Source organism: Maledivibacter halophilus (genome assembly GCF_900167445.1).
GTDB lineage: Bacteria > Bacillota > Clostridia > Peptostreptococcales > Caminicellaceae > Maledivibacter > Maledivibacter halophilus.
The window spans coordinates 488,995-546,665 of the sequence record NZ_FUZT01000001.1; the positions used below are offsets into that span (position 1 = coordinate 488,995).

At 31.1% G+C, this 57,671-nt stretch carries 52 protein-coding genes and 2 riboswitches (1 of these 54 running past the window's edge); of the genes, 44 read left to right on the forward strand and 8 right to left on the reverse strand.

Translation table 11 applies throughout. The features are described from left to right. The first annotated feature begins 206 nt into the window (after window positions 1–206). From B5X81_RS02265 to B5X81_RS02290, 6 genes are all read left to right on the forward strand, one after another. Window positions 207–860, forward strand: coding sequence for a cobalamin B12-binding domain-containing protein (locus tag B5X81_RS02265; protein ID WP_079489042.1), 654 nt, complete (start codon window positions 207–209; stop codon window positions 858–860). A gap of 34 nt (window positions 861–894) precedes the next feature. After that, entirely contained in the window at window positions 895–2,373 is a 1,479-nt protein-coding gene (locus B5X81_RS02270) for a trimethylamine methyltransferase family protein (RefSeq protein ID WP_079489044.1), read from the forward strand. Between the two features lie 327 nt (window positions 2,374–2,700). Next, the gene (locus tag B5X81_RS02275) at window positions 2,701–4,104 is read left to right on the forward strand and encodes a sodium/glutamate symporter (protein ID WP_079489045.1); all 1,404 of its coding nucleotides are present in this window, start codon (window positions 2,701–2,703) and stop codon (window positions 4,102–4,104) included. A 106-nt stretch (window positions 4,105–4,210) separates the two neighbouring features. Next, window positions 4,211–5,557: an MmgE/PrpD family protein gene (locus tag B5X81_RS02280; RefSeq protein ID WP_170917240.1), complete on the forward strand. Its 1,347-nt coding sequence runs from the start codon at window positions 4,211–4,213 to the stop codon at window positions 5,555–5,557. Window positions 5,558–5,590: 33 nt separating this feature from the next. Further along, a complete protein-coding gene (locus B5X81_RS02285; RefSeq protein WP_079489048.1) occupies window positions 5,591–6,547 on the forward strand; it encodes a DMT family transporter in 957 nt (318 codons plus the stop codon). A 215-nt stretch (window positions 6,548–6,762) separates the two neighbouring features. Further along, window positions 6,763–8,142, forward strand: a complete 1,380-nt coding sequence (locus B5X81_RS02290) for a sodium:solute symporter family protein (protein WP_079489050.1) — start codon at window positions 6,763–6,765, stop codon at window positions 8,140–8,142. Between the two features lie 146 nt (window positions 8,143–8,288). On the opposite strand, the gene B5X81_RS02295 is transcribed toward B5X81_RS02290, so the two are convergent. Next, entirely contained in the window at window positions 8,289–10,046 is a 1,758-nt protein-coding gene (locus B5X81_RS02295) for a sigma 54-interacting transcriptional regulator (RefSeq protein WP_079489051.1), read from the reverse strand. 446 nt (window positions 10,047–10,492) lie between these two features. On the opposite strand from B5X81_RS02295, the gene B5X81_RS02300 reads away from it, so the two are divergent. Then, on the forward strand, window positions 10,493–11,572 hold the full coding sequence (locus tag B5X81_RS02300; RefSeq protein ID WP_079489053.1) for an ornithine cyclodeaminase family protein: 1,080 nt from the start codon (window positions 10,493–10,495) through the stop codon (window positions 11,570–11,572). A gap of 275 nt (window positions 11,573–11,847) precedes the next feature. Here the strand turns inward: B5X81_RS02300 and B5X81_RS02305 are convergent, their stop codons facing one another. Beyond that, window positions 11,848–12,741, reverse strand: a complete 894-nt coding sequence (locus B5X81_RS02305) for a sugar phosphate isomerase/epimerase family protein (RefSeq protein WP_079489054.1) — start codon at window positions 12,739–12,741, stop codon at window positions 11,848–11,850. Between the two features lie 764 nt (window positions 12,742–13,505). On the opposite strand from B5X81_RS02305, the gene B5X81_RS02310 reads away from it, so the two are divergent. The 14 genes from B5X81_RS02310 to B5X81_RS02375 all read left to right on the forward strand — a co-directional run bounded on the left by B5X81_RS02310 (window position 13,506) and on the right by B5X81_RS02375 (window position 27,941). Then, window positions 13,506–13,817, forward strand: a complete 312-nt coding sequence (locus B5X81_RS02310; RefSeq protein WP_079489056.1) for a (2Fe-2S)-binding protein — start codon at window positions 13,506–13,508, stop codon at window positions 13,815–13,817. Then, window positions 13,814–14,887, forward strand: coding sequence for an NAD(P)/FAD-dependent oxidoreductase (locus B5X81_RS02315; protein ID WP_079489057.1), 1,074 nt, complete (start codon window positions 13,814–13,816; stop codon window positions 14,885–14,887). Before B5X81_RS02310 ends, B5X81_RS02315 begins: the two co-directional genes overlap by 4 nt. A gap of 12 nt (window positions 14,888–14,899) precedes the next feature. Continuing rightward, complete coding sequence (locus B5X81_RS02320; protein WP_079489059.1) at window positions 14,900–15,391, forward strand: 4Fe-4S dicluster domain-containing protein; 492 nt, start codon at window positions 14,900–14,902, stop codon at window positions 15,389–15,391. 1 nt (window position 15,392) lies between these two features. Beyond that, window positions 15,393–15,671 (forward strand): (2Fe-2S)-binding protein, encoded by a 279-nt coding sequence (locus B5X81_RS02325; RefSeq protein WP_079489060.1) that lies wholly within the window; start codon window positions 15,393–15,395, stop codon window positions 15,669–15,671. Next, window positions 15,664–16,806 (forward strand): NAD(P)/FAD-dependent oxidoreductase, encoded by a 1,143-nt coding sequence (locus B5X81_RS02330; protein WP_079489062.1) that lies wholly within the window; start codon window positions 15,664–15,666, stop codon window positions 16,804–16,806. The genes B5X81_RS02325 and B5X81_RS02330 overlap by 8 nt, the downstream gene beginning before the upstream one ends. A 57-nt stretch (window positions 16,807–16,863) precedes the next feature. Beyond that, window positions 16,864–16,975, forward strand: a riboswitch (molybdenum cofactor riboswitch). A gap of 101 nt (window positions 16,976–17,076) precedes the next feature. Next, on the forward strand, window positions 17,077–17,460 hold the full coding sequence (locus B5X81_RS02335; protein WP_079489063.1) for a 4Fe-4S binding protein: 384 nt from the start codon (window positions 17,077–17,079) through the stop codon (window positions 17,458–17,460). A 23-nt stretch (window positions 17,461–17,483) separates the two neighbouring features. Next, window positions 17,484–19,403: an aldehyde ferredoxin oxidoreductase family protein gene (locus B5X81_RS02340; RefSeq protein ID WP_079489065.1), complete on the forward strand. Its 1,920-nt coding sequence runs from the start codon at window positions 17,484–17,486 to the stop codon at window positions 19,401–19,403. A gap of 36 nt (window positions 19,404–19,439) precedes the next feature. Then, window positions 19,440–19,679: a ubiquitin family protein gene (locus B5X81_RS02345; RefSeq protein ID WP_079489066.1), complete on the forward strand. Its 240-nt coding sequence runs from the start codon at window positions 19,440–19,442 to the stop codon at window positions 19,677–19,679. Window positions 19,680–19,994: 315 nt separating this feature from the next. Continuing rightward, the gene (locus B5X81_RS02350; protein ID WP_079489068.1) at window positions 19,995–21,527 is read left to right on the forward strand and encodes a BCCT family transporter; all 1,533 of its coding nucleotides are present in this window, start codon (window positions 19,995–19,997) and stop codon (window positions 21,525–21,527) included. Window positions 21,528–21,637: 110 nt separating this feature from the next. Next, entirely contained in the window at window positions 21,638–23,029 is a 1,392-nt protein-coding gene (locus tag B5X81_RS02355; protein ID WP_079489069.1) for a sigma-54 interaction domain-containing protein, read from the forward strand. A gap of 460 nt (window positions 23,030–23,489) precedes the next feature. Continuing rightward, a complete protein-coding gene (locus B5X81_RS02360) occupies window positions 23,490–24,128 on the forward strand; it encodes a corrinoid protein (protein WP_079489071.1) in 639 nt (212 codons plus the stop codon). A gap of 62 nt (window positions 24,129–24,190) precedes the next feature. Beyond that, window positions 24,191–25,228: a uroporphyrinogen decarboxylase family protein gene (locus tag B5X81_RS02365; protein WP_079489072.1), complete on the forward strand. Its 1,038-nt coding sequence runs from the start codon at window positions 24,191–24,193 to the stop codon at window positions 25,226–25,228. A gap of 109 nt (window positions 25,229–25,337) precedes the next feature. Then, window positions 25,338–27,158, forward strand: coding sequence for an ASKHA domain-containing protein (locus B5X81_RS02370; RefSeq protein WP_079489074.1), 1,821 nt, complete (start codon window positions 25,338–25,340; stop codon window positions 27,156–27,158). 18 nt (window positions 27,159–27,176) lie between these two features. Beyond that, window positions 27,177–27,941: a DUF1638 domain-containing protein gene (locus B5X81_RS02375; RefSeq protein ID WP_170917241.1), complete on the forward strand. Its 765-nt coding sequence runs from the start codon at window positions 27,177–27,179 to the stop codon at window positions 27,939–27,941. 74 nt (window positions 27,942–28,015) lie between these two features. Here the strand turns inward: B5X81_RS02375 and B5X81_RS02380 are convergent, their stop codons facing one another. From B5X81_RS02380 to B5X81_RS02390, 3 genes are all read right to left on the reverse strand, one after another. After that, complete coding sequence (locus tag B5X81_RS02380; protein ID WP_079489077.1) at window positions 28,016–29,587, reverse strand: glycine betaine uptake BCCT transporter; 1,572 nt, start codon at window positions 29,585–29,587, stop codon at window positions 28,016–28,018. 1 nt (window position 29,588) lies between these two features. After that, window positions 29,589–31,010: a trimethylamine methyltransferase family protein gene (locus B5X81_RS02385; RefSeq protein ID WP_139380224.1), complete on the reverse strand. Its 1,422-nt coding sequence runs from the start codon at window positions 31,008–31,010 to the stop codon at window positions 29,589–29,591. A 688-nt stretch (window positions 31,011–31,698) separates the two neighbouring features. After that, window positions 31,699–32,475, reverse strand: a complete 777-nt coding sequence (locus tag B5X81_RS02390) for a sigma 54-interacting transcriptional regulator (protein WP_330397331.1) — start codon at window positions 32,473–32,475, stop codon at window positions 31,699–31,701. Window positions 32,476–33,147: 672 nt separating this feature from the next. Here B5X81_RS02390 and B5X81_RS02395 point away from each other — a divergent pair. Next, window positions 33,148–33,621, forward strand: a complete 474-nt coding sequence (locus B5X81_RS02395) for an AAA-type ATPase lid domain-containing protein (RefSeq protein WP_456298916.1) — start codon at window positions 33,148–33,150, stop codon at window positions 33,619–33,621. 115 nt (window positions 33,622–33,736) lie between these two features. Here the strand turns inward: B5X81_RS02395 and B5X81_RS02400 are convergent, their stop codons facing one another. Continuing rightward, complete coding sequence (locus tag B5X81_RS02400) at window positions 33,737–34,993, reverse strand: helix-turn-helix domain-containing protein (RefSeq protein WP_079489083.1); 1,257 nt, start codon at window positions 34,991–34,993, stop codon at window positions 33,737–33,739. Window positions 34,994–35,370: 377 nt separating this feature from the next. Here B5X81_RS02400 and B5X81_RS02405 point away from each other — a divergent pair, with 377 nt between their 5' ends. The 19 genes from B5X81_RS02405 (at window position 35,371) to B5X81_RS02495 (ending at window position 54,084) form a co-directional block, all read left to right on the forward strand. Then, window positions 35,371–36,726: a uroporphyrinogen decarboxylase family protein gene (locus tag B5X81_RS02405; protein ID WP_079489084.1), complete on the forward strand. Its 1,356-nt coding sequence runs from the start codon at window positions 35,371–35,373 to the stop codon at window positions 36,724–36,726. A 93-nt stretch (window positions 36,727–36,819) separates the two neighbouring features. Further along, window positions 36,820–37,758 carry a CobW family GTP-binding protein gene (locus tag B5X81_RS02410; protein ID WP_170917242.1) on the forward strand — a complete coding sequence of 313 codons (939 nt, stop codon included), beginning with the start codon at window positions 36,820–36,822 and terminating at the stop codon, window positions 37,756–37,758. Between the two features lie 83 nt (window positions 37,759–37,841). Next, the gene (locus B5X81_RS02415; protein ID WP_244281974.1) at window positions 37,842–38,846 is read left to right on the forward strand and encodes a radical SAM protein; all 1,005 of its coding nucleotides are present in this window, start codon (window positions 37,842–37,844) and stop codon (window positions 38,844–38,846) included. 149 nt (window positions 38,847–38,995) lie between these two features. Beyond that, on the forward strand, window positions 38,996–40,552 hold the full coding sequence (locus tag B5X81_RS02420; RefSeq protein ID WP_170917243.1) for a histidine kinase: 1,557 nt from the start codon (window positions 38,996–38,998) through the stop codon (window positions 40,550–40,552). A gap of 44 nt (window positions 40,553–40,596) precedes the next feature. Beyond that, entirely contained in the window at window positions 40,597–41,295 is a 699-nt protein-coding gene (locus B5X81_RS02425; protein WP_079489089.1) for a response regulator transcription factor, read from the forward strand. A gap of 240 nt (window positions 41,296–41,535) precedes the next feature. After that, window positions 41,536–42,708, forward strand: coding sequence for a M20 metallopeptidase family protein (locus B5X81_RS02430; RefSeq protein ID WP_079489090.1), 1,173 nt, complete (start codon window positions 41,536–41,538; stop codon window positions 42,706–42,708). A 65-nt stretch (window positions 42,709–42,773) separates the two neighbouring features. Then, a complete protein-coding gene (locus tag B5X81_RS02435; protein WP_079489092.1) occupies window positions 42,774–43,643 on the forward strand; it encodes a DUF3100 domain-containing protein in 870 nt (289 codons plus the stop codon). Then, window positions 43,633–44,088: a hypothetical protein gene (locus B5X81_RS02440; protein ID WP_244281976.1), complete on the forward strand. Its 456-nt coding sequence runs from the start codon at window positions 43,633–43,635 to the stop codon at window positions 44,086–44,088. Before B5X81_RS02435 ends, B5X81_RS02440 begins: the two co-directional genes overlap by 11 nt. 208 nt (window positions 44,089–44,296) lie before the next feature. Continuing rightward, window positions 44,297–45,550: a serine hydroxymethyltransferase gene (locus tag B5X81_RS02445; protein ID WP_079489095.1), complete on the forward strand. Its 1,254-nt coding sequence runs from the start codon at window positions 44,297–44,299 to the stop codon at window positions 45,548–45,550. A 279-nt stretch (window positions 45,551–45,829) separates the two neighbouring features. Next, on the forward strand, window positions 45,830–46,564 hold the full coding sequence (locus B5X81_RS02450; protein ID WP_079489096.1) for a hypothetical protein: 735 nt from the start codon (window positions 45,830–45,832) through the stop codon (window positions 46,562–46,564). A 17-nt stretch (window positions 46,565–46,581) separates the two neighbouring features. Beyond that, window positions 46,582–47,148, forward strand: a complete 567-nt coding sequence (gene folE / locus B5X81_RS02455) for a GTP cyclohydrolase I FolE (RefSeq protein ID WP_208984963.1) — start codon at window positions 46,582–46,584, stop codon at window positions 47,146–47,148. 48 nt (window positions 47,149–47,196) lie between these two features. Continuing rightward, window positions 47,197–48,048, forward strand: coding sequence for a dihydropteroate synthase (folP, locus tag B5X81_RS02460; protein ID WP_079489099.1), 852 nt, complete (start codon window positions 47,197–47,199; stop codon window positions 48,046–48,048). A gap of 1 nt (window position 48,049) precedes the next feature. Continuing rightward, the gene (gene folB / locus B5X81_RS02465) at window positions 48,050–48,415 is read left to right on the forward strand and encodes a dihydroneopterin aldolase (RefSeq protein ID WP_079489101.1); all 366 of its coding nucleotides are present in this window, start codon (window positions 48,050–48,052) and stop codon (window positions 48,413–48,415) included. Beyond that, window positions 48,408–48,893 (forward strand): 2-amino-4-hydroxy-6-hydroxymethyldihydropteridine diphosphokinase, encoded by a 486-nt coding sequence (folK, locus tag B5X81_RS02470; RefSeq protein ID WP_079489103.1) that lies wholly within the window; start codon window positions 48,408–48,410, stop codon window positions 48,891–48,893. The genes folB and folK overlap by 8 nt, the downstream gene beginning before the upstream one ends. Next, window positions 48,883–49,680 carry a 3-deoxy-7-phosphoheptulonate synthase gene (gene aroF / locus B5X81_RS02475; protein ID WP_079489104.1) on the forward strand — a complete coding sequence of 266 codons (798 nt, stop codon included), beginning with the start codon at window positions 48,883–48,885 and terminating at the stop codon, window positions 49,678–49,680. The genes folK and aroF overlap by 11 nt, the downstream gene beginning before the upstream one ends. A 436-nt stretch (window positions 49,681–50,116) precedes the next feature. Next, window positions 50,117–51,097: a GGDEF domain-containing response regulator gene (locus B5X81_RS02480; RefSeq protein WP_079489106.1), complete on the forward strand. Its 981-nt coding sequence runs from the start codon at window positions 50,117–50,119 to the stop codon at window positions 51,095–51,097. Window positions 51,098–51,126: 29 nt separating this feature from the next. Further along, entirely contained in the window at window positions 51,127–52,041 is a 915-nt protein-coding gene (locus B5X81_RS02485; protein ID WP_079489107.1) for a ketopantoate reductase family protein, read from the forward strand. A 317-nt stretch (window positions 52,042–52,358) separates the two neighbouring features. Further along, on the forward strand, window positions 52,359–53,060 hold the full coding sequence (locus B5X81_RS02490; RefSeq protein WP_079489109.1) for a response regulator transcription factor: 702 nt from the start codon (window positions 52,359–52,361) through the stop codon (window positions 53,058–53,060). A gap of 4 nt (window positions 53,061–53,064) precedes the next feature. Further along, a complete protein-coding gene (locus B5X81_RS02495) occupies window positions 53,065–54,084 on the forward strand; it encodes a sensor histidine kinase (protein ID WP_208984964.1) in 1,020 nt (339 codons plus the stop codon). A 358-nt stretch (window positions 54,085–54,442) separates the two neighbouring features. Here the strand turns inward: B5X81_RS02495 and B5X81_RS02500 are convergent, their stop codons facing one another. Further along, window positions 54,443–55,228 (reverse strand): transglutaminase-like domain-containing protein, encoded by a 786-nt coding sequence (locus tag B5X81_RS02500; RefSeq protein WP_139380226.1) that lies wholly within the window; start codon window positions 55,226–55,228, stop codon window positions 54,443–54,445. A gap of 13 nt (window positions 55,229–55,241) precedes the next feature. Further along, window positions 55,242–55,328: riboswitch (cyclic di-GMP riboswitch) on the reverse strand. Window positions 55,329–55,484: 156 nt separating this feature from the next. Between B5X81_RS02500 and B5X81_RS02505 the strand changes: the two genes are divergently transcribed. Together B5X81_RS02505 and B5X81_RS02510 are read left to right on the forward strand one after the other, a co-directional pair. Continuing rightward, the gene (locus B5X81_RS02505) at window positions 55,485–55,820 is read left to right on the forward strand and encodes a hypothetical protein (protein WP_079489110.1); all 336 of its coding nucleotides are present in this window, start codon (window positions 55,485–55,487) and stop codon (window positions 55,818–55,820) included. A gap of 316 nt (window positions 55,821–56,136) precedes the next feature. After that, a complete protein-coding gene (locus B5X81_RS02510; protein ID WP_079489112.1) occupies window positions 56,137–56,424 on the forward strand; it encodes an aspartyl-phosphate phosphatase Spo0E family protein in 288 nt (95 codons plus the stop codon). A 102-nt stretch (window positions 56,425–56,526) separates the two neighbouring features. Here the strand turns inward: B5X81_RS02510 and B5X81_RS02515 are convergent, their stop codons facing one another. Next, on the reverse strand, window positions 56,527–57,213 hold the full coding sequence (locus B5X81_RS02515; RefSeq protein WP_079489113.1) for a Crp/Fnr family transcriptional regulator: 687 nt from the start codon (window positions 57,211–57,213) through the stop codon (window positions 56,527–56,529). A gap of 223 nt (window positions 57,214–57,436) precedes the next feature. On the opposite strand from B5X81_RS02515, the gene B5X81_RS02520 reads away from it, so the two are divergent. Then, a protein-coding gene (locus tag B5X81_RS02520) for a cupin domain-containing protein (protein ID WP_079489115.1) crosses the window boundary here: on the forward strand, window positions 57,437–57,671 show its 5' portion. The gene runs 92 nt beyond the window's last position; 235 of the gene's 327 nt are visible here — the first part of the coding sequence; the start codon lies at window positions 57,437–57,439; its stop codon lies off the right edge, out of view.

The window sequence follows — 57,671 nt, forward strand, 5'->3', positions numbered from 1 at the left end:
ACAAGATAAAAAAGAAAAAATATTCTTTAATCCAATAGGACTTGGAATACATGATTTGTCAGAAGCCCACAGAGTATTTGAAAATGCAGTGAAGAAGGGTATAGGTAGAAAACTTCCATTATGGGAAGAGCCATTTTTAGGATAAAAAAAGAAAATTCCAGTGCAAAATATTGAAAATTAAAGGGAATAGATAGGGGGCAATACTAATGAATATATTATATGAACAAATAGCAGAATTTCTTATAGCTGGGAGGGTTAATCAAGTTAGAAACTTAACTCAAAAAGCCTTGGATGAAGGCTGTGATCCAAAGGAAATAATAAACGATGCCTTATTAGTTGGAATGAATGAAGTAGGAGATTTATTTAAAGATGGAGAATTGTTTGTACCAGAAGTATTAGTTTCAGCTAAGGCTATGAATTCAGGAATGGAATTATTAAAGCCTCTACTTAAAGATGGAGATATTGATAAGGTGGGTAAATGTGTATTTGCAACAGTTAAGGGGGATCTTCATGATATCGGTAAAAAACTTGTAAAAATGATGATGGAGGGAGCTGGGTATGAGATTATTGACTTAGGTGTTGATGTTGATCCTGAAAATATTGTTGAAGCAGTTAAAAAGCATAAACCTGATTTAGTAGGTATGTCGGCTATGCTTACAACTACAATGGTGGCAATGAAGGATACTGTGGAAGCATTAAAAGAAAATGACCTATATGAAAAGGTGAGAATTATGATTGGAGGAGCGCCAGTTACAGATAAATATGCAGAAGAAATAGGAGCCTATTATTCTTCAGATGCATCTGCTGCAGTAGACTTGGCAAATAAATTAATGGATAAAAATTGTTGTAAATCATGTTAAAAATCCTTTGGACTAACTATAGGGGGGATAGACAATGAAAAAAAGAAGAAATAAAAATCCTTTTCCAGGAGGATTAATTGGTGGTCTTTATAAACCATTAACTCAAGAAGGTATAGAAAAGATACATAAAGCAACTATGAAGGTATTTGAGCAGACAGGTATAGAAGTAAATGATGAAAGAGCACTAAAAGCTTTTCATGATGCAGGAGCGGAAGTTGATTTTAAAAGAAAGATTGTAAGAGCTTCTGAAAGCTGGGTTATGGATAAAATAAAAACTGCTCCATCATCAATTACATTGTATGGACGTGAAGATAAACATAATATGGTGCTTGATGATTATAATGTTTACATTGGTACTGGCGGAACAGCTACGAATGTTTTAGATATAGATACAGGTGAAAGAAGACCATCTACTTTAGAGGATGTACAGATGGCAGCTAGATTGGTAGATGCACTTGAGAATATACATTATTTTGTAATATCCTGTTTCCCAAATGAACTGGAGAAAAAAGATGTAGATGTAAATAGGTTTTATGCTGCAATCAGAAATACATCTAAGCATGTAATGGGTGGAGTTTATACTAGAGAAGGGATTGAAAACATAGCTAAATATGCTGCTATGATAGCAGGAAGCAGAGAAGCATTGTTGAAAAAGCCCTTTGTATCATTTATTACCTGTATAATGAGTCCCTTAGTTATGGATAAAGATTATACAGACTTGATGATTGCGGCAATTGAGACAGGACTTCCAATGGCTACGCCTACTGCACCAATGGCAGGATCAACATCTCCAGCAACCTTGGCTGGAACTTTAGTGCAAATGAGTGCAGAAGCTTTAAGTGGAGTACTTTTAACCCAAATATTAAATCCGGGGCATCCTGTATTATATAGCTGTGTTCCTACTACTTCAGATTTAAGGACCGGTGCATTTTGCTTTGGTTCAATAGAAATGGGAATGATGAATGCAGCATGTGCCCAATTATCGAGATTTTATAATCTTCCAAACTATACTACAGCAGGGGTTAATGAAGCAAAGATTCCAGATATACAATCTGGATATGAAGGAATGGCAACGACTCTTCTTTGTGCTCTAGCCGGATCTAATTATATACATGATGCTGCTGGTTTGATAGAGTCTGGAATGTCAATTTCATATGAGCAATATATAGTAGATAATGATATTCTTGGTATGTGCATGAGAGCAGTTAAAGGCATTGAAGTAAATGATTATACTTTAGCAGTTGATGTTATAAATGAAGTTGGACCAGCAGGGAATTATTTATCCCATGATCATACTGTAATGAATATGAAAAAAGAATTCTTTTACAATAAGCTTTCTGATAGAAATACCAGAGCTAGGTGGGAATCTGAGGGAGCTTTAGATGCAAGAGAAAGAGCTAAAATAATGGCTAAGGAGATATTATCAAGTCATAAGCCATTGTTTATTGACAAAAAAGTTGAAAAAGAAATATTGTCAACTATACCTAATATGATACAAGAATGGGTTGAGTAAGGAATTTTAAGTTGAATAATATAATTGAACTATTTTTGACTATTTTTATAATATGCAAAAACTATCCTATTATTTATTTCATAACAAAATGCATATCAAATATAAATTAACTATTTTACTGGAATATCTATATATAAAAAACGGGTTTATTACATGAACGAAAAGGAAATATTAAAATCCTTGATATGGGAACTAGCACACTGAGTTAAATTAAGTTTGATATGCACATCTCTTTAAAATAAAATTTATTTAAGATTCTATCTAAATTATTTTCAATTCCAAAATGTAAAAAAGAATAGAGAAATAAAATGTAAAAGGGGGATTTATATGAATTTTGGACCTTATGATATGCTGATGGATTTTGGAATAATGTCCATTTTACTTTTTGTAGCTCAAGTCATAAGAGCAAAAGTGAAGTTTGTTCAAAATATGTATTTACCAGCATCAATGATAGCTGGATTTTTAGGTTTGTTTTTAGGTAGTCAGTTTTTAAACATATTACCATTTAGTGGAAATATTGCAAGCTATCCATATATGATGATAGTAGTACTATTTGCAGGTTTGTTCCTTGGAAACAATGAAAAGAGTTCATTTAAAGAAGTTGTAAATAAAGTTGGTGATACTTTTACCCTTAATTTAGCTGCTGAGGTAGGGCAATTTGGATTTGCAATTGTAATAGGTGGACTTATTTTAACAAAATTATTTCCACAAGTTAATCATTCATTCGCTTTATTAATGCCAGCAGGCTTTGTTGGAGGGCATGGATATGCTGCTGCTATTGGTGGAACCCTTAAAGATATATTAGGGTGGGATGAAGCTATAACAATAGGGCAAACGTTTGCCACGTTAGGGTTATTGTGTGGGGTATTTGGCGGCATAATACTCATAAATATTGCCACTAGAGTAAAGGCCACAAGACTTATTAAAACAATGGGTGAGTTGCCAAAGAGTATGCAGACTGGTTTGATACCAAAAAAAGAACAGAATAGTATGGGCCTTAATACAATTAATTCAATGTCACTTGATTCATTGACATGGCATGTTGGACTTGTTTTAATTGCAACGGCAGGTGGATATTACGCATTTTATGGATTTAAGAGATTGGTACCTAATGCAAGTCTTCCTATGATGAGCTTGTCAATGTTAGCTGGTGTATTGTTGCAATTTATATTAAATAGAATGAAATTAGCAGAATATATTGATAAGAAAATAATGACAAGAATTGGTGGAGCATCAACAGATTTTCTTGTTGGATTTGGAATAGCCTCTATAAAAATATCTGTAGTTATAAAATATGCAATTCCAATACTTATAATGTTATTAATTGGAGTAGTATATGCCTTATTATTCCTAAGTTTTATTGGAAGGAGACTATTTCACAATTTCTGGTTTGAAAGATCAATATTTATATATGGATGGATAACGGGAGTAGTAGCAATGGGAGTGACACTTCTTAGAATAGTAGATCCTGAATTTAAAACTGAAGCACTTGAAGATTATGGTATGGCTTATGTATTTATATCTTTTATTGAATTGTTTATTGTATCTGTAGTACCTCTATTTGTGGCTAAAGGTCAGGGGCTGATTGCAGGAGTAATATTATTGATAGTATTTAGTGCATTATTGATAATTACTGCAACTAAATATGGTGTTCAATCTTCCAGTATTACTGAATTAAGAGAAGGTGAATCAGAAGTAATAGCTGAATTGAATAATTCTGAGAGTTTCTAAAATTAAAATTATGTAGTTGAGATAATTATACAATTTTGCCAAATTGGAGTTATGCAATTTCCTCAATTATATGAAAATATTTTAGCGTATGGAGGGACTTTACGTTATGAATAATGTGGAATATAAATTTCAAGGTGACTTGAAAAAGGGTAATTATAAATTAAGTAAAAAAATTAAAAAATTTTCATATGAGAATATCCCAAATGAAGTCAAAGCTCACTCTAAAGTGTGTTTGCTGGATTTATTAGGAGCCATATTAGGAGGAAGCATTACAAAACCGTCTGATTATGCTAAGAAATTTGTAAAAAAGGTATATCCAGGTGAAGAATGTACAGTAATAGGAAAGAGTACAAAATCAAATGTTATAGGAGCCACCTTTGCAAATGCTTTTAGTGCAAATGCAATAGATATTGATGATGGATATAGACCTGTTAAAGGACATCCAGGTGCATTAGTTATTCCTGCTGCACTTGCCGTTGCAGAGTGGGCAAACAAGTCGGGAAAAGAATTGATGGAAAGTATTATTTTAGGATATGAAATTGGAACTAGAGCAGGTATAGTCTGGCATGATTATTATCCAGTTTATCATAGTTCAGGAGCATGGGGAACAATTGCTTCAGCGGCTGTTACTGCAAAGCTTTTAAACTTTGATGTTGAAGAAATATATAATGCTTTAGGTACAGCAGAATGGAGGGCTCCTATGAATCCTATGATGAGATGTATTGATTATCCATCAATGAGTAAAGATGGCATAGGATGGGGAAGTCCAACAGGTGTTGAATCTGCTCTTATGGCAAAAGAAGGATTTACAGGGTGTCCCAGTTTATTTGGATACCCTAAATATAATAAATATATTGAATCATTGGGAGAAGAATACAATATACTAAAATTGTATTTTAAGCCCTTTGCCTGCTGTAGATGGGCACAACCAGGGATAATAGGAACACTTAAGATACTGGGAAAAAATAATCTTGCTCCAGAAGATATCAATAAAATTAAAGTCTATACCTTTAAAGAAAGCTCAAGACTTTCCACAGATCCTCCATCAAATGCTGATGAAGCCCAATATAATATTGCATATCCCATTGCTGTAACAATAGTGGATGGAAAAGTAGGTCCAAAGCAGTTAGTTGATGAAAAATTAAAAAATACTATTATTTTAGGACTGATGAATAAGATAGAAATAATATCAGATTCCAGATTTGATAAAAAATTTCCCCAAAATTGTGAATCAGAAGTTGAGATAACTGATAGAAAAGGAAATGTTTACATATCTGGACATGTTCAAGCTAAAGGAGATTGGGATAATCCATTAAGTAAGGAAGAGATATTGAATAAGTTTAAATGGTTAGCAGAATATTCTAAATCAGAACAGCAAATTGAAAGGATTATTGATATGATTAATAATATTGAAAAATTACGTTCAGTTAAAGATTTAATGAAGTTATTATAGAAAAGGAAATATTAAAATCGGGAGCTAATACTTATGGATAGGATTAATAAGGTAAAAAAAAGATTTCAAAGCGCACAATTATTACTCATTGGAGTTGCAATAATATGGGGACTTAACCCCACAATAGTAAAAATAGGACTAGAGGGAATAACAAGTTATACCTTTAATTTGGCTAGACATATTGTTGCTGTTATTACTTGTTGGATATTCTTTTTAATTATTGAAAAGAGCTGGAAAATTGAGAGAAAGGATATAAAAATAGTTTTACTTTTAGGCTTCTTAGGATATTTTGTGTACCAATATTTTTATATAGTAGGAGTAAGTCACACAACAGCTGGAAATACATCGCTTATCTTTGCTACATTACCATCAATTGTCGCATTGATTAATGGAGTTTTTAAAATAGAAAAACTAAATAAAGGTATAGTACTTGGAATCATAATATCTTTCATAGGAATAATTCAGATAGTTGTGGGAACGGGAAAGCAGATAAGCATATTTGACAATTATTTTGTTGGAAATATAATGATTTTTTTAGGAACTACTACCTGGGCAATATACACCATTATGAATAAAAAACTTCTTGAAAAATATTCTCCTATTAAATTAAGTACATATGGAGTTACAGTTGGGACAATATTTATGATACTTACTTGGCCTAAAGCCTTATTTGTTCAGAATTGGTCCATAGTATCAATAAAAAGTATTTTAGCTATAATTTATTCGGGAGCATTTTCAGTAACTATTGCAGCAATATTATGGAATTTAGGTGTAAAGAAAATTGGAAGTACTAGAACTTCCCTTTATAATAATATAACTCCTATTATATCGGTATTATGTGGGATTTTGTTATTAAATGAAAAATTTAGATTTCTCCAGGGGGTAGGTGCTATATTAATATTTGGGGGATTGTACATTACTAAGGAAGGTAAAATAAAAAAAACAGATAATAATTTTATAGATACAAAAAAATACATAGTAAAAAAATGATTATATAATATTTATTGTAATCTTTAACCCAGATTATTCATGGAAAGTTTGAAAGTAGGTACCAGAGCTTTTAATTTTCTATAAATAATCTGGGTTAAATTATGATAAAGTGTAAAATTCAGTTCTAAATCAAAGAAAGGGTATTTTCAGTATTTATATTAATTTATAAAAGGTATATAATTATTTTATAATTAAAGATTAAAGGAGAATATGTGATGCTAATATTTACTACAATACTTACACTTGTAATAACAGGGGTTGTAGGATATTTAGGAAAGCTAAAGGTTAAGAATTCCCAGGATTTTACTATAGGAGGAAATAAAATAGGTATTATTGGAGTAACCAGCATGCTTATGGGATCAATAATTGGTGGTGCTTCTACTGTGGGAACAGCTCAAATGGCTTATAATAGAGGTATAGCTGCCATATGGTTTATTCTAGGGATTTGTATTTCAAGTATTATTTTAGGTTTAATTTATTCAAAACAGATAGATAAGGGAAGAATGGATACAATTCCACAGATTATAGGAGATACATATGGTAAAAAAGCTAGAACTAGTGCTAGTATATTGTTATCAATTGGTATGTTTATACATGTGAATGGTCAAGTTATTGCTGTAATTGCACTATTGACAGCTCTATTTAATTTAGATGTAGTGATTTCTGCATTAATAGTTATAATACTTCTTGTAGTATATGTGGTTTTTGGTGGTTTTTGGGGTAGTACCTATGTAGGCTCATTAAAAACCATATTACTTTACAGTACAAGTTTAATATGTGGATATATCTTAATATTCAAATTAAATGGTATTAATGAAGTTCTTACTTTTTTCCCAAAAGAACCTTGGTTTAATATGTTTAGTGGTGGGCTTGCCGAAGATCTTGCTTCAGGTATTGCCACTGTTGTAGGTGTTCTATCAACTCAAACTTATTTTCAGGCAATTATGGCAGGTAGAAATAGCAAGACATCTAAATATAGTGCTTTTATAACTGCATTTCTTGTGTTTCCCGTAGGTATTGTATGTACATTTATAGGGATGTATATGCGTATCCATTATCCCAGTATTCCACCAAGGGAAGCTTTTCCTTTGTTTTTATTAAATCATCTAAATCATGCTATTGGTGGAATATCCATAGCCACAGTTTTAATATCTTCCATAGCAACAGGAGCTGCTTTAGCTTTAGGGATTGCAACTATGTTTGTTAAAGATGTGTATAAACCTCTAATTGATGAAAAAATAAGTGATAAGAAGGAGCTCTATATTTTAAGAGGAAGTATTATTTTTGTAGGATTACTATCATTGTTTGTTGTTATTAAAAATAAAAACTCTATGATCTTGGGCTGGGGATTTTTATCAATGGTATTTAGAGCTACTCCTATTTTTTTACCTCTTACATCTGCAATGTTTTTTAAAAATAAAATTAACAAGAGATTGGGTTTTTATGCAATAATAGGGGGTCCTTTGGCTAGTGTGTCTTGGATTTTGTTGGGATATGGAAAAATAAGTTCATTATATATCGGATTAATAGTGAGTTTTTGTATATTATATTTCACCAATAAATTTAAAATGTCGACTGTAAATAAACAAAGTTAAACCTTGAATAGCTAATATATAAATTAAATCGTTGTGCTAATTCTTATACCTGAATTTTTAATATTTCCTTTAAAATTTTTCGAATTTCAAAGTTGTTTATGCTTAAAAATTATTAAGATTATATTTAATAATAACCTAATCCATTATTAAAAAAATTCATTTTTCTTAATAATGGATTGTTTTATATTATATTTTTTCATTCTATATTGTAAACTTTGTCTTTTCATGCCTAGTTTTCGAGCAGTCGATGCAACATTCCAGTTATTTTTTTGCAATGATAGTAGAATTATCTGTTTTTCTATAGTTTTCATTGTATTTGATAATTCACCTATCTGTAGAGACAAATTAAAGTCATTTTTTTTATTCAGACTTCTGTGTGAATTATTAAAAATATGCTGAGGTAAATGCTCAGGTAAAATAATAGTTTCATAATTTTTCATGATATTCATTGCAGATTCTATTGCATGCTGAAATTCTCGAATATTGCCTGGCCATTCATATTGCATAAATATATTCATTGTATCAGAAGATAAATTATCAACAGTACTATTAAATTTTCTATTATATTTGCTAATGAAGTTTTTGGCTAGTAAAGGAATATCTTCTTTGTGTTGATGTAAAGAAGGAATTTTAAGATATACTACACTTAACCTGTAAAATAAGTCTTCACGTAGTTTTTGCTTTTGTATTGCTTCATAAGGTTCCATATTTATATTAGTTATAATTCTTACATCAACGGGAATTTCATCAATGGCTCCTACCCGTCTAATAACACCTTCCTGTAGAACTCTTAATAATTTTGATTGTAATCCCATGCTCATGGAATTAAGCTCATCTAGCAAAAGGGTTCCAGTAGTGGCTTGTTCAAAAAGGCCGGGTCTATCGACGGCACCAGAAAAAGATCCGCTGACAGTTCCAAAAAGAATTCCTTCTAATAAATTTTCTGGAATAGCGGCACAGTTAATTGCAATAAATGGCTTACTAGCTCTTTGACTAGCATTATGTATACTTTGAGCAAAAAGTTCCTTTCCAGTACCTGTTTCTCCATATATTAATACAGGAGAATCAGTTTTAGCTGCTTGTTTTGCCCAAGTTATAGATTGTTCTAAAGGCTGACTTAAACCAATGATATCATCGAAAGTATATTTTGCAGATTTAATTGAAGTATTTTTGGTGTTTTTTTTATTTCTTTTGTGCAGCTGTTCTTGCAAATCTAAAATTTTATCAGATAGTTCTTTAATTTTTGAGTAATCCCTCATGATAGAGACTGCACCTACCACTTTAGAATTTCTGAATAAAGGGTATGTATTACATACAATATTTAGCTTTTTTCCAGTACATGTAGTGTAGCTTTGGTGTTTATCTTGAATAGGCTTACGTTCTTTCATTGCTTGAAATAGTAAACTATTTTCTTGTGTCAGATTATATATATTTGTTACAAGTTGTCCTAATACTTTTTCACGAAGCAAATTATCAAGTTTTTGATTTGCATCATTATAAATTATTAATCTTCCTTCATGGTCACATGCCATAATCGCCTCATCAATAGAATTCACAATATTTTTTAAGATGTCATATTCATCTTTAATTGAAGTTGTTTGAAGGAATAAAACTTTTTTATCATTTCTTGATAAACCAATTGATGCAATTAGTGTACTTTTAATTTTTTTCCCATTGATAAGATTGAAAGTACCACTTTTTAGTTTGCCTTGAATAAATAATTCCGGGCATATGATTTCAAAATTTCGTCCTATTGCATCAGATACAGATATTTCTAAAAGTTCTGCTGCTTTAGGATTGATACAGCTTAATATATTATTTTTTTCAAGTATAATAATACCTTGCTGTATATTTGTAAAAATTGTTTTAAGTAATTTCTTAAAAAAATCATATTTTTCTTCCATGAATTATTTCCCTCCAACATATGATATTTTTAAAAATATTAACACCAAATAGAATAATTTGAAAAAGTTATGTATTATCACATATTTTAGCATAAATACTTCTAATTATGAAGTTGAATTAATAAAAGAATTATTATAATTCATAATTTTTAGGTAATTCAAGTAAAAAACTAAATAAAAATTATACTATGCAAAATTTTTATGCCTTTGAAATGACTAATTATTGCAAAAATCTATTGCATATAGATTTTAAGAAAGAAATATATATTAAAAAAATTAGTAATATAAATTTTTAAAAATTTTTTTAAAACTAGAAAATACAAACAAGAGTTAAGTAGAGTAAAACTAATTTTATAATTAAATATTCTTGGCATAGGGCTTGCTTGTTTATATTAGTTAGAAATAAAAAAATAAATAAAGGCACCTAAAAAAGGAGGCATTTAAAAATGAGCAGAAAAGTTGAATTTGTATATTTACAGCAAGAGGATTGCATAAAAGCAGGTGGAGCTGATATGAGTGGCACCATGAAGGCCACAGAAAGGTCATTTTTCCTTCATGGTAAAAAGGATTTTATTTTACCAGGTAAGCCAGTTATAAGATGGGGAGGCCCGGAAACCGAAGAGACAACAGGAAGAATAATGTCAATGCCAGCATATTTAGGGGGAGAAAAATATAGTAAAGAATTAAAAGAAAGAGGATTAATAGGGCCTATTAATACAAGTGGAATAAAATACATTCCAAGTAAGCCCCACAATCCTAAAAAATACAATCTTCCAAGGGCTAATGCAATTATTATTATTAATGATCCAGAAACATTAATGCCAGCATGTATAATGGATGGAACATTGGTAAGTGCAATGAGAACAGGAGGAGCATCAGGAGTTGCAGCAAAATATTTAGCAAATCCTGATTCAAAGGTAATGGGACTTGTAGGAGCAAGTGTACAGGGGATTACTCAAACACTAGCAATAAAAGAAGGAGTTCCAACATTAGAAGTATGTAAGGTTTTTGATATCAACCGTAAAACAAGTGAAGAATTTGTAGAAAAAATGAAAAAGGAACTGGATATGGAATTTGTAATTGTAGACAGTGCCGAAAAGGCATTTAGGGATTCAGACGTTATAAGTACAGCCACCATGGCGAAAAAACCCTATGTAAAAGGAAAGTGGTATAAAGAAGGAGCATTTCATTGTGAAATATCTTTCTGGGATACACCTCCAGAAGCACTGAAGGTTATGGATTTTGTGGTAGTGGATGATTGGTATCAGGTTAATCATCATGGAGTAGACGTTAGCTGTAGGGCTGTAAAAGAGGGAGTAATACCAGAGGAAAAAATCCGTGGAAATCTTGGAGAAATAGTAGTTGGTAATAAACCAGGTAGACAAGATAAAAAAGAAAAAATATTCTTTAATCCAATAGGACTTGGAATACATGATTTGTCAGAAGCCCACAGAGTATTTGAAAATGCAGTGAAGATGGGTATAGGTAGAAAGCTTCCATTATGGGAAGAGCCATTTTTAGGATAATTATTAATTGAGAAACTTACATAATTAACATTATTAAATTTTAAAAATAAAATGTAGATAGCTTATCTGTCTCTCTCTACTACATTTCATATTTTGAAATTCTTTACATGTATTATGTAGTTTCCTCAATTATTTAAAATAATTATGCTTAGGAGATTATATATTTATTGTACAAAAGCCAGGATCTTAAGAAACCTGGCTTTTGTATTTAGTAACTGTTAAATTATTTGATTTGAGAATGAATTCATCTGAATCAAATTTACATAGAATTTTAGCTATTTTCCTATACCAAGAACTTCCTTTGCGTATTTTATACTTTTAATGCATGCTTCCATTTGCTTTTCACGGGCTATTTCTATAGGGTCATCACCCATATCCCATTCAATTTCGAAAGTAATGCGGTCGGTGGGTGATACCTTCTTTATAGTCTGGAGTACTTTAAAACAATCTATATCACCATCGCCTAAAGCTACTCCGTGGAATCTGATACCAAACTGGTCTCTATCAAGCTTATGGTCACAAAAATGATTTGCAAAGGCGTATGGAGCAAGTTTTTCTACTGCAACCATAGGGTCTTCCAAAACGCCCATGGAATTAACAGTATCAACACAGGCTCCTACCATAGGATGATTAACTTTTTCAATCAACCAAAGGATTTCATCAGCATAGGTTTCAGTATGGTTTTCTAAAGCAAGTTTTACTCCTGACTTTTCAACTAAGGGAAGAGCAGCTTTGATTTCATCATAAACATTGCAAAGTTGCCTCATTACAATTGGATGAAAGCAACTGCCGTAAAGAGGCCTAGTACGACGAATATCAAGGCTAATTTTTGCGATATCGGCTCCTAGCATTTCAGCAATATGAATACCGTCTGCTATGCTATCTGTTAACCTAGGGTCAAACTCTTCATTAAGAGAAAAGTTGTACTCAAGATAAAGTCCATGATCTTCAGCTGCCCCACGGACTTCTTTCAGCCGTTTATCATCTTTCCTTTCCAGATCACAGCCAGTAATATGAAGTCCATCTAACCCCCATTGGACAGCCTTATCCATTAGCTGCATAAGGGTTATTTCCTTTGGTCTTGGATTAGCAATTATACCCCAATTTTGACCAAGTCCCCAAAGGTGAAGAGTGTAGGTGTGAATTCCAAGCTTCATTTTTTTATCCATTATCATTCCTCCTTATTTATTTTAATTATCTTTAATAAAAATAAATGCAAGAAAAGCTAAAATAACCTAAGACTTTATCATGTTATATATTTTCAATTTTAGAAATATTAAAGCAATTTTTGTGCCTACTATAACTATTGTAATTCTATATACAATATAACAACATTAGAGAGGACTCTATATTTTTATTTAGATGAAAAAGAAATGAGTATTTTTGCAGTTTTACTCATTTTTATTTTGCACATGTAATATCTGCATACATATTTTCTCAGAAGGCTGTATATAAAAATATAGATTTTTAAAAAATGATTTTTATTATTATATAATTACCTGAGCAAATTGCATAATTACCTTCTGTAAAAATCATCTACTACATATAGCTTTAAAACCTTCAGAAATATACCATATATATCATGTGATTCTGTCAAATCATAGTTATTCAATTTCTTTGCCTCTCCAAAGAAACTTAAGAATTGTAAAAAAATTGTAATATGAGGAATTTATATAAAATGTTAACACTGCAAAATTTGTATGCACGAAAAAAACTATAAATTAGCAAAATTAATTTGCATAGGAGTTTTAAAAGGATATTATTTGTAGAAGTATTTGAAAATATATTTTCTTTTATATTTGAATCATTATGGAAAAAGCATGAGTAAGTGAAGAAATAGAAGTATAACATAAAGAAAATTAAGAATATTTGGCATATTAATTGCTTAATAAATTAACTGAGATATATTAATAAAGACAGAGGAGGGATTAAGTTGAGAATTGAAAATCACCCAGTCCTTACATTTGATCGCCAAAAAGAGATTAACTTTATATTTGACGGAAAAAAATTAAAGGGATATGAAGGAGAGACCATTGCTGCAGCTCTTCATGCAAACGGAATAAAAGTTTTAAAGCATGATGATCGCCCTAGGGGATTATTTTGTGCAATAGGAAATTGTTCTTCATGTCTAATGGAAGTTAATGGAGAACCAAATGTTAGGGTATGCGTTGAAGAACTAAAGGAAGGCATGATTGTAAAAACCCAGGACGGAAAAGGAATTTTTAAAGGTGGTGAAGTCAAATGATGCATACAGAAATAGCAGTAATTGGTGGAGGTCCTGCAGGAATGTGTGCAGCCCTTGCAGCAGCAAGAAATGGTGCGAGAGTAACAGTGTTTGACAGAGAGAAAAAATTAGGAGGGCAGCTGGTAAAGCAAACCCATCGTTTTTTTGGATCGGAAAAGGAATATGCAGGGACTAGGGGAATTAATATTTCTACCCTTTTAAAAGAAGAAATTAAAAAGAATAAACTTATAGATGTTAGATCAGATGCAACAGTATTGGCAATTTATCATGATGGTGTTATTACCTTTGAAGAAGGAAAGACCTATAATAGACTTACAAGTGAAAAAACCATTATAGCCACAGGAGCAAGTGAAAAAATGCTTCCATTTCCAAACAATGATTTACCCGGGGTATACGGTGCAGGTGCTGTACAAACACTTATGAATCAGTATGGAGTTGTTCCTGGTAATAAAGTTTTAATGGTTGGAGCCGGTAATATTGGAGTTATTGTATCCTATCAATTGATGCAGGCGGGAGTGAAAGTGGAAGCTATTATAGATGCAGCACCACAAATAGGAGCATATCTTGTTCATGCTTCCAAGGTAAGAAGATTAGGTGTTCCGATTTTAACTTCCCATACAATTAAAGAAGCTATAGGTGAAAACTTTGTTGAGGGAGCAGTAATTTGTGAGTTGGATGAAAACTGGAAACAAATACCTAAAACAGAAAAGAAAATGGATGTGGATTTAATATGTCTTTCTGTTGGATTATCACCATTGGTTGAATTACTTAGACATGTTGAATGTGAAATGAGATATGTGCCCCATCTTGGAGGTTTTGTACCAGTACGTAATGAGAACTTAGAAACAACTGTATCAGGTTATTATGTGGCTGGAGATGCTTCAGGAATAGAAGAAGCTAGTAGTGCTATGATTGAAGGTTCAATTGCTGGGCTTTCTGCTTGTGAGGCATTAGGATATGGTGAAAATATAGAAAAGCAAAAAATGCAGTATATTCAGGAGCTTGAAATATTACGCTCTGGTATTGTAGGAGAAAAAATTAGAACGGGATTAAAACTATTAGTAGGATAGGTGGTGAGATATATGTTTAAAAAAACTGGTATAGCTTCAAATAAAATGATAGAAAAGTTATTGCCATCAGCTGAAAGAAGAAAAAAAGGACCTTATGCTATATTTGAATGTTTTCAGGAAATTCCTTGTAATCCATGCTTTACTTCATGTAGAGTAGGTGCTGTTGAAGCTTTTGAAGATATTAATCATATTCCAAAAGTTCATCATGAAAAATGCTCGGGTTGTGGGTTATGTGTAAGTGCATGTCCAGGATTAGCTTGCTTTGTTATTGATGAAACATATTCTGATACTGAGGTATTAATAAAAATACCATATGAATTTTTACCATTGCCTAAAACTGGTGAAACAGTCAATGGATTAGATAGAGAAGGGAATATAGTAACTGAGGTTAAAGTAATAAAGGTGCAAAACAATAAAAAACTTGATAATACAAATGTCATTACAATTGCTGTACCTAAAAAATTTATGTTGGATGTCAGAAATATTCAAGTAGGGAGGGAGTAGTATGAGCGAAAAGAAAACATATCTTTGTCGCTGTGAGAATCTTACAGTTGAAGATTTACATAAGCTGCTAGATCAAGGAATTACATCTATGCAGGAAATAAAAAGAGAATCAAGATGTACAATGGGCCCATGTCAGGGAAGAACCTGTAGGGAGCTTATAGCTAAAGAAATAGCAAAATATAAGAACATTGATATAACTGAAGTTGACATGCCAACATATCGTGCTCCCGTTAAACCCATTAAGCTTGGTCCTATAGTAGGTGGTGAAGAAGATGCGTAAGAAGGCTGATGTTGTTGTTATTGGTGGTGGGTCAATAGGCTGTTCAGTGGCTTACCAATTAGCAAAAAAAGGTTTCAAAAATATTGTGTTATTAGAGAAAAGATATTTAACCAGTGGTTCTACAGGTAGGTGTGGTGCTGGTATTAGACAGCAGTGGGGAACTGAAATGAATTGTTTGATTTCTAGAGGAAGCGCTGAAATGTTTAAAACTTTGGGAGAAGAGACGGGTTATGGTGATATTGAATTTAGACAAAGTGGATATCTGCTAACAACATATGATAAAAAACAAGCTGTAAGGCTTGAGAAAAATTTGGAGGTCCAGCATCGTTTAGGTATTCCAGCTAAAATGATTTCTACCGAAGAAGCCAAGGAACTCGTACCATATGTAAATACTGAAGGCATGGAAGCAGCATTTTTCTGTCAGGAAGATGGACATATTAATCCTTTCAAAACTACCTTTGCCTTTGCAAAAGGTGCAGAAGATCTAGGAGTTGAAATTAATAAATATACAACTGTTACAGGAATAAAAACAAAGGGAAGAAAGATAACTTCAGTTGTTACTGATAAAGGTGAAATAGAAACAAATACAGTTGTCAATGCTGCTGGTCCCTATGCGAAATTTATTGGTAAAATGTTAGGCTTATCTCATCCGGTAGAACCAGAGAGACACCAGCTTATGATTACAGAGCCAATGGAACATATGGTTGGACCTATGGTAATGTCATTTCATCATGATTCTTATATTAATCAAGTGCCCCATGGTGGATTTTTACTAGGTTATGGAGATCCCGATGAACCAAAGGGAATAAATTACAAACATGAGTGGAGATTCCTAGAAGAAATGGCAAGAAGAGCTGTTTTCCAATTTCCTTGTATGAAAGATTTAAGAATTGTTAGACAGTGGGCAGGTCATTATGGGATATCACCGGATGGACAACCGATTTTGGGATCTATTCCTGAAATAGATGGATATTATTTAGCTTTAGGATGTGGAAAAGGTTTTATGCTATCTCCAATGATAGGTAAACTTGTTGCTGAATTGATGGCAGGGGAAGAAACATCCCTTCCTATTGAAAAATTAAGCGTTGAGAGATTTGCTAAAGGCGAGTTAATTGTTGAAACAGGAGTTGTATAGGGTTTAAATATATAGGACAATGACTATGTTTAATAGAAATGAAATTGTATGAAATTTAGATATTTACTACTCCGATCTTCAAGAGCCCATGGTGGGTTTTTGGAGACGATAGGGTATGGAGAGTAATTTCCATGCCTGCTGTTTGCAAAGGAGTTCATAAGTTTTTATGGTAGTTAAAACCATATATATGCTTATGAACTTTTATTTTTATTCTAAAATCTAAGATAAACAATTTATATTTTGTTTATCTATAAAAGGAGCTGAGAAATTATGAAATTAAAAGTTGATGCTTCAACGTGTTCTGGATGTGGAGCTTGCAAATTAGTTTGTGCCTTAAAAAATTTTAAAGATATAAATCCTTGTAAGGCAGCACTTAACGTAAAGGGGTTTTTTCCAAGCCCAGGAAAATACAATGTTGAAGTTTGTAATCAATGTGGAGCATGTGCTGAGGCATGCCCAGTAGATGCTATTTATCTGGAAGATGGTGTTTATCTAATAAATGAAGATGAATGTATCAATTGTATGAATTGTGTTGAAGCATGTCCTACTGGAGTTATGATGACACATAAAGATGTGGATGTACCATTTAAATGTACTAATTGCGGTGAGTGTGTAAGCCTTTGTCCCAGAGGTGTGCTGTCCTTTGAAAAATAATTAAATTAGGAGGTGTATACCCTATGAAATACGGGTTTAATAATAGAGTTTTAAGAATTAATTTAAGTACTGGTGAAATAAAAAAAGAGGAGCTTGATCAGAAATTAATTGATGAGTTTATTGGAGGTAGGGGATTTACTTCAAAAATAATGTATGATGAATTACCTGTGAATACAAAACCCTTAGATCCTGAAAATTTATTTGTTATGGCCATGGGACCTTTTAATGGGCTTTTTTTTCCAGCAACAGGTAAAACCCATTTTGGATTTAAATCTCCTGCTTCCGGTGGATATGGAGACAGTAATATGGGAGGGCATTTTGGTGTTGCCTTCAAATATGCAGGATATGATTTGTTAATTATGACTGGTAAGGCCAAAAAGCCAAGTTATTTATATATAGAAGATGAAAAAGTGGAAATTCGACCGGCAGATAAGTATTGGGGGATGGGAGCCCTTACTGTTGAAAAGAAATTCAAGGAAGATTTGGGAGAGGAGTTTCAAATTGCAGCAATAGGACCTGCAGGAGAAAAATTATCAAGCTTTGCCTGTATATCCCATGATTTTGGTCGTCAGGCAGGGAGAACAGGAGTAGGGGCTGTTTTGGGATCTAAAAACATTAAAGCTATAACAATCAAAGGCACAGGTAGTATTCCAGTTTATGATCCTGAAGCTATGCTGAAAAAGGGTAAATATGTATATGAAGAAGTGAAAAAGAAGCCTGGGTTTAAAGGCTGGACTCCCCAAGGTACGGCAGGTATAACTGACTGGTGTAATGAAGTAGGTGCATGTCCTACTCGGAATTTCCAAACATCCTATTTTGAAAATTATAAAAATATTAATGGTCAGGCTATTTTGGATCATTTAAAAATTACTGACAAAGGCTGTTATGCTTGTCCTACCCCCTGCGGGAAGTATGGCTATGCAAAAACTAAATCTGGTTCAGCCTATGTAGAAGGACCAGAATATGAATCAATAGCTCTTTTAGGAAGCAATTGTGGTATAGGAGATATTGCAGAAGTCGGATATCTAAATTACATATGTGATGAATGGGGTGTAGATACGATCTCAGCTGGTGTAGCAGTATCATGGGCTATAGAATGCTATGAAAAAGGTATACTTACAAAAGAAGATATAGGCAGGGATGTAAAGTTTGATGATTTGGATTCAATAATATATCTATTGGATTTAATAGGTAAAAGGAAAGGTATAGGAGATTTATTAGCAGAAGGTGTAAAAGTAGCTTCTGAAAAAATTGGCAAGGGATCTGAAAAATTTGCTATTCATGTTAAGGGTGTAGAATGGACCGGTTATGAAAGCCGTAATGCTCCAGGGATGATGCTGGGTTATATGACTGCAGATATAGGAGCCCATCATGGGAGATGCTGGGTCCTTGGAAATGATGTAGCTGGCTCTGCTGATGCTGGTAGTGTGCATGATTTAATTACAGGAGGGGCTAAAGCTGATAAACTTCCTAAAGCTAGGAGAAAAGGTGTTTCAGGAATGGTAATTGACAGTCAACATTTAAGACCTGCCTTTGATTTATTGGGAACTTGTAGACTACAGTATATGGAATTGGGTTTTGAGGTAGATTATTATGAAGATTTTTATTATACAATAACAGGTAAAAAAATAAAATGGGAAGATGTTATAAAGGTTTCTGAAAAGGTTTGGAACTTAAATAGATGTTTCAATATAAGAGAAATAGAAGGATATGGACGAAATTACGATTATCCACCTGCACGATTCTATGAAGAACCCATTCCAGATGGCCCCAATGAAGGACATTATATTACATTTGAGGAAATTGAATCTATGCTGGACGAATACTATAAGGCACGTGGATGGGATAAAAATGGGTTGCCAACTAAAGAGAAGTTAATAGAATTGGGGTTGGAGGATGTGGCAGAAGCAATGTATGCAACAAGTGGTGGAGAATGTTGCTAATATTATTATATTTTCCTTAAGATGGAGTGTTTTTTAATGAAAATAAATTTAAGACTATCGGGAAGCCTTAGATTAATTTATCCAGATAAAGCTGAAAACATATTTATTGAAACCCCTGGGCCTATAACTATTAAAAGCTTACTTTACAAAGCTGGAATCAGTCCATTTGTTGCTTCAATTATATTAATAGATGGGAAGAAAATAGATGATAAGAATAAATTAATTGATAAAGAAGAAGTAGAGATAACTATTATGGGGCCTGTTGCTGGAGGATAAATCAATATGGAGATTTAAGTAAATTGTTGAAATGTGGCCATTTGAAAAAGAGGGAGATTATTAAGTGCTAACCCTCTTTTTTAAATACTTGAGGAAATTGCTTAATTGAAAATAAGAATAATTGTAGAATAATTTTACATGTGCAAATAGAAATAGATAAGAAAAGCAAAAATAGTTTGCACTTTATATACAACTATGAATTATAAAAGCTTCGTAATTCGTGTATATCATTGATATAACAGTGGCACAGAATTTGCTTTAATTATTAGAAAATTCAAATAAATATATTGAGTTTAATATCGAAGGAGAGATTAAATGAAAATATTTAAAGATTTTGAAATTGAAAAAGGTGTATTTTTTCCACCTGCAATTTTGATGGGATTGACATTAACTATTGGTATGATTTCAACAGAAAGTTTTGCAAACTGGGCAAGTTCATCATTAGAATTTACAATTAATAATTTTGGTTGGATGTATTTACTACTGGCCTTTATAATTTTTGTTTTTACATTAGCTCTTTCTTTCTCAGCTTTTGGAAAGATTAAAATTGGGGGAGAAGAGTCTGAGACTGAAGTAGGTTTTTGGCCATGGTGTGCTATGTCGGTTTGTGGAGGAATTGGTGTAGCCATGGTATTTTGGGCAGTGGCAGAGCCTTTAACCCACTATTATATACCACCAATTTTAGCAGGTGCTGCTCCAGAAAGCCCTGAAAGCGCCATAAGAGGATTGCAAATGGCTATATTTCACTGGTCATATGTTCCCTATTCATTATTTGCAATTTTTGGTGTGGCAGTAGGCTATGCCTCATATAATATGGGATTACCCTTTAGACCTAGTTCAGCCCTCTATCCCTTAATGGGAGAAAAAATTTATACGTTCCCAGGTAAATTGGTAGATGCCATTTCTGTATTGGCCCTTATTGGTGGAGTTATTACTTCTCTGGGATTTGGTACTATGCAGTTCGCTTCAGGATTAGGGTTTTTATTTAATTTAATACCCAATGATACTATTTATGTACTAATAATTACTATATTAACCGTAAGTTATACTTTTTCTAGTTATAGAGGATTGCAAAAAGGAATGAAAATCATTAGCAGTATCAATTCCTATATTTATGTATTCTTAGTAATATTTCTTTTTTCTTTTGGACCTACTAGATTTTTACTTAATATAGGAGTAGAAGCAATGGGATCCCTTATTAAAAATTTTGTACCTACTGCTCTAAATATAGATGCTTTTAATACAGGTGATGGTTGGAGTGGAACTTGGACAATATTTTTCTGGGCGTGGTGGATGGCCTGTGCTCCTTTAGTAGGAATGTTCTTAGCTAGAATAGCTATCGGAAGAACTATTAGACAATTAATACTTGTAAATATATTTATTCCAGGGACATTTATATTTATGTGGTTTACTGGATTTGGTGGTTCGGCTATTTATTACGATCATTTTAAAAATGCAGGAATTATGAATATTATTAATCAGCGGGGTTTGGAAGTTTCCATGTATGCATTGTTGCACAACCTTCCAATGTCATATATAACCATTCCACTAGGGGTTATTGTTTTAGGCTTTTCATTTATAACCTTGGCAGACGCCATGACATCTACTATCTCAGCAATAACTACAAAAAATACAACTGTAAAGGAAGCACCGGAATCAATAAAACTATTTTGGGGTTTGATGATAGGTGCAGTTACAGTACTTTGTCTTCTAGTCAGTGGTGAAGTTGGAACTCAGGCATTGCAATCAATGAGTATAGTATATGCTTTGCCAATCTTTATATTTTCAATATTTGTAATTATATCATTATTAAAGATGGCTTCTTCAAAGGAAGTATTAAATAAATAGTTTAATGCAGGTATTTTCAGAAATATGAAGAATATTGTAAATGTTAATTATTCTATATGTTGTTGTAATTTTGTAAAATTAATAATTTATGTTAAATAAGGGGGAGCTAAATGGATTTTAAATCAATTGAGTCTATATCCTTATACAAACAACTTTTAGAAGGAGTATCAGATGCAGTAATAATATATAAAAAATCAGGTTCTATTCTATGGTGTAACAGATATGCTTCACAAATTTTATCTAAATCAGGAAATGATATATTAGGTGAAGATATAAAGATTTATATTCCTTGTATTTCAAATGAAAATGAAAACAATGGAATAATAACTTTGGAAAAAAAAGGGAGCTTACCTAAAAGTTTTGAAGTTAAAAGAGAAATATTAAAGGATGGAGTGCATGAGTTAAATGTGGTATATTTAAGAAATATTGCTTTTTTTAAACCCTTGGAAATAAAGAATAAAAATAAGAAACCAAATAACTATGAAGATAATATAATACCTTATCAAAATGCAAAGTATAGGTTTGAAGATATTATTGGGGAAAATAAACAGTTAAATGATGTAAAGGTATTAGCACAAAGAGCAGCTCTTTCTTCATCACCAATACTTATATATGGAGATACAGGCACAGGAAAAGAATTGTTTGCACAAAGTATTCATAATGCAAGCAAAAGAGGGAAAAATCGATTTGTAGGTATAAACTGTGCAGCAGTTCCAGATACTCTTTTAGAAGCAATATTTTTTGGAACGATTAAAGGAGCTTATACTGGAGCAGTAGATCGTCCTGGACTCTTTGAATTAGCCTCAGATGGAACCATTTTTTTAGATGAGATCAATTCTATGCCTTTATATCTTCAAGCTAAATTACTAAGAGTAATTCAAGAGGGAAATGTAAGAAGATTAGGAGGCAGTGATAATATAACTGTAAACACTAGAATAATAAGTGCAATAAATATAGAACCCTTTGAGGCAATAAGGAAAAAGTATCTTTTAAATGATTTATTTTATAGGATTGGGGTAGTTTGTATTAGAATTCCGCCACTTATTGAACGAAAAGATGATTTATCAATTCTTACAAATTATTTCATTAAAAAAATTTGTTCTAAATTGGGAAAAAAGAGAAAAAGAATATCCCCAGCTGTTTTAGAGCTATTTAATAAATATAGTTGGCCTGGAAATGTTCGTCAATTAGAATATATTATTGAAAGTTCTCTTACCTTTATTAAAGATAGCGAACCAGAAATATTATTAGAGCACTTACCAGAATACTTTAGAAGTACATCTATAAAAACATCTCAGAAAAAGGATTTAAACGCTAAATCCAAGGTTATATCATTACAAGAGGAAATTAATAAGATTGAAAAAAATAAAGTTATTATTGCATTAGAAGAAGCAAGTGGCAATATTTCTAGAGCTGCAAGACAGCTTAATATGAGTAGACAAAGCTTATATTACAGAATGGTAAAATATGGAATAATGGTTTCTAGGTATAGATCTTTTTAATCAAATTAATATTTACTTAATAATATTACAAAAAAAGTAAGTTTTAATAAGAAAATTCTGAAGAATCCAAAAAAATTACAAAAAAAATAATAAAGTTGCAAGATTTAGAAAAAGAAAATGTATATCATATTAATTGAGGAAAATATATAATTTGAATTTATGCGAGGACTAATAACGATATGATTGGAAAAAAACTAATATTTTAAATATTAAGGCATGAGAAAACAGATAGGGTTCATTGGCTTTTTGGCAGGTGCTTTATTACATATTTATATAAATAAGATTATTGCAAAGGGGGAGGGATAAGGAAATAGAAATATATTAAAAGCGATTGAAAGAGTATGAGTAGGCAAATTAAAATCCAAGAAAAATTAATTTACTTTATTTAAAAAGATTTCATTGAAATTAGCTATAGGATGGGATGAAATTAAAGAAAATTCATAATTAGGGGGAAAAATGAATGAGTATATTATATGAACAAATGGCTGAAAGTATTGAAAATGGTATGGTAAGCAAGGTGAAGGAGTTAACACAAAAAGCCTTAGATGAAGGCTGTGAGCCAAAAGAAATAATAAGTAACGGATTGCTTCCAGGAATGAATGAAGTAGGAATTTTATTTAAGGAAGGGGAGCTATTCGTACCAGAAGTATTGGTTGCTGCAAAGGCTATGAGTGCAGGAATGGAATTAATAAAGCCTCTTTTAAAGGATGGAGAAGTACAAAGTGCTGGAAAATGTTTATTTGCAACAGTTAAGGGAGATCTTCATGACATAGGAAAAAAACTTGTTTCAATGTTGATGGAAGGTGCAGGATATGAAATTATTGATCTTGGAGTAGACATTGATCCAGAATCTATTGTTGAAGAAGTAAAAAAACATAAGCCTGATCTAGTAGGAATGTCAGCTATGCTTACAACAACAATGGTGGCTATGAAGGATACAGTAGAAGCATTAAAGGAGAATGGTCTATATGAAAAAGTAAAAGTAATGATTGGTGGAGCTCCGGTTACTGGCAAATATGCAGATGAAATAGGAGCCTATTATTCTGAAGACGCTTCTGCTGCTGTTGATTTAGCCAATCAATTGATAAGGGCCAGCTAAGTTAAAGGAAAGTTTATTGTAATTATTTTATTTACATACAGTATCATTGGGAGGATAAGCTTATGAATTCATTGGAACGTGTTACGAAAGTACTTCAATTTGAAGAGCCTGATAGAGTTCCTGTTTACCCATTAGTGGCTGGAATATCTAGAGAGCTGATAGGTGCAGATTATAAGACATGGTCCACCGATGCAGATGTTTGTGCTAAGGCATTTATTAAAGCCACTGAAGAATTTGGTCTGGATATGATTGCCACACTTATAGACCTTTCTGTTGAAGCTGCAGATTTTGGAGCAAAACTAATTTTTCCTGAAAATGAGGCAGCTCATCCAGTCCATGATGACAGATTTATTAAAAGTCCAAGTGAGTATAGTAAAATTAGGCCAATTAATCCAAGAGAAACGCCACGAATGAAAATGCATATAGATACATGTAGGAAGATAGTAAAGGCCAAGGGAAATGAGACCCCTATTGCAGCTTTTATATTTGGTCCCCTGGGAATTCTCGGTATGTTAAGAGGGCAAGAGGATTTATTTATGGAGCTTATAACAAATGGAGAAGAAGTACATACAGCTTTAGAAGCTATTAATAATACTTTGATAGAATATTGTGATGCATTAATTGAAACAGGGGTTCATGCTATTATGATAGATACTCTTTATGCTTCAAAATCTATAATGAGTAAAAGAATGTGGAAAAAATTTGAAGGTGTATATGTAAAAAAACTAGCTAAGCATGTACATGATAAGGGTTGTATGTTTATGATTCATAATTGTGGTCATGGCAATTATTTAGATGTTCAGATTGATATGATGAATCCAGAAGCTGTTTCATTTTTACATTTGCCTGACGATTGCTCATCTACGACAGAATTGAAAGAAAAATATGGAAAGAAAACTGTTCTAATAGGACATATTGACCCACCTTGGTTGGTTAGTGCTTCTGAAGATGAAATAAGAGAAGAGTGCCGTAAGCAGATAGAACAATATAAAAAAGGTGGAGGATTTGTTTTGTCTACCGGATGTGAATTTCCAGTTAATGCAGATATTAGAAAAGTAGGAGTTATAGCTGAAGCTGCAAGAGAATACGGCAAATATTAAAGCTTTATAATTGTTTATATTTAAAATAGAAAGTCCAGTAATTTATCGGACTTTCTATATATTTTATTATCAGCAGTATTTTGTTAGAAGGCAGAGGAGGTAACGAAAGTTGAATGAAAAAAAGATACATCTTCCTGAAATTAATAAGACTATTAATGTGGCTAACTCTAAAGACAGCTTGCTGGATTTACTTGCGAAGGAAGAGATTATTATATACTCGCCTTGTGGGGGAAAGGGGACTTGTGGAAAGTGCAAGATTAGAGTAAAAGGCAGTGTGAATGATATAACTAATGAAGAGAAAAATTTTTTAACTGAAGATGAATTAGAGAATGATATTAGATTAGCCTGTAGGACTTTTATAACAGGATATGCAGATGTATATCTTCTGGAAGGAAAATTAAGAAATGATTCTAAGAGCAGTCTTGAAACCTTAAAGGAATATAAAGTTAATAACAAGGTTATTAAAAAATATATAAAGATTCATAAGCCAACCCTTGAAAATAACAATTCAGTAGTAGAATGTATAAATAATAGCTTAAAAGATGTTCATATTGATTTAGATATGCTAAGGAAAATATCTAAGGATATAGATTATTCAAAAAATGTAACAATCACATTATATGATAATGAGCTTATTGATATGGAATACGAAGATACAAGGGACAAAAATTATGGTGTGGCCATAGATATAGGTACAACAACTGTTGCATGTTATTTAATGGACTTAAATAATGGTAAGCAAATTAAAGTGTCATCTACACAAAATCCCCAGGCAGTTTATGGAGCAGATGTAATTTCTAGAATAAATTATTGTTTAGAAAATGAAGAAGGAGTAGAGGTATTAAGTAAAAAAGTAAAAAAAGGGATAGATGAATTAATAAAAGAGCTGAGTGTAAAGGCCAATATTGATAAAAGACATATATATCAATGTGTATTAGTGGGAAATACAACGATGAATCATTTGTTTATAGGGTTAAATCCTAAAAGTCTCTCGGCCATGCCCTTTAACCCTGTAATAAAGGATGTAGTAATTGAAAAAGCAAGTAGAATAGGAATAAATAGTATAAATAGTCATGGTAAAATAGTATTTTTGTCTAATATAGGAGGATTTGTAGGTTCAGATACAGTTGGAGCTATTATATCAGCAGATTTAACCCATGATGTAGATAATAGCTTAATAATAGACTTAGGAACAAATGGAGAGATAGTATTATCAACTCCTAAAGGAAGATATGCATGTTCAACAGCTGCAGGACCTGCCTTTGAAGGTGCAAAGATAAAGAATGGTATGCAGGCCTTTAGTGGTGCAATTAATAGTGTCATAATTGAAGATGATATGCATTATACAACTATAGACAATCAGCCAGCTAAAGGAATTTGTGGATCTGGATTAATAGATATAATAAGCGAATTTATACGTATAGGAATTATAACTGAAGATGGGAAAATAGTGGAACCCCATGTTTTAAATAATGAAAAATTATCCAAAAGAATAATCAAAAATGGAAGGAAGAAAGAAGTTATAATTGCATATGATAATGAGACTTACAACAGACAAATAATTACAATAACCCAAAAAGATGTCAGAGAACTTCAACTTGCTAAAGGAGCAATTAAGGCGGGAATCAATATTCTACTTAAAGTGGCTGAAGTAAAATTTCAAAATATAGATAGAATATTATTGGCAGGAGCCTTTGGAAACTATATAAATAAAGAAAGTGCCAGAAGAATAGGTGTTTTTCCTAATGTTGAGTTGGATAAGATAATTTCTTTAGGAAATGCTGCTGGTGAAGGAGCCAAATTAGCTTTATGTAATAAAGAGATATTAGATATTAGTAGAAGGGAATATTCATTAGCTACTAAGCATATTGAAATATCAACTCATCCTGATTTTCAAGATGAGTTTGTCAGTGGCATGTATTTTAAATAATATTGGCAGGTGATGGAAATGAGATTGAAAGCTTTTATATGTGATGTATTGGCTAGAGAATTTTACTATTGGTCTGCTCTTTCTCCTCATACTATAGATATAGAACTTTTGAGTTCAGAAAACCATGAATATCCAAAGGAGATAAATAGAATACTACAAAGTAAAATTGATTGTTTAGATAAAGAGAAACATAAATATGATTATATATTACTTGGCTATGGATTATGCGGAAAGGTTTTGGAGGGAATTGAAAGTAAAGATATTCCTATGATTATTTCCAGAGCCCATGATTGTATAACTTTTTTTATGGGATCTAAGGAAAAATATAATGAGTATTTTATCAATAATGCTGGAACAATGTATTATATAGAATCTTGGATAGAACGAAATGGATTGAAAAAAGAAAGAAAAGAATTAGAAGCTATCGGACTTGATGGTACATATGAGGAATATGAAAAAAAATATGGAGAAGAAGGCGCAAAATACTTAATAGAATTGGCAAATGAGTGGAAGAATAAGTACAATAAGGCATTGTATATAGCATCGGAGTTAACTAATCAAACATTTAGTAACAATTATGTAAATGAAGTTAAAAAATTGGCTTGTGAGAGGAATTGGTCATTTGATGAAATTAAAGAAAATTCCTCATTGATAAAAAAAATGGTTTTTGGTGAGTGGAATGACAAAGAATTTCATATGGTTCCAAGCTTTAGTAAGATATACCAAACTGTTGATGAAAGAATAGTGAGCTCTTATGCTTGTGATAATTTAAAAGTTATATAATAACAAGCCCTTATAGCTAAAAAATTAGCTAAGGGGTTTTGTTATTATATAACTATTTCTACTTTTATAAATAATTATTTATCAAAAACCAGAGTTTCTTCTTTTTCATTTTTAACAATGGGGTTTACATGATGTAGAGAAATTTTTTCTTGTTTAAAGGCTTTGAAAAGGCTAATTAACATCAGAACCATAATAATTACAAATGGAAAGCTGAGGGCAAAAGATAATGTTTGAACTGCTTGTAATCCTCCAGCAATTACGAACATAGAAGCAAGTGCACCTACAATTATACCCCAGAATATTTTTAGGCCATAGAAGGGTTCTAAATCACCACCTGATGTCATCATACTAACAACTAATGTGGCACAATCAGCCGAGGTAAGGAAAAAGATTAAGACAACTACCATGGCCAGTAGAGAAAGCAATTGGGATAGTGGAAAGTGATTGAAGGTAACAAATATGGCGCTAGTAAGTTCATTTAAAGTTGCCTGAGTAATTCCCCCTGCACCAAATAATTCTATATGAAGTGCAGAACCACCCATTATACTGAACCAAACAAAACTTAATAATGATGGAAATACAAATATGCCTAAAAGAAATTCTTTAACAGTTCTTCCTTTGGATATTCTGGCTATGAAACTTCCTACAAATGGAGCCCAAGTGAGCCACCATGCCCAGTAGAATACAGTCCAAGTTCCTACCCAGTCATACCCCGAATGTTTTGCCACAGTGCCTTGGGCATCTGTAAAAAAGCTCATCCAAACAATATTTTGCAGATAGTCCCCAACACCTTCTACAAATACTTTTACTATATACTTAGTAGGGCCTATAAACAGTACAAATACCATTAGAAAAAAAGCAAGTAACATATTTGTATTACTAAGTCTTTTCATACCTTTCTCAATTCCTACTGCTGTTGATAATGTGAATAGAAATGTACATATTATTATAATGATAATTGCTGTTGCAACGGTATTTGGTATTCCATATACTAAGTTTAGACCTGTATTTACTTGCATTGCACCTAACCCAAAAGAACTGGCTACCCCAAAGAGAGTGAGAGTAACAACAAAAGTATCTATAGCTTTTCCAATAGGACCTTTTACCTTTTCACCTATAAGTGGGTAGAAGATTGAACTTATAAGACCAGGCATTCCTTTTCTAAATTGAAAATATGCAAGAGGAAGGGCCACTGCAGCATAACTAGCCCATGGATGAAATCCCCAATGGAAGAAGGTGTAGTTCATAGCTAATCTTGCGGACTCTGCTGTACTAGCTGTGCCAAAGGCAGGGTCTGCAAAGTGCATAATTGGTTCAGAAACACTCCAAAATACCAAGCCAATGCCCATTGCACCGCTAAATAGCATAGCAAACCAGCTTCCCGTACTAAAATCAGGTTTTTCATTATCTTTACTTAGTCTAATTTTTCCATATTTACTAAATGCAATGGCAATGGCAACTCCAACAAATAGAGCTTCAGCCAATAAGTAGGCCCATCCAAAGTTAGATATGTAAAAATCAAAAAGCAAGCTAAAGGTATTTTTCATGCCTTCAGGTGATAAAATAGACCATGCCACAAAGATAATACAAATAATAGCTGATAACCAAAAAACAAATTTATCGATTTTTCCCCAAAACTTACTCATATTAGACCTCCATTGCAGTCTTGATTTTATCAGAAGCTATTCCAAGGTCTATTAGATAATCAACGAGTTTGGATTGAATATCAGATGAAAATTCAGGCTTTTCATAAATAGACAATAGTTTTTCTTTTTTCTTTTCGATATTGGCAAAAATCTTTTCATTGGCTTTTTCGTTTGGGTATGAGCCTCTAATGCCAATTTCTGGAGACCAAGCTTCATTTCTACAATGTTTAAATGTATGTTCTTTAGTTAAGAATTCTCCCCCTGGGCCCACTTGATTAATAAGATCAACGGCAAGTGATTCTTGATCAGTTTTTATACCTCTCATAAACCGTTCTACCATATCTATTATTTCTATATCAACAATTAACTGTTCGAAGGACATTGAAGCATAATTGTCTAAAATTCCAGCTCCATGGAATATATAGTTGATTCCTTCCATACGAGTTATAAGTAATGACATCATACTTTCATATCCACTTTGTACCGATACACATTTGGCATCATTCAACGTTCCTCCACCACGTGAAGGAAGTCCATATTCTTTAGCCAATCGTGCAGCGTAGGCTGTACATAAAGCGCCCTCAGGAGCACCTATTGCAAAACTACCTGTCCGCATATCGGAAGTTGAACTTGCAGAGCCATATATTACAGGAGTTCCCTCTCTAATCATTTGAACGATTGCTATACCTGCCAGTGATTCAGCGCTAGCTTGAGCAATAGTGCCTGATAATGTTACCGGACCTGTGGTACCTGCCATTACAGCTGGAGCAATAATCATTGGCTGACCATGGCGTGCATAAATTAACATGGTATCTAATGTTGTTTGGTCAAATTGCAAAGGACTGGAAGGGTTTAAGATCGTCAAGATTCTAGGCTTCTTGTGTAAATTTTCTTTACCTCCAAAGACGATTCCGAGCATATCCATAACTGCTTGAGTTTCTTTGGCACCTCCTGGGCCTCCCATTATACATTTATCACTATGAACTAAAGTTGAAAGCAACATTATAGGATAACTTTCTGAAGATTTTAAGTCCGTAGGTTGAACTAGGACACCTCCATTAATATTAAATTGATCACTTTCATGAACAATTTTAAGGAAGGTTTTATAATCATTAAATAAGGCGGGTCTTGTAGTACCATCTGATTCTGTTACTGCTGGAGCTCCATATGTGGAATTATATTCTGCGTGATTTCCACCTATAAGCATATTATATTTTGGATTTCTGGCATAAATTGTAAATTCACTAGGAGCTTTTTTAATCCATTTCATTATCTGATCTTCAGTGAAATAGGCAGTTCTATTTAAAACTTTTATTCCATTTTGTTTAATAATTTCCAACACTTCCGAGTTATATAATTTAACACCTGTTTGCTCAAGTATTTTCATTGATGCTGCATGGATATTCCGTAAGTTTCCTTGCATGATATATGCCTCCTTTGATAAAATAATTTCATGCTTACCTAATATTTGATCAAATAAACTAGTTTCAATTTACTATAATGGTATTAATTTTTAAATTATATAGAAATTGAAACGATTATAAATTAATTAAAAATCCCCCCTTTATTAAATGATATAATCAAATGAAATATTTTAAAAATACAGAATATTCAGATTGCAATTTGTGTGCCAATTAATTAAATAGGCGTAAAATATAGAATAATCAACTCTTTATGGTTTTTTATCTTTTTTTAGTATTTAAGAAAGTGACAACTAATTGTGCAGTTTTAATGCAAATAAATTTTGCATATATATAAAAATAGACAGATGCTTTTTAGAAAGTATAATTATATAGATGAGATAATTGCATAATACATATAGTAGTCATTTGGAGACTTTAAAATTAGATATAGTAGGTGGGTTTTGCAAAAGGTAACTATGTAATTTCCTTAGATAAGAAAAAGAGAAAATATAATAAGTTTTTTAAAAAATAACTATAGGGATTTAAATAAAGACTTTAGTTTATACATGTCTAATACTCTCAAAGATCTTAAGTATTTGTATATGTATAAACTAAGTTTTACTATATAGATTTCCCATATCAAAACTTAATATATGCATATTAAAATATCCGATATTTCTTGAGAGTTTTGATTTTAAGGTAGTATATTTACTTTTTTAGAGGTTGTTTTATGCAATATTTTTTCATTCTATATTGTAAACTTTGCCTTTTTATATCTAGTTGTCGAGCTGTATGTGATATGTTCCAATTGTTTCTTTGTAAAGCCATCAAAATAACTTGTTCTTCTAAAGCTTCCATGGTATTAGATAATGGTTCGATTTGTAAGGATAAGTTCACATTTGTATTTTGATTTAACTTTTCATCAAGCTTGTTTAAAATATGCTCAGGCAGATGTTTAGGTAATACGATAGTTTCATGTTTGCTCATAATATTCATTGCAGATTCTATTGAGTGCTGAAATTCACGAATATTACCAGGCCATGAGTATTTCATGAACATATCCATTACTTCAGGAGATAAACTGCTTACATTTTTCGATAATTCTCTATTGTATTTTATAATAAACATTTTTGCTAATAAAGGAATATCATCTTTCCGCTGACGCAAAGGAGGAATTTTAAGATAAACTACGCTTAATCGATAAAACAAATCTTCACGTAGTTTTTGTTTTTGTATTGCCAATGTAGGTTCCATATTTATATTAGTAATAATTCTTACATCTATAGGAATTTCTTCAACAGCCCCCACCCTTCGAACAGTACCTTCTTGTAAGACCCTTAATAGTTTTGATTGAAGTCCCATACTCATGGAATTAAGTTCATCTAATAATAAAGTCCCATTAGTAGCTTGCTCTAAAAGGCCCATCAGTTCTTTGACTAGCATCATGTATACCTTGAGCAAATAATTCTTTGATTTTTGAATAATCCCGCATAATGGAGACTGCTCCTATTACTTCATTATTTCTAAAAAGAGGATATGTATTGAACATTCGCAACGGAAAAATCTAAAAGATCTGCTGCTATTGTATTGATACTAAATATAACATTATTTCTATGGAGCATAATTGTACCTTGTTGAATTCAAGAGAATATTCCATTAAGTAATTTTTCAGTATCATAGTAGTTTTTTATCATTATATATTTTCCTCCAATAGAGTTATTTTCAAAGGAAATTTAGATTATATAAAATTAATATGATTATATTAATCTTATATATTTGAGCAAATTTCACAATTCTAATTTATCAAAATTGAATAATAGATATGAGATAGATTTAGAAATAGTTTCTCTAATTACATATTTTAGCATAAAAGAACGAAATGATTAAGGAATATATTTCTTGTAGGGTATTTCAAAATTAAAAAATCAATAAATTTACAATTGCAAATAATTTTTCAAAAGAGGTTAAAAAATTATTCTATGCAAAATAGATTAGATTAAATTGGAGTTATTTTAGCAAGTATAATTAAGTGAGCAAATTGCATAATTACTAAACCCCAGAATAATTAGTGCTATTAATTTAGAGCCATTTGAGGCGATAGAAAAAAATTATCTACTTAATGATCTATTTTATAGACTTGGTGTAGTTTGTATTAATATACCATCTTTAAATGAAAGAAAAGATGATTTACCACTTTTAACTGAATTTTTTGTGAAAAAGATATGTAGTAAATTGGGAAAAATAAATAGAAGGGTATCTGAAGATGTTTTAGTTCTATTCAAAAAATATGATTGGCCAGGAAATATACGTCAATTAGAATATATTATTGAAAGTGCACTTACATTAATTAGAAGCAATGAACCAGAGATATTATTAGAACATTTACCTGAATACTTTAGAATCACATCGGTCGATAATGAAATAAATTCAATTAAAGAATCAGAAGATGATGATAATGTATCATTGAAAGATGAAATTAATAGAATGGAGAAAAATAGAATTATTCTTACACTTGAACAGACAAATGGAAACATTTCAAAAGCTGCTAAAAAACTTAATATGAGTAGACAAAGTTTGCATTATAGGATGAAAAAATACAAAATAAAGATTTCTAAGTCAAAAATTTTTTGATTTTCAAAATCACGTAACTATATAATAGATTAAAAAGAAATATAACTTTATAGCATGGATAGCTATAGAGTTATATTTTGTTTTGAAAATATAATAATTCAATTAAGAAAATTTATTAATATTCTATTCTATACTGCCTAGGGGTGAAACCAGTGACTTTCTTAAAAGTTTTTGTAAAATAACTTTGGTCATTAAATCCTACCGAGATGGCTATATTAGGTATAGTATCCTGAGTATTGGCTAATAAACATTTACTTTCTTCAATACGTATCTTTTGGATATACTTTGAGAATGAAACCCCTGTTTCTTTTTTGAATAAGGTAGAAAAATACGAAGGGTTAAGATGAACATAATCTGCAACCTCCTTAAGTTTAAGAGGATAATTGTAGTAGGAGTTAATGTATGAAATTGCTCTTTTTATTATGTCTTTATTTTTTGAAGAAGGTATGTTGACAACACATTCTGAATAATAATCTAATACTTTCAGCATCCAAAAAGATAGATTATTCAAATCCTTTATTGTTTTTAAATCTTCAAACAATAAATAGTTAAAGGCCATCATTTCTCTTAGATTTGCTCCTCCTTCTATAGCTGCACGGGAAAGAAGAGAGCATAGCTCTATCATTCTAGTTTTTATAATATCTATATTATGTCCTTCATTTAAATATATAAAAGCCAATAATTTATTTAAAATATTTTTAGCTTCAAGATTATTTCCATTCTTTACTTTAATATATAAATTTTTTTCGTAATAATATGATAAATAATCCTTATTGGGTTGAGCCTTCGTTAGTTGTACTTCTTCATTTATTCTGGATTGTTGTTTCATTCGTTGCTTTTTTTCATCTAATATGCTTTTAGATTCTTTTAAATGTAACGAAGTTATCATAAAAAGAATATCTCCCAAATATTTGATTTTAGAGATATCAATTATAGGTATTGTTTGAACATATTTAGAAAAACTATGGGATTCATTAGAAGAAAAGGTTGAAATTTTTTTTGTTTTTAGATCTATTAATTTATTATCTAATTCTTTAATTGATATAGGACCAGCTATTAGGCCGCCCCAAAATACGTTGTTATTTAACAAAGGTATTGCTATATGCATGAAATCCATAGGACAAAAAAAGAAATAAGGTTCTCCAATATTCATAGATTGTTTACTTGCTTTACAAAATTCATTTTTACAAAAAGAAATTTCATTGGAATGCTTATTGCACAAAGAGCAAAATTTCATTGAATTTCCCATAGAGTCCAATATATTGCCGCTTTTATCAACAGCTCGAATACTTACATCTATAGCCATGTAATATGTTTTTAAGAGCTCTTTTAAGTTTTCTTTTAGTAAGTTTCCATTTTTGTCAAAAATCATTTAAGTCTCCCCCATTTAACCTCTTAAAAATTTTTAAAAAACATTATTTGATGCCACAATAGTGCATCTATATTATAAAATTAATAAAACTTAGGTACTATAATTTATCATTAGCTAAATAAAGGAATGGGATGTTTTTGGAGGTAGTAATTATGTAATTTTGCCAAGTTAGAGTTATGCAATTTCCTCAATTAATTTAATATTGAGCTTTACTTAATAATAGTACAAAAAAAAATAAGTTTCAATAAGAAAATTCTGAAAAACCCAAAAAAATTACCAAAAAAATAATAAAGTTGCAAGATTTAGAAAAGGAAAATATATATCATATTAATTGAGGGAAGTATATAATTTGAATTTAGGGGAGGTCTAATAACCGTATGACTGGAAAAGAACTAATATTTAAAACATTAAGGCATGAGAAAACAGAGAGGGTTCCTTGGATTCCTTTTGCAGGTGTTCATGCAGGTAAATTAATAAATGTAAATGCAAAAGAGATACTAACTGATGGAGATAAGCTATTTAAGTCTCTTTTAGAGGTTAACAAATTATACAGACCAGATGGTCAACCAATAATGTTTGATCTTCAAATTGAAGCAGAGGTATTGGGATGTGAATTGATGTGGGCAGAAGATGCTCCACCGGCAGTTAAAGCCCATCCTTTATCAGAGACTAAAGAAGTTCCATGTACATGTATGTTGCCTCAAAAAAATGATGGAAGAATACCAATGGTTTTGGATGTAATGAAGAGAATGAAAAAAGAAGTAGGTGATACAACTGCTCTTTATGGTTTAACTTGTGGACCATTTACATTAGCATCACATCTTCGTGGAACTAATATTTTCATGGATATGTTTGAAGATCCAGAATATACAAAAGAGCTTATTATTTTTGCCAATGAAGCAAATAAAAAAATGGCTGAATATTATATTGAAGCAGGTATGGATGTTATTGCTATAGTTGACCCACTTGTATCTCAAATCTCACCAAGACATTTTAAACAATTTTTATTAAATCCATATAAGGATTTATTTAAGTTTATAAGAGAAAGAGAAGTTTTTTCATCATTTTTCGTATGTGGAGATGCTACAAGAAGTATAGAGGTTATGTGTCAAACAAATCCAGATTCTATTTCTATAGATGAGAATATAGATATGGTAGGAGCAAAAGAAATATCAGATAAATATAATATAGCTATTGGAGGAAATATTCCTCTTACAACAGTCATGTTACATGGTACTCAGCAGGACAATATGAAATATACATTGGATTTATTAGATAAATTGAGTCATGATAATTTGATTATTGCTCCAGGCTGTGACATGCCATACGATGTGCCTATTGAAAATACCATAGCTGTTCAGCAGACTATTCGTCAGCCAGATGAAGTTAGAAAAGTTCTTGAAAATTATGAATTTGTTGAAGAGGATATTGAAATAGATCTACCGGATTATGAATCTCTTGAAAAACCACTTGTTGAGGTGTTCACTCTTGATTCAGCCACTTGTGCTGCGTGTACTTATATGATGAATGCAGCTAAAGATGCAAAAGATTATTTTGGAGATAGAATAGATGTTATTGAATACAAGTTTACCATTAAAGAAAACATAGCTAGGGTAAAGAAAATGGGAGTTAAAAACTTACCTAGTATATACATTAATGGAAAATTGAAATATTCTTCTATTATCCCAAATAAAAATGAATTGCTTACTGCCATAGAAAAGGAAATGAAGTAAAGTATAAAACTTTTATGATATTGTTATATCTCATAATGATGTATATATTAAATAGCCTAAGTAGAAGATTATTAGTCCTAGGGGATGTTTATGATGTCAATTAAAAATAAGAAAGAACTTTATCTAGTTTCGGGATTCTTAGGTGCAGGGAAAACCACTTTTATGAGTAATTTAATAAAAATGTTTAAAAGTCAAAAAATAGCTATTGTAATAAATGAGTTTGGAAAACAGGGAATAGATGGTCTACTGTTAAGTAAAGAAGGAATCTCTATAAGGGAGATCAGCAATGGATCTATATTCTGCAATTGTCGTTCAGACAGTTTTATAGATGCACTTGTGAAAATCTCAGAAATTCCAGTGGATATTGTTCTAATTGAAAGTTCAGGACTGTCAGATCCAACGGGAATGTCTAAAATTTTATCTATGGTTCAGGAATTAACGGAAAATAGTTATGAATATATAGGAAATATAACAATAGTAGATGCAACAAATTTTGAAAAATTACTATCTACAGCAGTTGCAGTAAAGCTTCAAATTGCCAGTAGTGATTTAGTACTTATAAATAAAATTGATTTAGTAGATAAAGGGAAATTAGAGAAAATTGAAAACTTGATTAAAGAAGTAAATCCATTGGTCTCTATTAAGTATACAAAATATGGTTTGATTAAAGATAGGCGGTGGATTGAAAATCTCAACTGCAAGAATAGCTCGGGAGATATAAATATAGCAAAGAAACGAATAATAGGAACACAAAAAATTTTAGTTTCTATGGAAGGCAATTTTTCAAAAGAATTAATCAGAAAATGGATTGAGGATTTTTCAGATTATTTCTATAGGATTAAAGGATTTGTTCGTATTGAAGGAAAATGGCATTACATAGATGGAACATCAAATCAATTAGAGATTACAAAAACCGATATAATGCCGGATAAAGGCTCTCTAGTAATATTGGCATCAGGCAATCAGCCAGTAAAGAAAAATATGATTTCTAGTTGGCAGAATTATTTTAATCGGGATTTAGTTTTATTATAAATTGTTAGTTAGTATTATAGCCTGATATTTTAGGGCAGTGGAATAGATTACTTTGTTTTTAGCTATGAATTGGAGATGAAAAAATGAGTTTAAATATATCTAGACACGATAAAAATCTTAATAATAAAGTATTGATGATATTAAATAAAGCTCTTCATGGAGGACAAATAACTAAGAAGGAAGCTAAAACTCTCCTAAATGTAGATGTATATTCGAAAGATATGTATAATATTTTAGCTTGTGCCAATGTTCTTTCAAGAAAGCATTTCAAAAATCTTGGAGAAATATATGCACAGATAGGACTAAATAATTCGCCATGTTCTAAAAATTGTAACTTCTGTTTCTTTGGTGAAAAGCATGGTTTAATTAAAGAAATAGTTAATATAGAAGAAGAGGAAATATATAGAAAAGTAGATAACTTTATAAAATCCGGCGTTACAGAGGTATTCTTAATGGCAACGGCAGACTATGATTTTGAAAAATTTTTAGCAATAGGAAGAAAAGTTAGAAAAATTATACCAAAGGAAATGAAATTAGTTGCTAATTTAGGTGATTTTAATAGGGAAATGGCCTGCGAGCTTAAGAAAATAGGATTTACTGGAGCCTACCATATCTGTAGATTAAGAGAAGGTGAAGATACAGATATTCCTAAAGAAGAAAGGATATCAACATTATCAATTATTCAGCAATCGGATTTAGAGCTTTATTACTGTGTTGAGCCAATTGGACCTGAGCATACTATAGATGAAATTGTAGAAGAAATATTTAGGGGATTGGAGTATGATGCTTCTGTTATGGCAGTAATGAGAAGAATTCCAGTAAAAGGAACTCCCCTTGAAAAAGCTGGTCAAATAAGTGAACTGGAGCTTTCTAAAATATGTGCTGTAACACGTTTAGCTGCAGGGGATTCTATTAGAGCAATGGGAGTACACGAACCTAGCCTTTTATCTTTAGTTGGTGGTGCTAATCAGATTTACGCTGAGAAGGGGTGTAATCCAAGAGATTTAAAGAAGGAAACTAGTGATGGTAGAGGATTTTCAGCAGCTATGGCTAACAAGATGTTATTGGAAGCCGGTTGGGAGTATTGATTAATTCTGAGTAAATATATTATTGTATTTTTAGAAGACAAACTTGTTTGTAAAGCAGGTTTGTTTTTTTATTTAACAATACTGTTTTGATTTCCTCATTTATTATATACTAAAATTATGCAAATAGAACTATGAGGAGGTATATAAGCTTGAACATAGAGAAAGAACAATTTTTCGATTGGGGTCAGATTCAATGGCAATATGAACCGGAAAAAAATAACTCTCGCAGCAATATGAATATAGGAATTATTACAATTTATCCAGGAAAAAGACAGAATATGCACATCCATTACGGTGATGAACAGGTACTTTATGTACTTTCAGGAGAAGGTAAACAAATTGTTGATGATGAAATCACATTAATACATCCTGGTTCAATATTTCATATTGAAGCGGGTTCTACCCACGAGACTATAAATACTGGGGAAAAACCATTAAAGGAATTATTAATATCTAGTCCTGTGAATTATGAGCAAGAGATATTTGTAAAAAGCAAAAGACAAAAGATAGAACAATACAATGAAAAAATATATCCTGATAGAATAGAAATAAATAATGAAATCGAATATTTATTTAAAAAGAATATAGATCCATTAAAAATTCCTATAATTATATTTGATCATAAGGGAGAAATAATCATTAAAGGCAATTATTGTCCTAAATTTTGTAAAATTAATTGTGATATAGATAAAAGTATTTACAATTGTGTTCTATACAATATTAAAGATGAATATACACCTCCACATTATAGTGATTCAAATGCTTTTGTCTGTCCCTATGGCTTAACAGTATTTACAGTACCAATAATATATAATGAAAAAGTTATTGGTACTGTTAAAGGCGGTCATATAAGAGAATCGAAAAGTAAAATTAAGAGTAATAGGAATATGAAGGAAAGTGGTGCAAGTTATGTGCCCTATGATACTCCAAAAAGTACTGTTAATGCTATATTACAAATAATGAAAAAGCTAAGCAAAAATATTGTTAATTATTATATATTTAAAAACACAGAGATAGAATTGAATAAAAAAGATGAAATAATCAAAGATATTGTAAAAAATGAAATTCTCTTGGAGGAATCTTTAAAAACTACTAAAGATAAAGTTTTAAGTATACAAATAAATAATCATTTTTTATTCAATACTCTCAATGCTATTGCTAGTTTAGCAATAAAGGAAGGTTCATTCAGTACTTATAATGCAATTGTTGACCTTTCAAAAATGTTTAGATATACCTTGAAAAACAGTAGCTATTTTGTTGAATTTAAAGATGAAATAAATTATTTAAAGAACTATATTAATCTTCAAAAGCTTAGATATGGCCATAGATTAACCGTTGATTTTAATATTTCTTTAGAGGTCAAAAATAGAAATGTTCCCTTTAACTTTCTACAACCTATAATAGAAAATTGTTTTAAACATGGATTTAAAGATATAAAAGACAGTATGAAAATTTCTTTGAGTGCTCAGATAGATGAAGAAAGATTAATAATTGAAATAAAGGATAATGGTATAGGAATAAAAGAAAATGACTTAATTGAGCTAAAATCTAAAATAATTGATGATAGAAATTATCTTATGAGTGGCTTAATTATGGTTTGGTCGAAACTGGGAAAATATTATGGAAATAATTTTTTCTTTGATATTAAGAGTATTTATGAAAAAGGAACCTTAGTAATAATTCACTTGCCCCATAAAATTATTTAGAAAAAATACACTGATATTTTTAAAGGGAGGTAAAGGAAATAGATATGAGAAGAGCTATAATAGTAGATGATGAAGAATCCTCAGGTGAAATCATAAAATATCTTATTAAACAAAGTAATTTACTCATTGAGATTGTTGGTCAGGCAGCTTCAGGAGATGAAGGAGTTAGACTTATAAAAGAGTTAAAACCTGATATAGTATATTTAGATATTAAAATGCCGGTTTACAATGGAATAGAAGTTATGGAAAGAATAAACTCTTCATATACAAGATCAATAAATTTTATTGTTATTACTGCATATAGCTATTTTGAATATGCACAATCCTCATTAAGATTAGGAGCAAAGGATATTCTATTGAAACCAATTGATCCTGAGCAATTCAAGAGAGCCATGGAAAGGGTTATGGGTTACAGGTATACAGATAATCAATTTTTAAATGATATATTAGAATATATTAATCAAAATTATAGTAGTGAAATAGAACTAAATAAATGTGCAAAGGAGTTCCACACTAGTTCCAATCATATTTCAAGAATGTTTAAAAGACATTTGGGAAAAAATTTTATTGCATATCTAAATGAATTAAGAATAAAAAAAGCTGAAAAATTATTAAAGGATACTGAATTGTCAATTAAGGAAATAGCTCATAAAATAGGATATAATAATCTAAATTATTTTTATAAGAATTTTAAAAAATTGACGGGAACTACTCCCAAAAAGTTTAAAGAAAATAGTGGCTAATGGCCACTGTTTTTTTGTTCAATAAAATGTTAAATTTGTTCATAGAAATTGTTTGAAAATTATGAAAAGATATAATTAGGAGAATTGCATAATAAATATGATGGTGTTTTAAGATTTTAAAGCTATATAGTAGATATTGAAAGAAGATAATCATACAATTTTCTCAATTAACAATATAAGGATTGAAAGGTTGTGATAGAGGAAAAATTGATTATTAAGTATTTTGAATGGAGGGAGATAATGATTAGTCTAAAGGAAAACGCTTATAAGATAGAAGGGAAGTTAGTTGAAATAAGAAGACATCTGCATATGAACCCTGAATTAAGTTTTAAAGAGTTTAAAACAGGAAAATATGTTAGTAAATATCTTAATGAACTGGGAATTACAGTAGTTCAGGAGATAGGAAAGACCGGTGTATTGGGGATATTAGAAGGAGTTAAAGAAGGTAAAGTGGTGGCATTGAGAGGAGATATGGATGGATTACCTATTATAGAAAGAAATGAAGTTCCTTATAAATCCAAAAATCAAAATATGCATGCTTGTGGACATGATGTCCATACAACATGTCTATTAGGCGCTGCAATTCTTTTAAGTTCAATCAAAGATAGTTTGCCGGGAACAGTTAAGTTTATTTTTCAGCCGGCTGAAGAGATAAATGAAGGCGCTTTAGCTATGATTGAAGATGGTGTATTAGAAAATCCTAAGGTAGATGCAATATATGGACTACATAATTCTCCAAACATATCAGTAGGTAATGTGGGTGTAAAATGCGGACCATTAATGTCAGCAGTAGATACAATAAAAATTAAAATATATGGGGAAAGCGGACATGGAGCGGTACCACATAAAGCAAGGGATGCAATTGTTGCAGCATCAGCAGTTGTTCAAAGCTTACAAACTATTGTAAGTCGAAAAATATCAGCCTTTGAAACTGCAGTAGTATCCATAGGGACCATTCATGGAGGACAGGCTAATAATGTTATAAGTGATTATGTAGAGATGACTGGGACAGTAAGAACATATAATGCTGAAGTAAGAAAAAGTATACCTAAAATTATGGGGCGGATTATCAAAGATATTTGTTCAGCATTAGATACAGAAGGGAAATTAGAGTATGAATTTACTTTACCAGCTGTTATAAATGACGAATACATTACGAGGATAGGGAAAAAAGCAGTGGCAAAAATATCTGGAAAAGAAAGTATAGTAATACCAGATTTGTCTGGGGGAGGAGAAGATTTTGCGTTATATCAGGAAAAAGTTCCCGGGTGCTTTTACTTTTTAGGAGTAAGAAATGAATCCAAAGGTATAGTTAACGAATGGCACCATCCTAAGTTTGATATTGATGAAAAAGCATTGCCAATTGGAGCAGGTATTTTAGCACAGTCAGCCCTTGAGTTTCTAACAGATTAAGCATTAAATTTTGGGTAAGTAAGCTTTTTCATAAATATAAATATATAAGAGAGTGAGGTTAATATATGTCAAATGAAAAATTAACTAGGGGGGAATCAAGACAAAATAAGAATAAAATATCGGTATTTATTAGATTATTTATTGTAGTGGCAGTTATCGTATTTCTTAGTGAATTCATTGGAACAAAAAAAATACCCTTTGGGCCTGGCCAAGTTGTACTCCTTCCCATGTTATATGCAGTAATAATTGGACTGATAATAACTCCAGATATATTAGGGAAAAAATTAACCTTTCTAAAAGAATTACTATCAGAAGAAGAGATAGAAATGGCCGGTGCAATGGTAATGTTAGCTTTGCTGCCATTAGGAGTAAAATATGGAGCACTAGTTGGTCCCAATATTATAAAAATAATTGAGGCAGGTCCAGCATTACTACTTCAAGAATTGGGAAATCTAGCAACAATATTAATAGGTCTACCTATTGCATTATTATTAGGACTCAAGAGGGAAGCCTTCGGTGCAACAGTAAGTATCTGTAGAGAACCTACATTAGGAGTAATAACTGAAAGATATGGTATTAATTCACCAGAAGGTACAGGGGTTTTAGGTACATATTTAGTTGGAACAGTTTTTGGAACTATCTTTTTTGGACTGCTTGGTTCTTTGGCTGTAAGAACTGGTCTTCATCCCTATGCCCTTGCAATGGCTTCAGGAATGGGGAGCGGGAGTATGATGACAGCAGGCTCAGCAGCATTGGCGGCCACAGTACCAGAAATGAAGGACGCTATACTTGCATATGCAGCAACAAGCAATATGTTAACGGGTTTAACGGGAGTTTATTCTGTTATTTTTTTAGGAATACCTCTTTGTAATTATTTGTATAAAAAACTGGAGCCTAAATTAGGTAAAAAGGGAGGGCATGCTAATGTTAAGTAAAACTTTAAGGCAAATAAAGGTTATGATAATAGTAGGACTTATAATATTAATAGGACAGAAAATAGGATATGGAATATCTGTATTTAAAGCAATTCCAGGTGTTTTAATTGTATTAACAATAGCTATAATTGCCCTTAAAATTAAAGAGCTTACTCCCAAATTAAAATTTCCTGCTTTTGCCTGGGCAGTATTAATAGCTCTTCTACTTAGTATGCCATTTATGCCAACGGCAAAAATCTTTTTACAATATACAGATGAAGTTAATTTTTTAGGAACAGCCACACCAATATTAGCCCTTGCAGGAATTTCAGTTGGAAACAAGATTCCACAAATTAAAGAAATGAGTTGGAAGGTTTTTATAGTTGCAATAGTAGTATTTATAGGTACTTATTTTGGTTCAGCATTAGTTGCCAATACTGTATTAAAAATTCAAGGCATTATCTAATTTTAGTATAAATTCTAAAATGTGTATATTAATAGAAAATAAAGTCTAATACACAAAACTTAGAACTATAAAGACGTCATTAGGCGTCTTTATTCTTTTTGTTCAATAACAGGTTAATTTAGTTAATATAATTAAACAGAATATTATGAAATAATTTAATTATCATATGTTTATTGTAAAAAGACTATAAAATCAAGGAGGAACTAATATGTTAAAAACTGTTAAAGAAAAGGATTTTGAATTATATAAAATTGTTGAGGAAGAACTGAATCGTCAAAAAACAGGACTGGAAATGATTGCTTCAGAAAGTTTTGTATCGACTGGGATTATGGAATTGCAAGGAAGTATTCTGACTAATAAGACCATGGAAGGCTTTCCTGGGAAACGCTATCACGCAGGTCATGAAGTGATTGATAAAATGGAGATTTTAGGAATTCAAAGGGCTAAAGCTTTGTTTGGAGCTGATCATGCAAACATACAGCCTCATTCTGGCTCTCAGGCTAATCAATGCGTTTATGCATCTATTATTAATCCTAAAGATAAAGTAATGGGTATGAGATTGGATCAAGGCGGACATTTAACCCATGGAAGCAAGGCAAATTTTTCAGGAAAAATATACGACTTTATTTCATATGGATTGGATAAGGAAACTGAGCTTATAGATTATACCGAACTTGAAAGACTGGCAAATAAGCATAGACCTAAACTTATCGTTGCTGGAGCAAGTTCATATCCAAGATTTATAGATTATGAAAGAATATCAAATATAGCTAAATCAATAAATGCATATTTTCTAGTTGATATGGCCCATGTGGCTGGTCTTGTTGCAGCAGGAATACATCCATCTCCAGTACCATATGCTGATTTTGTTACTTCAACTACAACTAAAACCTTAGCTGGAGCCAGAGGTGGATTTATACTTTGCAAAAATGAATTTTCTAAAAAGATTGACAAAGCTACATTTCCAGGAGTTCAAGGTTCTTCTCACCTTCACATAATGGCTGCTAAGACATTTACATTTAAAAATGCCATGACTGATGAATATAAAGTGTGTATGAAACAGGTAGTGAAAAATGCTAAAAAGTTATCAGATGCTTTGCAGAAAAAAGGATTTAGAATAGTATCAGGGGGAACAGATAATCACTTATTACTAGTTGATCTTAGGCCTAAAAAACTTACTGGAGCACAGTTAGAGGAAGCTTTGGCCTTTGTAGGTATAACTGTTAACAGGAATATGATTCCCTTTGATCCTGAGAAGCCCATGATAACTAGTGGTGTAAGAATAGGAACTACTGCTATGACAATTAAAGGGATGAAGGAAAGGGAAATGGAAGAAATAGCGGAAATGATTAATAAAGTTGCAGAAAATATAAATGACAAGGGAGCTTTAGATAAAATTAAAGAAAATGCAAGAGACTTAGCATTAAAATATCCACTATATCATGGTTATTTTGATTTTTAAGAAAACCCCAATTAAAAGTATTTAAATAGTATGAAGTAGTATAATTGGGAATTTCAAAACCGATAAACCTCATTGACTAGAATAATGTTTTTATATTAAAGTTATGGGGTTTTCTTCTTTTTTGGGAATTTAAGTTTTTTTATTAAAGGATTGAGAAAAAATATTTTAATGACGATTTATTGACTTTAAAAGTGTTAAAATAGTATGTATAAACTAAAGTTTTTACTTAAATTTTTATAATAGTTTAAAAAATATTAATAAAGGAAGTTAATAAGCTTTATGGGAAATAATATGAATATATTAGGTGCACTCCATAAAAAAATAGAAAAAATTATAGAAGATGAAAAGGTTCTTAGCGTATTATTAATAGGGTCAGCAGCAGAATTAGAAAAAGAAGAGGAGTTTAACACTTTAAAAGACATAGACCTCTTTGTTATTACCGATGAAGAATATGAATTTGAAAGGGAGGTAATGCCCATTGAAGATGTATTATTCGACATATCCTATATGTCATTTAATACATTTAAAAATTCTATTGTTGAAGGAATTCCGTTTTTGATTAATTCATTGCAAAGCTATAAAATTATATATAATAATATTAATAAAGAGTTAAAAGAGCTTTTAGATAAAATAAAAATTATATATGGAAATGGACCAAAAAAATTTCAGGAAGATGATATAGAATATATTAGATTTAAATTTTATCAGGATTTGGAAGATATATATTCTAGAAAGAAAGATGTAGTAAACACAAAATTTTTAATGAATAGTCTTTTTTATAATATATTAAATTCATATTTTAAACTTGCTGGTTATTGGGTACCTAAAGATAAGAAGTTATTAAAAAATATACAAAAATTTGACGATATTTTATATAATTTGAGTGTAGGGTTCATTGAAGAAGAAGATTTTAATGTAAAACTAAAAAATCTTAAAGTTATATTAGACTATGTTCTCAAGCCCTACGGTGGAGTTAATAAATTTTGGAAAAGAAAAAAATTTCCACTAATTTAAATGAAAGAAGGAATAAAATGGATAAGCAGAAAATCGAAAGAGCAGTAAGAGATATTATAGAAGCTATTGGCGAAGATCCAGATAGGGAAGGCCTTAAAGATACTCCAAGAAGAATTGCAAAAATGTATGAAGAAATTTTTTCAGGATTAAAGGAAGATCCTGGAAAACATTTAGAAATATATTTTCAGGATGAAAAGCATGAGGAAATGGTTTTGGTAAAGGATATACCTTTTTACTCTACATGCGAACATCATTTTGCACCTTTTTTTGGAAAAGCCCATGTGGGATACTTGCCTAAGGGAGGTAAACTTACAGGACTTAGCAAGCTTGCTAGGGTAGTAGAAACAGTTGCAAGAAGGCCACAACTGCAAGAAAGGCTTACGGCAACTATTGCAGAAACGATGATGGAAAAATTAGAACCCCATGGTGTTATAGTAGTTGTCGAGGCTGAGCATATGTGTATGACTATGCGAGGGATAAAAAAACCAGGATCAAAAACTGTAACATCTGCAGTTAGAGGGCTATTTAATAAAGATGCAAAGGCAAGGGCAGAGGCTATGTCACTAATAAATTTTGGAAGATAAGGTTTTGGATGTAGACTTGCAAAATTTCATATAATAATGGAGGATATAATGAGGAATATAAATTATAAATTTCATAGAAGAATTGATATAAATTGTGGTAAATATGAACTAAATTTAGGAACTCGTACTCTTATTATGGGTATATTAAATGTTACACCTGATTCATTTTCCGATGGAGGAGATTATACTCAAGTTGATGTAGCTGTAAAACATGCTAAAGCTATGGCTAGTGAAGGAGCTGATATATTAGATATTGGTGGAGAATCAACAAGGCCAGGGGCCCAGGAGGTTGATGCAGCTCAAGAATTGGAAAGGGTTTTGCCAGTTGTACAAAGGCTTGTAGGTGAAGTTGATTTACCAATATCGGTAGATACCTATAAGGCCAAGGTAGCTGAGGAAGTACTTAAAGCTGGAGCCCATATTATAAATGATGTGTGGGGACTACAAAGAGATCCGAATATAGCCTCTGTAATAGCTAAATATGATGCTCCAGTCATAATAATGCATAATAGAAAGAACACAGAATATAAGAAGGATATTATAGAAGAAATCTGTGATTTTTTTAAAAAGTCTATAGATATTGCACTAAAGGCAGGTATAAAGAAAGAAAATATAATATTGGACCCGGGAATAGGCTTTGGTAAAACCCCTGAGCAGAATATGGTAATTATGTCAAGATTGGGAGAATTCAATGACTTAGGATATCCTGTTCTTTTAGGTACATCTAGAAAGTCAATGATTGGAAAGATACTTGATCTCCCTCCAAAGGAAAGGGTAGAAGGAACACTTTCTACTACTGTAATGGGAATAATACAGGGAGTAGATATAGTTAGGGTTCATGATGTAAAAGAGAATGTAAGAGCAGCTAAGGTAACAGATGCTATTGTAAGGGGTATTTAAAATGGATAAAATAATAATGAAAAATCTTTCATTTTTTGGATATCACGGCGTTTTAAAGGAAGAAAACATATTAGGTCAAAAATTCTTTGTGGATATAGAGCTTTATGCAGACTTGAAAAAAGCTGGTTTAAGTGATAATGTTAAGGATACTATACATTATGGAGAAGTATATAATGAAGTAAAAAGTATTGTTGAAAACAAAAAGTTTAATCTCTTAGAGGCACTGGGAGAAAATATAGCTATAACTATATTAGATAAATTTCCAAAGGTAAATGAAATATGTATTAAGATAAGAAAACCGGAGGCACCGGTTAATGGTATATATGATTATTTTGGGATAGAAATAAGGAGAAAAAGAAATGTTTAAAGCCTATATGGGATTGGGAAGTAATATTGGTAACAAAAAAGAAAATATTGATAATGCTGTAGATATGATAAGAAATCATAAATTGATAGAGCTAAAAAAAGTTTCTTCGTATTATGAAACTGAACCTGTTGGATATCAGGATCAAGACTGGTTTTTGAATGTTGTTTTGGAAATTGATACCAAACTCAAGCCCTACGAACTTTTAGAATTTTGCCGATTGATTGAGGAAAAGCTAAAAAGGAAGAGAATAATCAGATGGGGTCCAAGAACTATAGATGTTGATATATTGCTTTACGAAGGATTTAAATCGAAGGATGAAAAGCTTACCATACCTCATCCAAGGATGACAGAAAGGGCATTTGTGATGATTCCTTTATATGAAATAGCTCCTAATATTAAAATTGCTGATTCGAATATAAGCCAAATAATAAAAAAACTGGAAGGTGAAAAAATAAGGAAGATAAATTATGAAGGATAGAAAAGAATTAACTGGAGAACAAATAGTAGTAAAAGTAGGAGATTTAAAGATTGGAGGAAATAATCCACCGGTTATAATAGCTGGTCCCTGTGCAGTAGAATCAAGACAGCAGGTTATGGAGACTGCTTTAGCCCTAAAGGAAATTAGTATAGATATATTAAGAGGGGGAGTATTTAAACCAAGGACCAGTCCTTACTCTTTTCAGGGCCTCGGTCTAGAAGGTCTTAAGTATTTGAAAGAAGCGGGAGAAAAAATAAAAGTTCCAGTAATAACGGAACTTATGGATGAAAAAAATCTTGAGGCTGTAGTAGAGTATTCTGATATTATACAAATAGGGTCTAGAAACATGTATAACTATTCATTACTTAAAGAAATTGGAAGGATAGATAAGCCAGTTTTATTAAAAAGGGGTATGAGTGCTTCCATAAAGGAATGGATAATGGCCGCTGAATATATAGCGGCATATGGCAATAAAAATATTATACTTTGTGAAAGGGGGATAAGAACCTTCGAAGTCTATACAAGAAATACATTGGATTTGGCAGCAGTACCCATTATGAAAGGTGAAACGGGATTGCCAGTAATAGTAGATCCAAGTCATGGAACTGGTCGGAGGGAACTTATTCTTCCCATGTCAAAGGCAGCTTTAGCATGTGGAGCAAATGGTTTGATGATAGAGGTACATATTGATCCCCAAAAAGCTTTAAGTGACGGGCAGCAGTCTATTACACCGGAACAATATAAGAAGATATTTTTAGAGGTAAAAAAATCTTATTTTAAACTGTAAAAAGTACAGCTCAATTAGTAAAGAGCTGTGCTTTTTTAATGAATAGTAAAATTAAATTCTGTCATAAGACATTTTAAGGTTTAATAAATTTCAAATATTTGTATTTTTTATCTAAATATAATTGAAAATTGATAATATTTTGTATTATAATTATTTAAACCACAAAACAGAAATAAATATTATTTTAGAAAATTTTATAAAATTATAATTGAGCAAATTGCATAATTACCTCCTGTAAAAACTATCTACTACATATAGTTTAAAAATCTCTAAAGACATGCTATATATATTATGCAACCCAGCCAAGTTAGAATTCTGCAATTTCTTCAATTACATAATTTTCTCAATATAAAACTTAATTTAAACAAAAAACATGTCATATCAATGGATTTAGTAGATAAAATAAAGTAAGTATGTGTTTTGAGGGGGAGAATAAATGTCATCTCAACATGAAATGGATGTATTAATTGTTGATGACAAACTAGAGAACCTATTGGCTTTAGAGGGTGTGCTTGAAGATCTGGAATTAAATATAATTAAAGCCACTTCTGGAAATATGGCTTTAGGGTTAATGTTAGAGTATGATTTTGCCCTTGTTTTATTAGATGTACAAATGCATGAAATGAATGGATTTGCAATTGCTGAGCTCATGAGAAAATGTGAAAAAACTAAAAACATTCCTATTATATTTATTACGACTATTAATAAAGAACAAAAATTTATTTTTAAAGGGTGTGAAGTAGGTGCAGTTGATTGTATTTTTAAGCCAATAGAGCCATTGGTATTAAAAAGTAAAGTAAAGGTATTTATTGAACTTCAAAGGCAAAAAAAATTGCTGAAAGAACAGGCTAGGCTTCTAGAAGAAAAGATAGATGAGTTGTTGGAGCTAAAAGAATTAAATTGTAGATTAAAGCACATATCTACTATAGATGTCTTAACGGGTATTTCAAACAGAAGATTTTTTGAAAGAAATATTCAAATTGAATGGCAAAGATCAATACGTACAGGTATACCCTTATCATTAATTATGATAGATATAGATCATTTTAAAGCATTTAACGATTGCTATGGTCATCAAGAAGGTGATAGATGTATTAGGCAGGTGGCTGAGGCTATTGTTTCCTCTACCCAAAGACCTGCCGATTTTGTGGCTAGGTATGGTGGTGAGGAGTTTGTTGTAGTTTTACCAGAAACTCAGAGACAAGGGGCTCTTGTTGTGGCTGAGAGGATCAGAAAAAAAGTAGAATCCATGGCTGTTAAACATAAGGGTTCCTGTGTATCTCCATATGTTACAGTTAGTTTAGGAGTTTCTACTTTATTGCCGGAAAAGTATTATTCAGTTGAAGAACTTATAAATAGTGCAGACAAAGCTCTTTTTCAAGCCAAATTTTATGGCCGAAATAGAGTGGAAAAATAGATTTATAAATTAAGGTTAGGTGATAAATTATGAAAATAGCAGTACTGGGAGCAGGAGCAATGGGATGTTTATATGGAGGATTACTTTCTATAGGGGATAATGAAGTGTGGCTGATCGATATATGGAAGGAGCATGTTAATCGAATAAATGAGAAGGGACTTATAATAGAAGATGAAAATGGGAAAAAGATTATAAAAAATGTTCAAGCCACAATTGATACTAATGATATAGGGATAGTTGATTTAATATTAGTGTTTGTAAAATCAACTATAACAGATAAAGCTCTTAAACCAGTAAAAAATATTATTGGAGAAAATACCCTTATTCTAACATTACAAAATGGACTTGGGAATATCGAAAAAATTCAATCTGTAGTAGGGAAGAAGAATATAATCGCAGGAACAACTTCCCACGGTTCAACATTACTTGAACCCGCTAGAATTTATCATGCAGGAAAGGGAACTACAGTAATAGGTGAAATAGATAGAGAAAATACGGAGAGAATCCAGAATCTTAAAGAAATATTTACTAAATGTAAAATTGAAACTGTTATAACAAACAACGTCCTTGGAGTAATTTGGGATAAGCTTCTTGTAAATGTAGGTATAAATGCTATAACAGCCCTTACAGAACTTAGGAATGGTGAATTGTTAGATTTTAAAGAAACTGAAGAGCTATTGGAAATTGCAGTTGAGGAAGGAATAAATGTTTCGAAGGCAAAAAAAATAATTCTTATTAATGAAGACCCTATAGAGCACACTAAAAAAGTGTGTAGGTTAACAACCAGTAACAAATCTTCTATGCTTCAGGATATAATTAATAAGCGAAAAACAGAAATAGAGATGATAAATGGTGCTATTGTAAAAGAAGGTGAAAGACAAGGTATTAAAACTCCAATAAATCTTGCCTTAACAAATCTTATAAAAATTAAAGAAAGAAATTAAGTTTAAGAAGCATAATAGATTAATCTGTTATGCTTTTATTATTTTTAAAATAAAATATTTAATTTATTAGCAAAGCAGGTTAAATTAAGAAAACATTTCTAAAATCAATTTTCCAAAATTAGAATTATACAATGGCCTCAAATATTTAGAAAATAATTTTGAGTTTAATTTTATTTTAGGGTTGAACTTTTTTCTTTTAAAATTTTATGTATAGTATAAAATAATATTAAAGGGAATCGTCAATATATAGAGAAATAATTTATTAACTGAGATAATTGCATAATATATATTATGAATTAAAAGAATTGAGGGATAAAATGAAAGATATTAGAATACTGGTGGTAGATGATGAAACTGAAATTTTAAATCTTCTGATGAAGTATCTGGAAAGAGAAGGATATAATGTTGATATTGCTTCTGATGGAGAAGAAGGTTTAAATTTATTTAGAATAAATAATTACGACATAATTATTTTAGATGTTATGATGCCTAAAATCGATGGCATAGAACTTTGCAAAATACTTAGGAATGAGACTAATATTCCAATAGTTATGCTGACAGCCAAGGATGATGAGATTGACAAAGTGTTAGGACTTAGAATAGGGGCAGATGATTATATAACAAAGCCCTTTAGTATGAATGAATTTGTTGCTAGAGTAAATGCTCTTTTGAGGAGGTATTTAGTACTAAGTAATAAAGCAGTTTTTAACAATGATTCTACATTGAGTTTTGGAGAATTAAAAATTGATTTAAAGAGCTATACGGTATATCGTGGTAAAAAAGAGATTCAACTTACTGCAAAGGAGTTTGAGCTATTAAGATTTTTTGCCAATCATCCTAATCAAGTTTTTACAAAGGCACAAATTTTTAAAAATGTTTGGGACGATACATTTATAGAAGATGATAATACCGTTATGGTTTATATAAGAAGACTAAGAAAAAAAATTGAAAAAAATCCCCAAAAACCACGTCTTGTTCAGACTGTATGGGGAATTGGATATAAATTTATTGGAGAATGATAATATGAAAATGACAGATAAAATTTTTATTATATTAAATTGGACGGTATTATTTTTTTCATGTATTTCATTAATAATATTGTATTATTCAAATATTATAAATCCATATTTAACTATATTAAATGTTTTAATAGCTATTTTTTCTCTGGCTAAAATATATATAAATTATAAATGTATATTTAAATTTGAGCGTATAAATGAACAAGTAGAAAGGGCTGCCTTAGGAAATCTCAATACCCGTATACTAGTAAGGGACGATGGAATACTTTCTAAGCTGGTGTGCAATTTTAATAAAGTAATCGAAGAGTTACAAAAGACCCAGGAAAATCAAATTACCGTTGAAGAATCCAGAAGAAAATTAATGTCTAATATATCCCATGATATTAGGACACCTTTAACATCTATTATAGGATATATAGATGCCCTTAGGGATGATGTTGCTGCTAATGAGGAAGAGAGGTTAGAATATTTTGATATAATTTCTAAAAAATCAAAGGATCTTAAAAAGCTTATAGATGAAATATTCTATATGGCAAAATTAGATTCCGATGAAATAGAAATGAATTTTCAGATATATGACATTGGAGAAATAATAAGAGAGAGTATAATAGCATTTTTACCAGAGCTTAATAAAAAAGAAATTGAATTAAGGGTCAATTTGCCTAAAAAAAAGACATTAGTTTATGTAGATAAGCTTAGTATTATTAGAATTCTTAATAATATATTTAAAAATTCTATTCAGTATGGTAGTGAAGGAAAAATTTTAGGAATAGATCTTATTTCAACTCAAAAGAGCTATCAAATTAATATATGGGATAGGGGACAGGGAATTGATGAAGAGCATTTACCATATATATTCGATCGTTTATATATACAAGATAAGACGAGAAATAAGTCCTTAGGAAGTAGTGGACTTGGTCTTGCAATTGTAAAAAAACTTATTGAAAAGCATAGAGGAACTATATGGGTAGAGAGTAGACCTTATAAAAAAACCGTTTTTAGCTTTACCATTCCCAAGCTATGAAGAAATTATCTTTAGAAAAATCCTTAAAAGCATCCTGTTTTTTTTATATATAAATTTACTTTTGAATTTGATTTACTATATAGATTTCCCGTAGCAGAAAAAGGCGTTTTAGATCTTACTGAATGGGATTTTCAAAAAGATGGAGCCATAAAAATAGATGGGGAGTGGGAGCTTTACTGGAAGCAGCTACTAACATACGATGATTTTCATGAAAAGGAGAATATTTATAAACCCAGTGGATATTTCAATATTCCTAAGGTATGGAACAAGTATCAAATAGCAATTTATAGATAAGCCCGTAAAACCACCGTTGCTTGTCTCGGTGGTAGTTCACTGGGGTTATAGAAAAAATACCTTTTTAATATTTTCCATCTATAGTATAGTCATTGGAATCCTTTTCAAAGGAATATTCCATATTGTTTTGAAATAATGTAATATCATAGGTAGTATCTACTGTAATCCATTTTCCACTATCCTCTAAATATACTTGATTCCAAGCATGATAAGCTTCTATATCATTTTTATTACCCATAAGATATTTAGTCGGAACATCTACACTTCTAAGCATAACAGCATAAAGACTTGCAAAGTCTGAACATATTCCAGATTGGCTGTTGAATGTATCTTCAGGTTTAGGAGTATAGCTTTTACTAAGGTTTTCTGCTTTCTTATGATCATAAGAAAAATTTTTAACTATATAATTATAAATTGCGAAGGCCTTTTCCCTATTTGTAGTCATTCCTTCAGTTAGATCCTTGGCTTTTTTAATTGCATTCATATCTTTATTCCAGTTTAACATTTGACTTTGATTCAAATAGACCTTTAAAGGATTACTAATAGTAATATTATTTTTTTTAGTGGAAATGTTTTTATATTTATTACCATCTATATTTTCTAAAATAGCAAAAACATATTCTCCATTACCAAAGGTTAATGGATATTGACTAAAGTTATTTAGATCATAAAAGGATTTTTCCTGGTCTTTTTGAATCATTATTTTAATTTTTTTATTTTCAGTATTTGTATAAGTAACCTTTAGCAATCCTTCCTTAGAATCTGACAGGTCAAAATAGTCATTGTCAGCATAGGAAAAGCTAAAGGTTAAAAGAATAAAGGATATCACAAAAATTAATTTTTTAAACAAAAGAATCTCTCCCTTCGGTAACTGGCTGTCATCATACACAAGTATGGAAGACCCTATAGCTTTGCGTCCCAAGCTTTCACTTGGTTTGCCTTTATCGTTGAAAAGACTTTCAACAAAAACAATATTAAATTCTATCTATGGTATAATTATACCACTTTCTCTATATTTAAAACAGGTCAATTAATTAAAGGTTTTAAATTCTTTGCCGATAATAATGATGAATTAAAGTTTTAACAAGTAAAGGAGATATATATAAGTGAATTCATACATACATAATGATTACAGTATAAAACCCTATGATTTTCTTGGGGGTTCAAAACATAAAAACAAGGATATAAAAGAGGAAGAAGAAAAGAAACAAATTGTAGTAGAAAGGGACGGAAAATATTCTTATACATACATGATAGATAAAGAGGGGCGGAAAATTCTATTAAGAAAAATACCAGTTTCTCAAGAAGAACAACAAGAAAATTTACAAAATTTAATTAAACCTGACTCAACAAATCAATGCAAACAACAAATGTATATGGAAGGTATACATAGAAGGAATCTACAAGAAATAATGAATATTATAAAAGGGAATATAGGATAAATTTTAAAAGTGATTGCCTAAAATTTAAATCCTCTTGCATTTTTAACCAAAAATAGTATATAATCTATGTAGAGGAAAATTGAAAAGGTCGCCGTGTCTTTTGAGTGTGCCAGCACTCAAAAGCTCATGCAGGTAGTGGACGCTACCTACACGAATAGCTTATATAGCTATCACCGCAACCTTATGTTATTATATAACATTTACCACTTTTTTTCAATAAAGATAACATAGGTGCACGTGTAGGAACTCTATATTCCTGCTGTGCCCTTTTTTAATTTTCCTCTCAAAAAAAATTTTTTGAGAGGAAAAGATATATATGCATTACAAAAATTCAAAAGAGAAAGACTGTGGGAAAGGGTCTGCATATGATGATTCTACAAACAGCAGCCAATCCCCCAGCCCTTGTGAAAAAGAAAAAAACGATAATAAAAAAGAAGAGCTAAAAAAAATGAAGGAATCCATCAATAATGCACGATATAAAATGTACAAAACAGCAGGATTTAAAAAGAGCCAAGATACCCTTATTGCCGATGAAACTGTAAAGGTCAGTAAAGAGCTTGATGTACTCATTGTAGAATATTATAAGAAAAATAATATATGCTAAAACAAAGTATAGCTAGAAAATAAGGGGCAGTGGGAAAATAGATAGCCAAAAAAACAGTATAATGCATATGCATTGTACTGTTTTTTAAATTCGAATTGACTTTTATCCAATAATTTTTAGTTTAATTATATTAAAATCCTTTATTGTTATTGAATGGGCATCATAAACAACCAGTCCATCTTTTCTCATCTTATTCAATTCTCTAGACAGAGAACTTCTTTGGACCCCTAGTCTTTCAGCTAATTCTTTTTTTGTCATATTAAGCTTTATTTTATTTGTGTTTTGAGAATAGTATTCATAGTTTAAAAAATCTATTATGGACTCTCTTAATGATTTCATAGAAATTGATTTAATTTTACTTGTGAGTATAAAGGTTTTTTCAGATATAGATTTTATGAATTCAATTAAAAAGATTTTGTTGGTCTGGCAAAGCTGCAAAACAAAATCCTTTTTTATATGTAGAATAACAGCATCGGATTTAGAGGTTACAGTCATAGGATATGTATTATTATTCCCAAACAATAGATTGCCACCAATAGCATCGCCTATATTAAACTTAGTAATAGTAAGTACATTTCCATCTTCATCAATTTTTTGAATAATTATTTCACCCTTTAAAATTATATCTAATGTCAGGCATTTTTCACTTTCAAAATGTATAATGCTGTTTTTTTTATACTGAGAAAGTTTATAGTTGTTATCGTTGAATAATAATAGAAGTTCTTCAGATGAAAAACATTTAAACAAATCAGTTAAGCATAGAATTTTTAGATATTTTTCTAAATTCATAAAAAAGCCTCCTTTAATATTCAAATTAGTTACCATGGTAACTGATAAAATATATTAAAAATTATATTATATAATTGAGGAAATTCATAATTAAAATTTGACAAAATTGCATAATGTACAAGGTCTGAATTTGAAGATTTTAAAGCTATATATAGTATATGGTCTTTGTAGCAGATAATTATGCAATTTGCTCAATTAATAAATTTTATAAGGAGGAATTAATATGCTGGAAAAAATTTATAAATATCAAAGGATAAATCAAAAAATAATTGAGAAAATCATTGCCGACGAAAATATTGCCTTAAATCATATGGTTCTTACAAAGGAAACTGGCCTTCCAGAACATTATTCAAATTCTAATGTTTATATGATAATTATTAGAGGTGTAATGACCCTTAAGCTAGATGAGCAAGAGGCGATGGAATACAAAGCTGGTGATATTATAAATATTCCATATA

What these genes read in the sequence shown, in the direction of transcription:
- B5X81_RS02275 (WP_079489045.1), top strand. Translation starts at nt 2,701, where the DNA reads ATGAATTTTGGACCTTATGATATGCTGATGGATTTTGGAATAATGTCC.
- B5X81_RS02375 (WP_170917241.1), top strand. Translation starts at nt 27,177, where the DNA reads ATGAGATTGAAAGCTTTTATATGTGATGTATTGGCTAGAGAATTTTAC.
- B5X81_RS02350 (WP_079489068.1), top strand. Translation starts at nt 19,995, where the DNA reads ATGAAAATATTTAAAGATTTTGAAATTGAAAAAGGTGTATTTTTTCCA.
- B5X81_RS02405 (WP_079489084.1), top strand. Translation starts at nt 35,371, where the DNA reads ATGACTGGAAAAGAACTAATATTTAAAACATTAAGGCATGAGAAAACA.
- B5X81_RS02285 (WP_079489048.1), top strand. Translation starts at nt 5,591, where the DNA reads ATGGATAGGATTAATAAGGTAAAAAAAAGATTTCAAAGCGCACAATTA.
- B5X81_RS02510 (WP_079489112.1), top strand. Translation starts at nt 56,137, where the DNA reads ATGCATTACAAAAATTCAAAAGAGAAAGACTGTGGGAAAGGGTCTGCA.
- B5X81_RS02400 (WP_079489083.1), bottom strand. Translation starts at nt 34,993, where the DNA reads ATGATTTTTGACAAAAATGGAAACTTACTAAAAGAAAACTTAAAAGAG.
- B5X81_RS02445 (WP_079489095.1), top strand. Translation starts at nt 44,297, where the DNA reads ATGTTAAAAACTGTTAAAGAAAAGGATTTTGAATTATATAAAATTGTT.
- B5X81_RS02295 (WP_079489051.1), bottom strand. Translation starts at nt 10,046, where the DNA reads ATGGAAGAAAAATATGATTTTTTTAAGAAATTACTTAAAACAATTTTT.
- B5X81_RS02335 (WP_079489063.1), top strand. Translation starts at nt 17,077, where the DNA reads ATGAAATTAAAAGTTGATGCTTCAACGTGTTCTGGATGTGGAGCTTGC.
- folE (WP_208984963.1), top strand. Translation starts at nt 46,582, where the DNA reads ATGGATAAGCAGAAAATCGAAAGAGCAGTAAGAGATATTATAGAAGCT.
- B5X81_RS02430 (WP_079489090.1), top strand. Translation starts at nt 41,536, where the DNA reads ATGATTAGTCTAAAGGAAAACGCTTATAAGATAGAAGGGAAGTTAGTT.
- B5X81_RS02480 (WP_079489106.1), top strand. Translation starts at nt 50,117, where the DNA reads ATGTCATCTCAACATGAAATGGATGTATTAATTGTTGATGACAAACTA.
- B5X81_RS02440 (WP_244281976.1), top strand. Translation starts at nt 43,633, where the DNA reads ATGTTAAGTAAAACTTTAAGGCAAATAAAGGTTATGATAATAGTAGGA.
- B5X81_RS02425 (WP_079489089.1), top strand. Translation starts at nt 40,597, where the DNA reads ATGAGAAGAGCTATAATAGTAGATGATGAAGAATCCTCAGGTGAAATC.
- B5X81_RS02490 (WP_079489109.1), top strand. Translation starts at nt 52,359, where the DNA reads ATGAAAGATATTAGAATACTGGTGGTAGATGATGAAACTGAAATTTTA.
- B5X81_RS02385 (WP_139380224.1), bottom strand. Translation starts at nt 31,010, where the DNA reads ATGCAAGGAAACTTACGGAATATCCATGCAGCATCAATGAAAATACTT.
- B5X81_RS02315 (WP_079489057.1), top strand. Translation starts at nt 13,814, where the DNA reads ATGATGCATACAGAAATAGCAGTAATTGGTGGAGGTCCTGCAGGAATG.
- B5X81_RS02410 (WP_170917242.1), top strand. Translation starts at nt 36,820, where the DNA reads ATGTCAATTAAAAATAAGAAAGAACTTTATCTAGTTTCGGGATTCTTA.
- B5X81_RS02515 (WP_079489113.1), bottom strand. Translation starts at nt 57,213, where the DNA reads ATGAATTTAGAAAAATATCTAAAAATTCTATGCTTAACTGATTTGTTT.
- folB (WP_079489101.1), top strand. Translation starts at nt 48,050, where the DNA reads ATGGATAAAATAATAATGAAAAATCTTTCATTTTTTGGATATCACGGC.
- B5X81_RS02280 (WP_170917240.1), top strand. Translation starts at nt 4,211, where the DNA reads ATGAATAATGTGGAATATAAATTTCAAGGTGACTTGAAAAAGGGTAAT.
- B5X81_RS02365 (WP_079489072.1), top strand. Translation starts at nt 24,191, where the DNA reads ATGAATTCATTGGAACGTGTTACGAAAGTACTTCAATTTGAAGAGCCT.
- B5X81_RS02290 (WP_079489050.1), top strand. Translation starts at nt 6,763, where the DNA reads ATGCTAATATTTACTACAATACTTACACTTGTAATAACAGGGGTTGTA.
- B5X81_RS02495 (WP_208984964.1), top strand. Translation starts at nt 53,065, where the DNA reads ATGAAAATGACAGATAAAATTTTTATTATATTAAATTGGACGGTATTA.
- aroF (WP_079489104.1), top strand. Translation starts at nt 48,883, where the DNA reads ATGAAGGATAGAAAAGAATTAACTGGAGAACAAATAGTAGTAAAAGTA.
- B5X81_RS02325 (WP_079489060.1), top strand. Translation starts at nt 15,393, where the DNA reads ATGAGCGAAAAGAAAACATATCTTTGTCGCTGTGAGAATCTTACAGTT.
- B5X81_RS02355 (WP_079489069.1), top strand. Translation starts at nt 21,638, where the DNA reads ATGGATTTTAAATCAATTGAGTCTATATCCTTATACAAACAACTTTTA.
- folP (WP_079489099.1), top strand. Translation starts at nt 47,197, where the DNA reads ATGAGGAATATAAATTATAAATTTCATAGAAGAATTGATATAAATTGT.
- B5X81_RS02265 (WP_079489042.1), top strand. Translation starts at nt 207, where the DNA reads ATGAATATATTATATGAACAAATAGCAGAATTTCTTATAGCTGGGAGG.
- B5X81_RS02450 (WP_079489096.1), top strand. Translation starts at nt 45,830, where the DNA reads ATGGGAAATAATATGAATATATTAGGTGCACTCCATAAAAAAATAGAA.
- B5X81_RS02485 (WP_079489107.1), top strand. Translation starts at nt 51,127, where the DNA reads ATGAAAATAGCAGTACTGGGAGCAGGAGCAATGGGATGTTTATATGGA.
- B5X81_RS02320 (WP_079489059.1), top strand. Translation starts at nt 14,900, where the DNA reads ATGTTTAAAAAAACTGGTATAGCTTCAAATAAAATGATAGAAAAGTTA.
- B5X81_RS02360 (WP_079489071.1), top strand. Translation starts at nt 23,490, where the DNA reads ATGAGTATATTATATGAACAAATGGCTGAAAGTATTGAAAATGGTATG.
- B5X81_RS02300 (WP_079489053.1), top strand. Translation starts at nt 10,493, where the DNA reads ATGAGCAGAAAAGTTGAATTTGTATATTTACAGCAAGAGGATTGCATA.
- B5X81_RS02380 (WP_079489077.1), bottom strand. Translation starts at nt 29,587, where the DNA reads ATGAGTAAGTTTTGGGGAAAAATCGATAAATTTGTTTTTTGGTTATCA.
- B5X81_RS02305 (WP_079489054.1), bottom strand. Translation starts at nt 12,741, where the DNA reads ATGGATAAAAAAATGAAGCTTGGAATTCACACCTACACTCTTCACCTT.
- B5X81_RS02330 (WP_079489062.1), top strand. Translation starts at nt 15,664, where the DNA reads ATGCGTAAGAAGGCTGATGTTGTTGTTATTGGTGGTGGGTCAATAGGC.
- B5X81_RS02435 (WP_079489092.1), top strand. Translation starts at nt 42,774, where the DNA reads ATGTCAAATGAAAAATTAACTAGGGGGGAATCAAGACAAAATAAGAAT.
- B5X81_RS02270 (WP_079489044.1), top strand. Translation starts at nt 895, where the DNA reads ATGAAAAAAAGAAGAAATAAAAATCCTTTTCCAGGAGGATTAATTGGT.
- folK (WP_079489103.1), top strand. Translation starts at nt 48,408, where the DNA reads ATGTTTAAAGCCTATATGGGATTGGGAAGTAATATTGGTAACAAAAAA.
- B5X81_RS02345 (WP_079489066.1), top strand. Translation starts at nt 19,440, where the DNA reads ATGAAAATAAATTTAAGACTATCGGGAAGCCTTAGATTAATTTATCCA.
- B5X81_RS02340 (WP_079489065.1), top strand. Translation starts at nt 17,484, where the DNA reads ATGAAATACGGGTTTAATAATAGAGTTTTAAGAATTAATTTAAGTACT.
- B5X81_RS02415 (WP_244281974.1), top strand. Translation starts at nt 37,842, where the DNA reads ATGAGTTTAAATATATCTAGACACGATAAAAATCTTAATAATAAAGTA.